The sequence below is a fragment of the Flavobacterium foetidum genome (assembly GCF_004634245.1).
Taxonomy (GTDB): domain Bacteria; phylum Bacteroidota; class Bacteroidia; order Flavobacteriales; family Flavobacteriaceae; genus Flavobacterium; species Flavobacterium foetidum.
Window position 1 is genome coordinate 1 of the sequence record NZ_SJTF01000016.1, and the last position, 57,671, is coordinate 57,671.

The following is a 57,671-nucleotide window of genomic DNA, read 5'->3' on the forward strand; positions in this document are numbered from 1 at the left end:
ATTCGAACTGTCGCCTTCCCGATTTTTCATCGGGACGCTCTAGCCAAATGAGCTAATCCCCCTTTTATTTTGCGAAGGATAGCAAGATTCGAACTGTCACCCTCCCGATTTTTCATCGGGATACTCTAGCCAAATGAGCTAATCCCCCTTTTTAAACTTTGAGCAAATAAAGTCAAATATTTTTCAAAAAACAAATTTCGAACAGCTTAAGCTTAATTATTTTTCAAAAGCGTAACTTTACGTTAAAAACTATTTTTATGAGTTCAGAAAATTCAAATGGAAGTTTAGAGACTTCCTTTCAAGATACGATTGCGGTTGTTGAATTTGGGCATCCGGCGAGTAATTCGTTTCCACGCGCGTTATTGGATCAGCTGACATCTGAGATTAATTTCCTCAGCAGAGATGAGAATGTGTCGGTAATTATTTTAAAAAGCAAAGGAGAAAGAACATTTTGTTCAGGTGCTTCGTTTGACGAACTTTTACAAGTTCAGAACGAAGAGCAGGGAACCGAATTTTTTTCTGGGTTTGCACATCTGATCAACGCCATGCGCAATTGCAATAAATTGATTATCGGAAGAGTGCAAGGCCGAGCTGTTGGGGGAGGTGTCGGAATTATTTCTGCCTGCGATTATGTTTTGGCAACGCCAGAAAGCGCTGTTAAACTTTCAGAGCTGGCAATCGGAATCGGCCCTTTTGTGATTGAGCCAGCGGTTTCTAGGAAAATCGGAAAACCGGCCATGGCCGAAATGACGCTTTCTGCGCACGAATGGAAATCGGCAGAATGGGCTTTGCAACACAAGTTGTATGCTGAGATTCACACTAGGGATCAATTGGACGAAGCAGTAGAAAATTTTGCAAAACGTCTAAGCTCTTACAATCCAGAAGCTTTGTTTCATATGAAGAAAATCATCTGGGAAGGGACAGAACAATGGGAATCGATTTTGTTTGAACGCGCCGCAATTACAGGAAAACTAGTCTTGTCAGATTTTAGCCGAAATGCTTTGCTTCAGTTTAAAAAGTAAAAGTTTGAATATTTTCAGTAAAGTAGAATTCAGTTTTAGCTAACAAATATCATATTCTAAGTTTTTAGGTTTATGCATCTTTGTCAAAGTTTTAAGCTTTACGAAAGCTTGTTCTAGTAATCACACTTAATTATTTTTAAAATGCAACTTGTTTCACTATTTCAAAAAATCGATGTGGCGGAGAAAATAAAAGAAGCGCCCGACAGCAGTTATCAAATAGGTGTCGTAATTGGTTCTTTTATTCCTTTTCTGCTTTTAATCGGAATTGCGTATTTGCTTTATAACCGTGCTAAAAAAAGAAACGAAAACGGTTATTAATTTGTAAATTTGCAACCTTAAAAATTAAAATCGATGAGCAAAATCAGAATTACAAAACAATTTAACTTCGAAACGGGTCATGCTTTGTACGGTTACGACGGAAAATGCAAAAACGTTCACGGACACAGTTACAAATTATCAGTAACCGTTATTGGTTCGCCGATTACTGACCGGTCGAATGTAAAATTCGGTATGGTTATCGATTTTTCTGATTTAAAAAAAATCGTAAAAGAGGAAATAGTCGATCAGTTTGATCATGCGACGGTTTTTAATGAAACAACGCCGCATGTTGAATTGGCAAATGAATTGAAAAATCGCGGTCATCATGTTATTTTGGTTGATTACCAGCCAACAAGCGAAAATATGGTGATTGATTTTGCCAACAGAATCGTTGCGCGTCTGCCAGAAGGAATCTCTCTTTTCTCATTGAAACTTCAGGAAACAGAATCTTCATTTGCAGAATGGTACGCAAGTGATAATGATTAAATTCCAATCCTTTAAATTCCAAATTCCAAGTTCAAACGAATAACTTATAATTCTTAACTTCTAACTTTCTAGATGAAAAAAATATATTTTGCTTCAGATCAACATTTTGGTGCGCCGACTCCGGAATTGAGTTTACCGCGCGAAAAGAAATTTGTTGCTTGGTTAGATGAGGTTAAAGAAGATGCAGAAGCCATTTTTTTGTTGGGAGATTTGTTTGATTTCTGGTTCGAGTATAAAACGGTTGTTCCAAAAGGTTTTGTACGTGTTTTGGGCAAGCTGGCCGAAATTCGCGACAGCGGCATTCCGATTTATTTTTTTGTCGGAAATCATGATTTATGGATGAACGACTATTTTGAAAAAGAGTTGAATATTCCTGTTTATCACGATAATAAAGAATTTATTTTCAACGGAAAAACTTTCCTGATTGGGCACGGCGACGGAAAAGGTCCGGGCGATAAAGGCTATAAAAGAATGAAAAAGGTATTTACGAATCCGTTTTCAAAATGGCTTTTCCGCTGGCTTCATCCAGATGTTGGCGTGAGTCTTGCACAGTATTTATCGGTTAAAAACAAACTGATTTCGGGAGCAGAAGACGTTACATTTTTAGGCGAAGATAACGAATGGCTTATCCTTTACGCCAAACGAAAACTAGAAACTAAACATTATAATTATTTTATTTTCGGTCATCGTCATCTTCCGATGATTCATAAGGTCGGAGACAATTCAGAATACGTAAATCTGGGAGATTGGATTGGCTACTTTACCTACGGCGTTTTTGACGGAGAAAAGTTTGAACTCAAAAAATTCGAACAATAATTATTTTTTAGCATTCACATAAATTCCGATTTTGTGTGTTCTCAAGATGTAATTTGATAATTGTTTGCTGTTTGAAAGCTGAAAACTTATTGCATTTGAGCTCTTTTTCGGCATGTGGCATTCTACACAGTTATCAGCTAGTAATTTTCCGGACATCGATTGTAATGTTTTCTGAGCATGTTTCTTTGTCTGGTGGCAGCTCATACAGATTTTAGAGTACGATGCCATATTTTTAGAGGCGTTCTCGTGCGGATTATGACACGTAATACAATCCATTTTTTCGCTTTTTATGAAACATTTGCTCTGTGCCATTAAACGAAATTGATTTCCATGAACATCAAATTGTGCAGTATCGTTTATGCTTCTGGTTTCGCGGTAAAAATCAGATAGATTATCTCCGGGTTTAAAATCGAAACGGGATTTTAATTTCATTCCGTTATTTCCTGCATGACACAAGGCGCAAGCATCTAGTTTTTGCTGGCGGTTTAATGTTCTAAAACTTATAATGTTATTGGCTATTTTTACGTTTGGATTTTTTAAATGAAATTCGGCATGTTGTTTTGCCGGACCATGACAGCGCTCGCAATCAATTCCGTAAACGATGGTTTTTTTATCGATAACATCTTCAACATCCATCGACATAAAATTTTTCTCCGCCGAATTCTGATTTACGATTCTGCTGCTCGCATTTGAGCTGTGGCAGGTATAACAATCTTTTACGACCATTCGGTCAAAATAAGGTTCATGAGCTGGAAATCCAGGACTTGTGGCCCATTTTTTTATAGAATGATAGAAAGAAACAGGTAGTTCGTAGGTGTTGTTATTCTTCCAATAAACAGAAGTCTGTGCGTGTTTAATGCCAAAAACGATGTCAAATTTATATCTCGCCGTTTCTTTGCCGTTTTGATACAAAACCTGATACAAACTGTCGCCGTCTTTTTCCATGACCACTTTGGTGTTTTTGTCGTAGACGAAAGTATGGTCTCCAGAATCAAAATTTCCTGAAACGTTTTCTAAAATTGCAGGCGCAGTTGCTTTAAAATGAGAACTTTTAATGACCATGTCATATTGTGTTTTATGACATTGAATACAGCTTTCTGAACCTGCATAATCGGTGCCGCGCGGATCAATATATTCTTCTGATTTAGAATTGCAGCTCGAGCTAAAAACTGCACACAGAAGAGCAAGTATAAATACAAATTTTTTCATTGTTGTAAATATACTTTTTTTGATTCTAATCAAAATATATTTCAATAATGAAAAAATGTTGTTAAAATATTTAGAATGTTTTTTTGTGTCAACCAAATTATGTTTATTCCGATGCGTTGTCGCATAATGCCGATATAGCACGAAAATAATTCAATTTTATTGGATTATAGAGAATAACATAATCAGTATTAATTCATTCCAGCTCCATAAATATATTCTCCCAATTCGATTTTAAATAATGAACCTTCAACTAAATCTTTAATCGATTTTAATTCGGTCATCGAAACGGCTAGATCTATAGAGGAACAAGGCGTTTTTAGTAAAAACTTATGGCAGGAGTATTTCATTTCACAAGCTTCACAGCAAGTATTTTCAATCATGCTGTCTTCGATCAAATCGCAAAACTGATTTAATTCTGCTACCGTAAAATAAAATCCGGTTTCTTTAAAAACCAGTTGCACTTTATCTGAAATAGTCGTGTTGCGATCCTTCCAGTAAAAAGCTATTCCAAAATTATTATGATATATCTGTTCAATTTCTCTCATCGTAAATCCTTTTAATTCAACAAATATAAATATTATTTAAATTAATTCTAAATAAAAAAATCATAAAAAATGAAAAAAAAATGAACCATATAAGTGATGTAAGTTCATATTAAAGAGATTTTTATTTTGAGTCTTATCAAATAATAAAAAAAGCCTTCATTTTTAACTGAAGGCTAAATGATGAGTTCAAATATTAAATGAACTTATATTACTCATATGGTTAAAAAAAGTTACTTAAGCCAATTCTTTAGTTTAGAAAGAAATTCATTCTGTTGATCCACAAATAAATAATGCGAACAATTGTTCAGAAATGCAAAGTTGTTTTTGCCAGCAATATCTTTGATAGATTGAATTTGTGCCGATGAAAAAATACCGTCATCTTTTCCGTAAATAGCAAAAATAGGAACTCCGGCAGTTTTAATCTTTTTTAGAAAAGGCCTGCTGTCAATGTTATTTTGTTTTTCATTTTGATAAAAAAGCAAAGGCGCATTTTTGTTTCTGATATTCGTTTTATAAAATTCACTGGCTTCATAACTAGCATACAACTTTTTGGATGCTGTTGTAGGATTTGGCATTTTAAAGTAATTTTCATCACTTGCTAATTCAAAACAATGTTTTCGATATTCTGCAGAATTTTTATCAAGTTTTTCTATGTAGGCTATTTTATTAAGTTTTTTAGAATCGCCGTTGTGTATTTTCTTGATAGAATTTAAAATATGATCATAAGTTTCCTGTTGCGAAAATAAAGCTCCGGCCAAAACCAAGGAACTAACTTTCTGCGGATATTTATTAGCATAAAGTGTCGCCACTAAACCGCCAAAACTATGGCTAAGTAAAACTGCTTTTTTCAAATGATATTTTGAATAAATAGAATTTAAATCCTGAATAGCTTCTTCATAAGTAAAAGTTGCATTCGAATCTGCTGATCTTCCTTCGCCGCGACGGTCGTAAGCAATTACATAAAAACCTTGATTGGCCAGATTTTGAGCAGTTGTTCCTTCGAACAAAGTAGCATTGCCACTTGGTCCTCCGTGAATAAAGATTAAAGGTTTATTCTTCTCGTTTCCATAAGTTTTGATGTAGAGATTTTGTCCTTGTGCGAATAAGGATACGATGAAAAATAAATAAAGAAAGAATGTTTTCATCTACTCTAATTTATGATGTTCATCCATATCTCTTTTCAGGTCTAAATTTCTAAAGGTCGGCGATTTTAGTGCTGTTACAATTACGGTCAAAAGTGTCACACTTCCTCCAAAAATAACAGAAGCTACCGCTCCCATTAATTTGGCCGTTGCGCCGCTTTCAAAAGCGCCCAATTCGTTAGAAGAACCCACAAAAATTGAATTTACGGCACCAACGCGCCCGCGCATATGATCGGGCGTTTTAAGCTGTAAAATAGTCTGACGGATTACCACCGAAATTCCGTCAGCCAATCCGCTTAAAAATAAGGCGAAAACTGAAAGCCAGAAGTATTTTGAGAAACCGAATAAGATGATCGATAATCCGAAAACAAAAATGGCAATCAAAAGTTTTTTTCCAGCATTTTGATATAATGGCACGTAAGCCGAAACCAGCATGGTAATAAAAGCTCCTACAGCAGGAGCCGCTCTTAAAATTCCGAAACCTTCTGAACCTACTTTTAAAATGTCTTGTGCAAAAACAGGTAGCAATGCCACTGCTCCTCCAAAAAGAACCGCAATCATATCCAAAGATAAAGCTCCCAAAACAATCTTGTTTTTGAAAACAAAGGTTAAACCTTCCGTTAGGCTATCTTTAATTGATTCTCCGATTTTAGGATTTATAATTGGTTTTGAACTGATTTGCGATAAAGCAATTAAAGAAAGAACAGAGAATCCGAAAACCAAACACATAGACCAGTGAACACCAATCCAGTTAATAGAAAATCCGGCTAAAGCGGGACCCATAACCGCTCCAATCTGCCAAACCGAACTGCTCCAAGTTGCCGCATTTGGATATACTTTTTTAGGAATTATCAATGATAAAAGCGAGAAGATAGTTGGACCAAGAAAAGAACGAACAATTCCTCCAAAAAAAACTAAAGTATAAATCGAATATAAAATAACTGTTGAGGACCAACCGCTAACTACTTTGGGCCAAGTCAATAAAAAAAGGCCAAAGCTTATTACAGAAAATCCTAAAATACATTTTACCAATAAACCTTTCTTTTCTCTTTGGTCGACAATGTGACCTGCAAATAGAGCCATTCCGACGGCAGGAATTACTTCCATTAAACCGATAATCCCCAACGAAAGCGGATTCTTAGTCAAACTGTAAACTTCCCATTCAATTACAATAAACTGCATCGACCAGGCAAAAACCATGGCAAATCGCAATAACAAAAATATATTGAATTCTCGATAACGAAGCGCCTGATACGGATCCGGCTTACTTGATTTAATGTCTTCCATCTGTTCTAATGTCTTTCAGCATAAGCTGAGTTGAAATATTACCGTTCCATTCATTTTCAGAAATGCAATAAGCAATTTGAAAAGAGTTTTGATTTTGTGCAATGCTTAATTTTTTTCCGAGACCAAAACCAATTGAAGAAATTCCGTCCGAATTGTTTTGTTTTACAAAAAGCCTCAAATGTTCATCTTCAGAACCTAATGTTTTGGCATATCCGGTATCTTTTACATTTGAAGTCATAAAAACGGGAGTCATATTCTGAGGGCCAAAAGGCTCAAATTGTTTCAAAATACGAATCAGTTTTGGCGTGATGTGTGCAAAATCAATTTCAGCATCAATTTCGATTTCTGGCGTTCGCATTTCAGGCAAAATAGTGCTTTCAACACATTTTTCGAATGCATCTTTAAAAGCTTTGTAATTTTCGGCCTTTAATGTCATTCCCGCAGCATACATATGGCCGCCAAATTGTTCTAAATGTTCAGAACAGGCATCGAGAGCATTGTAAACATCAAATCCTTTTACTGAGCGGGCAGAAGCCGCGTATTTGTCGCCGCTTTTAGTAAAAACCAAAGTCGGACGATAATAAGTTTCTATTAATCTCGAAGCTACGATTCCGATAACGCCTTTGTGCCAGTCTTCTTGAAAAACCACGGTCGTAAAACGCTCATGTTCGTTATTGTCAAGAATCTGCTGAAAAGCTTCTTTGGTAATTTTTTTGTCCAAATCTTTTCGGTCTGCATTGTATTGTTCGATTTCTGAGGCGAATTGCTGCGCCTGTTCAAAATCAAATTCACTCAGCAATTCAACCGCATGATTACCATGTTTGATTCTTCCTGCTGCATTGATTCTGGGAGAAATAATAAACACAACATCAGTAATGTCTAAAACTTTCTTTTTTACCTGATGTACGAGAGCCTTAATTCCGGGACGTGGTTCGGTATTGATTACCTTTAATCCAAAATAAGCCAGAACACGATTTTCTCCTGTAATCGGAACAATATCTGCCGCGATTGCAGTGGCAACCAAATCCAGATACGGAACTAAATCGTCAATTGTCTCGCTTTTATTTTGGGCCAAGGCCTGAATCAGTTTGAAGCCCACGCCGCAGCCACACAATTCGTCATAAGGATAAGAGCAGTCTTCTCTTTTTGGATCTAAAACCGCCACAGCGTCGGGAAGTTTTTCTCCTGGTCTGTGGTGGTCGCAGATTATAAAATCGATGTTTTTTGCTTTAGCGTAAGCGACGTGATCGATTGATTTGATGCCACAGTCGAGTGCAATAATTAACGAAATTCCGTTATCATCTGCATAATCAATTCCTTTATAGGAGATTCCGTAACCTTCGTCGTAACGATCTGGGATATAAGTGGCAACGTTTGGATAATAGGATTTTAAATAAGATGAAACCAAAGAAACGGCGGTTGTACCGTCAACATCATAATCGCCAAAAACCAGAATGTTTTCCTGATTTTCAATTGCCGATTCGATTCGTGCAACAGCTTTATCCATATCTTTCATTAGATATGGGTCATGAAGATGTTCTAAAGACGGGCGAAAGAAATTCTTAGCATCATCAAAAGTTTCAATACCACGCTGAATCAAAAGTGAGGCTACAAAATCTTCTACATTCAGGGCTTGTGCCAGATGTTTGATTTTATCTTCAGAAGGTTTTGGTTTTAATGTCCAGCGCATTTTTTAATTGTAGATTTTGGATTTTAGATTTCAGATTGTGGAAATCGTTTAATCTTGATAGGTAATTTTTTTTAAAACAAATAGAAACATAGCTTATCGGAAACTTGAAAAGGCGTTTCACTTGCATCAATTCACATAGTTTGCGATGTGTTAGAAACGAGTTTCTTTCTGTTTTCTTTTATTGACAGACAAAAACTATGTTTCTATGTGTTTAATTTTCTCACGCAGATTTCGCAGATAAGGCAGATTTTAATCCGTTTATCTGTGGAATCTGAGGCAGAATATTCGTTTTAAACTTTGGCAAAGTTTTTAAGCGTCAGATTGCAGGCTTAGTAAATCTAAAATCTACAATCTGAATTCTAAAATATATTACTTCGCTTCTAAAGCATTTCCTTCAAACTGAATTCCGTCCCAGCCTAGGTTGATGAAATTTCTAATGTTTTGGTGATTGGTCCCGTTTGGATCGCCTAAAACTTCTTCAAAATAAAAAGCTCCAAAACAAGCCAAAGTTTCGTCTTTACTTAAATTCTGCAGTTTCGCAAAAGAAAATAATTTGCAAGAACCTGAGTTTTCTCCTGCAGCGTTATGTTGTGTCCCGTTTTGAAAAGCGGTTGGTGTAAAGTTGTAATTTTCTTCGATTACGGCAATAGTTTCAGGAAATGTGATTTGAGTTGGAGTTTGTTTTACTTTTTCTAAAAAGGCTTGAATGCTCATGATTTTTTTTGTCTGTTTGATTTTCTTGCCACAGATTAAAGGGATTTAAAAGATTATTTTTTGCCACGAATTGCACAAATTAGCACGAATTAAATTAGTGGAAATTTGTGTAATTAGTGGCAACCTTAATTTTTAATCTGTGTTAATCCTTTAATCTGTGGCTGAAATAATTAATTTATTCTACTTCGTCTTTTGAATACTTACTTTTTTTGGCTTCTTTCTCTATTGTTTTTCCGGCAACAACCACGACGATTTCTCCTCGTGGAGCTGTTTTTTCGAAATGCGCCAGAACTTCTTTTGCTGTTCCGCGTACATTTTCTTCGTGCATTTTTGATAATTCTCTCGAAACGCAGACTTGTCGGTCTTCTCCAAAATATTGTACAAACTCAGCTAAAGTTTTAACGAGTTTGTGTGGCGAAACGTATAAAATCATCGTTCGGGTTTCTTCTGCCAAAGCCAAAAATCGAGTCTGGCGTCCTTTTTTATCAGGCAGAAAACCTTCAAAAACAAATTTGTCATTCGGTAGTCCGCTGTTTACTAAAGCTGGAACAAAAGCGGTTGCTCCAGGAAGACATTCCACTTCGATTTTATTTTCTACGCAAGCGCGAGTCAATAAAAATCCAGGATCTGAAATGGCTGGTGTTCCTGCGTCTGAAATCAAAGCGATTGTTTCGCCAGCTTTCAAACGAGCAATTAAATTCTCAGTGGTTTTGTGTTCGTTGTGCATATGATGGCTGTGCATGTGCGTGCCGATTTCAAAATGCTTCAACAGTTTTCCGCTGGTGCGGGTGTCCTCAGCCAAAATCAAATCGACTTCTTTTAAAACCCGAATGGCTCTAAAAGTCATGTCTTCAAGATTGCCGATAGGCGTTGGAACGATATATAATTTTGACATATTTTTTGTGAAATGTAAAGGGTAAGTTGAACCGAATTAAAGGAATTTCTTCTCGATAATTCCCATAAAGCGTTCTGCGTAATCGTCTTTTCCTTCCCAATTGTTGTAATCTGGTTTGACCATGTTTTCGATAAAATCTTTTACCTCTGCATAAGAATCAAATGTCATTAACTGATTCAGAACACGGCTATAATCTTCGGCACTGTTTCCGAAAAGATTTTTGGTGAAAGCGATTCTGTCGTTTAGGTCAATATGAAAACCTCGAGATAATTTTTCATTCAAAGTAACCGGCTTTGAGTCGGATTGCGCTTTTGCAGCAGCGGTTTCGGCGGCTTTTTGTTCTTTCCACTCCGCAATTGTCGGAATAGGCGGAACGTCTTTAACGCTTTCTACTTTTACAAATTGAGCATCGGCATAGTTTACTCCTAAATCCTCAAACAAAATCGGAATTGGAGTCGCTTTAGATTCTGGTTCTTTTTTTTCTTCCTCAACTTGTTTTGGCTCTTCCGTTAGTTCAAAAGCAGGTTTGAATTCTGGAATCGGTTTTAGGTCGCTAAAAGTTCTGAACGAATTTTCATCTTCTTTAGTTTCGTCTTGTTTTAGAGCGATTTCGCTTTCTTCCGGTTCTTCCGGTTCTTCTGTTTCTTCGTCTAACGATTCGTCTTCTAAAACATGAATAATGGTTTCTTCTGTGCTTTCCGCTTCAATTTCCGAAACTTCTTCTTCAGGTGTGTTTGCTTCTATGACTTTTTCTTCTGTGCTTTCTTCAGTTTTTGGTGCAACAACTTCTGGTTCCGAAACAATTTCAGGAGCAGTTTCTGGAGATGGAGCAGGAGTTTCGGCCTCAACTTCGGTCGGAATTATTTCTTCTTTTTCGAAAATAGTTTCGAGCTTCGATTCGATTTCGCTTTGTCCGATGGTAGGTTTTGCTTCTTCAAAATTTTCATCTACAAATTTTAATACTGCTAATTTTTCATATAATTTCTGTGTTTCCAGATACAATTGATTGATATCGGATTTGTTCTTAAGTTTTAAAATTCGATGTGCAATGCTGATTAAATCGGCTTCCAATTTTTTTTTCATAACTATTGAAATTATAGTGAATGGGTATTTTTAGTATATTCTCTAAATGATTTTCTTTATTCGACGCTGAATTCTAAATCTTATTTTTTATTTCTGTTAATAAGACCTCGGCGAATCTTCGATTTGATAAAAATTTTCTACTTTTGAAAAAGTGTAAAAACAGTAAAATTTTACAACAATTTATTACAAGTACAAAGTAATAAAAACTATTCATTTTTAAAGGCAGAAAAATACAAAATGTTTCTCGAAAATACAGTAAATCACAAAGAACAATTTGGTTGGATTGAAGTTATTTGTGGATCAATGTTTTCGGGTAAAACCGAAGAACTGATTCGCAGATTAAAACGTGCGCAGTTTGCCAAACAAAGAGTCGAAATTTTTAAACCCGCTATCGATACCCGTTATCATGACGAAATGGTGGTGTCTCATGATGCCAACGAAATTCGTTCGACGCCTGTTCCGGCAGCAGCCAATATTGCGATTTTAGCCCAAGGCTGTGATGTTATCGGAATTGATGAAGCACAGTTTTTTGATGATGAAATCGTAACAGTTTGCAACGACCTTGCCAATCAGGGAATTCGTGTTGTAGTCGCAGGACTTGACATGGATTTTAAGGGAAATCCGTTTGGACCAATGCCGGGACTTATGGCAACGGCAGAATATGTAACCAAAGTACATGCGGTTTGTACCAGAACAGGAAATTTGGCCAATTACAGTTTTAGAAAAACCGATAACGATAAACTGGTAATGCTTGGAGAAACAGAAGAATACGAACCGCTCAGCCGTGCTGCCTATTTTAAGGCAATGAAGAAAATTCAGGAAAAATAAACCCAAAGTTTTAATAAAAATGGCAGAAAAGCAAAGCAGAAAAAAGCAAAATATAATATTGTTTATCGTAATAGGAGTTGCAATGGCGCTGGCCGTTTTTTTTCAATTGTACCTTTCTGAAAATGCCGATGAGGTCAATACAGAAATCACACAGCTTGTTGCAAAATATAATAAAAACTGTCCGTTAACTATTCAGGATGGTATTCGCTTAGACAGCGTGACTTTGGTCGAAGAAAAGACTGTAAAATACAATCTAACATTATTAAATGTAGAGAAACAGAAAGCAGAAGTAGATGTTATCCGAGAAGAAATTAGAAAGAGCCTTTTGAGTACTGTAAAAACAAACACAGGTTTGAAGGTTTTTAGGGATAATGATTATACTTTGATTTACAGCTACAGTGATCAAAGGAAGGTGTTTTTATTTGATGTAAAAATACTGCCGGATCAGTATAAGTAATTTAACGTTTTAAAGATGTTGTGAAATCCGATAGGTCTGAAACCTGTCGGGTTTGTTTTATGTAATGAATTTAAAATCTTTTCTTTATAAAAATACCAGGTAATTTGTACGGATAAAAAAATTATATTTGTACGTACAAAATAAAAAGCTATGGACGCAAAATTGACATTGAAATTAGACAAAGATGTAATTGAAAAAGCTAAAATTTATGCCTCAGAGCATAAGCATAGTTTATCGCTTTTGGTGGAGAATTATTTAAAAGTGATTACTTCTACAGGAGAAAATAAGGAGGAAAATGAAATTAAAATTTCGAATCTTGCTAAATCTTTTACTATTAAAGAGGCCGATGCTAAAATTGGAAATGATTATAAAAAAGAGTTACAGGATATTTTAATTGAAAAACACGGCTTATGAAATTGTATCTGGATACAAATGTAATTTTAGATTTAATTCTTAATAGAGCACCTTTTTTTGATGATATTGCTAGAATTGTAACGTTATATGAAATGGGAAAATGTGAGTTGTTTACCTCCTCAGTTTCGATTGTAAATTGCAATTATATTTTAGGAAAAAATATTGATAGTAAACAGGTAATAGATAACTTAAAAATATTAAGATCATTTTGTTCTGTTTTAACAGTTTCAGAATTAGAAATCGATCAGAGTTTAAATTCAGATTTTAAGGATTTTGAGGATGCAGTGCAATATTATGCTTGTTTGAAAAATGATTGTAATTTCATAATCACTAGAGATATAAAAGATTTTAAAAGTTCGCCAATTCCGGCCATATCTCCAGCAGAATTTCTTGCTTCGATAAAAAAATAAAACCCGATAGTTTTTTAACTATCGGGTTTTATTTTTAAATGAACTTACATTTCTTATATGGTTTGAAAAAAACTAAATCTTCTTTCTCATTCGCGCTACCGGAATATCCAATTGCTCACGATATTTAGCAATAGTTCTTCTAGCAATCGGATAACCTTTTTCTTTCAAGATTTCGGCTAACTGATCATCCGGAAGCGGTTTTCTCTTGTCTTCTTCCTCAATTGTGTTTTGCAGAATTTTTTTGATTTCAAGAGTTGAAACATCTTCTCCCTGGTCATTTTTCATGGCTTCAGAAAAGAATTCTTTAATCAGTTTGGTTCCGTATGGCGTTTCAACATATTTACTGTTGGCTACACGAGAGATTGTCGAAATATCCAAACCAACCATGTCTGCAATGTCTTTTAGAATCATTGGTTTTAGCTTGGTTTCGTCACCGTCTAAGAAGTATTCTTCTTGATAATGCATAATCGCATTCATGGTTACAAAAAGTGTTTCCTGACGTTGTCTGATTGCGTCGATAAACCATTTAGCCGAATCCAGTTTTTGCTTGATAAACTGAACCGCATCTTTCTGTGCTGTCGATTTATCTTTAGATTCTTTATACGTCTGCATCATTTCCTGATAATCTTTAGAAACGTGCAGAGAAGGAGCATTTCTTCCGTTTAAAGTCAGTTCCAATTCACCGTCCACAATTCTGATAGCGAAATCCGGAACTACATTTTCGGTAACTTTATTATTTCCTGCAAAAGAACCGCCCGGTTTTGGGTTAAGCCTTTCAATTTCGTGAATTGCTTTTTTAAGCTGTTCGTTCGAAACGCTGTATTTCTGTAAAAGCTTGTCGTAATGTTTCTTCGTGAAAGCATCAAACTGATTTTCGATAATGTCAATCGCTAAATCAACATATTCGGTTGGAGTTTTATGTTTTAACTGAAGTAATAAGCATTCCTGCAAATCACGTGCACCAACTCCTGAAGGTTCCAACTCATGAATCACCGTCAACATTTTTTCGACCATCGCCTCATCAGTATAAATTCCCTGCGTAAAAGCCATGTCGTCTACAATGTCCGGAATGCTTCTGCGGATGTAACCCACATCATCAATACTTCCAACAAGGAATTCAGCGATTTCGCGTTCTTCATCATTCAAAATAAAAGTATTCAGCTGATTGATTAAGTCCTGATGAAAACTGATCGGAGCCGCAAAAGGAGTTTCGCGCTCTTCGTCGTCACTGTAATTGTTTACCTGAGTTTTGTAATCGGGCGTATCGTCGTCGCTTAGATATTCGTCAATGTTAATGTCGTCTGCTTCGATTCTATCTGATTCGTTATCATCATAATCGTCGTAGTCGTCGTTAGCATATTCATCCGCTTCGTATTCGTCTTCTTTACCCGCTTCTAATGCCGGATTTTCGTTCATTTCTTCTAATAAACGCTGTTCAAAAGCTTGCGTAGGCAATTGAATTAACTTCATCAGCTGAATTTGCTGTGGAGATAATTTTTGGGATAATTTTAAATTTAAAAATTGCTTTAGCATAGTTAAGGCGCTATTTTTCTGCCACTAAGGCACAAAGGCTCAAAGTTTTTTATTTGTTTTTGTTTCTTGCCACTAAGGCGGTAAGACACAAAGTTTTTCGTTTACTTTATTTGACTGAAAAATTTAAAATACTCTTTTTGTATTTATAAATCTTCTGATACCGCTCTTTATTAACGGAACATTGAAATTGATTAAAAAGCCTAAATCTTTATCCAGTAATTTTAACTGACTTATAATTTGTGCTTCCCAAACCGGATTTATTTGTTCAACTGCTTTTATTTCTATAATTATAGAATCTTCAATCAGTAAATCTAGTCTTAATCCTTCGCTAAATTCAATTCCGTCATAAAAGATAGGAATGTCAACTTGGCGCTTTACATCAAGACCAGCTTTTGAGACTTCATGAGCCAGACAAACTTCATAAACTCTTTCTAATAATCCAGGTCCAAGTTGTTTGTGAACTTTAAATGCCGCATTTACAATTATTTTTCCAATTTCTTCAGTTCTTTCTGAGAGCATTTTCTGTTGTTTTTGCCACGAAGACGCTAAGGCACAAAGTTTTTTTAAGTTTTTAAATCTTCACTAAAAAGTAAAATAATACTTTGAGATTTTGTGTCTACGTGGTATTATTTTAATTTTTTTTGAGTCTTAACTCAGTTAGTTTAAAAATAAACTTAGCGTCTTTGTGCCTTCGTGGCAAAAACCTTGGTTCTTAGAACTCGGCGCTACCTGGAGTTCTCGGGAAAGGAATTACGTCTCTAATGTTTGTCATTCCTGTTACAAACAATACCAAACGCTCAAAACCTAAACCAAAACCGGCGTGAGTGGCTGAACCAAATCTTCTCGTATCTAAATACCAGTATAATTCTTCTTTGTCAATTCCAAGAGCTTCCATTTTCTGAACTAGAACATCGTAACGCTCTTCTCTTTCAGAACCACCAACGATTTCTCCAATTCCAGGGAAAAGGATATCCATAGCACGAACTGTTTCTCTTCCTGGTTCTGTGTTGTCGTTCAAACGCATGTAAAACGCTTTGATGTTTGCTGGGTAATCGTATAAAATTACTGGACATTTAAAGTGTTTTTCTACCAAGTAACGCTCGTGTTCTGATTGTAAATCAGCTCCCCATTCGTTGATTAAATATTGGAATTTCTTCTTTTTATTTGGAGTTGAATCTCTTAAAATGTCAATTGCTTCAGTATACGAAACGCGTTTGAAATTGTTGTCTAAAACGAAGTTCAATTTCTCTAACAAAGCCATTTCGCTTCTTTCTGCCTGAGGTTTTGATTTTTCTTCTTCTAAAAGTCTTCCTTCTAAGAATTTCAAATCATCGCCACAATGGTCTAAAGCATATTTAATTACATACTGAATAAAATCTTCAGCCAAGTCCATGTTGTCATCAAGGTTGTTGAAAGCAACTTCTGGCTCAATCATCCAAAATTCTGCCAAGTGGCGAGAAGTGTTTGAATTTTCTGCTCTAAAAGTTGGTCCAAAAGTATAGATTTGACCCAAAGCCATCGCAAAAGTTTCTCCTTCTAACTGTCCAGAAACCGTTAAGTTCGTATGTTTTCCGAAGAAATCTTTTTTGAAATCAATGTTTCCTTCTTCATTTTTTGGAAGATTATCCAACGGTAAAGAAGTTACTTGGAACATTTCTCCCGCACCTTCAGCATCAGCTCCAGTGATAATTGGCGTATTTACATATACGAAACCTTTATCCTGAAAATATTTATGAACGGCATAAGACAATACCGAACGCACACGCATAATCGCACCAAAAGCATTTGTACGTACGCGTAAGTGAGCGTTTTCACGTAAAAATTCTAAAGAGTGTTTTTTAGGTTGCATTGGGAATTTCTCAGCATCAGAATCTCCAAGGATTTCCAATTTAGAAACCTGAATTTCATATTTCTGACCCGCACCTTTACTTTCAACCAAAGTTCCAATTACAGAAACCGCAGCTCCAGTCGTGATTCTTTTTAAAGTTTCTTCTGGTGTATTTTCAAAATCAACAACACATTGAATATTATTAATGGTAGAACCGTCATTAAGCGCGATGAACTGATTATTTCTAAAAGTTCTCACCCATCCTTTTGCATTCACTTCCTGTAACGTCGTCGTACTGTTTAATAAGTCTCTAACCTTTGTGTGTTTCATTTTTATATATAATTGATATTAAGTAATATTCATTTTGAACAACTGCAAATATAATCGATAATAATTAATTTTTGAAGCTGTTTCCTGCTATCCGCTATATCTTTTTCTTGCTAAAGGAGCAAGAAAAAGGATATCGCTTCTATCAGGGCTAGGGCAATCGGTTTCAAAAGAAGCAATTTCTCTTGTTTTTGTCATTCCGAGGAACGAGGAATCACACTAGTAATTCCGTTAAGAAAGTCGCCAATCTTTGTCGATTTCCGAGTGTGATTCCTCGTTCCTCGGAATGACAAACTGTGCGTTTAACTTTGTCAAAGATTGATGTTTTTTAAATTCGTGCCAATTCGTGAAATTGCTTCGCCTGTTCGCTGTCGCTCGGGTCGTGGCGAACAAAACCTTATTTATCCAAATTCTCCCGTCCATCTTTTCTTGTTTTATTCTTCTCAAAAGTTATCATTCAATTGTGAGAATTAACAAAATGCAAAAAAATAATTATCTTTTATAGAACAATTTCTCTCAACATCGTTGAGAGAAATTGTTCTTTTTTAGTCTTGATCATTCGAAAAAGAATTATCTCACCAGTGGTGAGAGTTTACTTCTATTTCTCCAAATTCTCCAATTCCTCTTTCTTAGTTTTTTTCTTCTCGAAAGTTAAAACCAATGATGGCAATACAACCAAGTTAGCAAACATCGCAAAAACCAAAGTACAAGAAATTAATCCTCCTAAAGCGATTGTACCGCTGAAACTTGATAATGTAAAAGTCGCAAAACCTAAAATCAGAACCACAGAAGTATAGAAAGTACTTACTCCCGTTTCTCTTAAAGCGCTGAAAACAGATTTCTTCACTTTTCCTTTATTTTGAATCAAATCGTGTTTGTATTTCGCCATAAACTGAATTGCATTATCAACCGAGATTCCGAAAGCTATACTGAATACCAGAATCGTTGATGGTTTTAAAGGAATTCCAAAATAACCCATTAATCCCGAAGTAATGCAAAGCGGTAAAATATTCGTAATCAAAGAAGCGGCCACCATTTTGAACGAACGGAATAAATACAGCATCAAAATTGCAATAGTGGCAATTGCAAAAAGTAGCGATTCGATTAAGTTGTGTGCCAGATACGTTGTTCCTTTTTGGAAAACCAATGCTTTTCCGGTAATCGTAACTTCGTAACGTTCTTTTGGGAAAATCTCATCAATTTTCTTGCGCAGTTTTTGTTCTACAACAGCCATTTCATCGGTTCCGATATCTTTCATGAAAGTCGTGATTCTCGCATATTGCCCAGTCGAATCAACATAGGCTTTCATTAAATTTTCTTTGCTGTTTTTGGTGGCATTTTTAGCATAGCCCAAAATAAAAGTTTGCTCCTGAGAAGTTGGCAATTGGTAATATTCAGGATTCCCATTGTAGAAAGCCTGTTTAGCATATTTAACCAGGTTTACAACCGAAACCGGTTTTGCCAATTCCGGTATTTCAGAAATGGTGTTTTGTAATTCATCCATTTTACGAATTGTCGCTGGCTTCATAACACCTTTTTTCTTTTTGGTGTCAATCATGATTTCCAATGGCATTACACCGTTGAATTCTTTTTCGTAAAATAAAATATCTTTAAAGAAAGAAGCACTTTTTGGCATTTCGCCAATCAAACTTCCCGATACTTTCATTTGTCTTACTCCATTTAAACTCACTACAAAAAGTACTGCGTAAATAATGTAAACGATTGTCTTTTTGCCTTTTACTACAGTTGCAACAGTATTTAAAAGTGTCGAAATGTACGTTTTGTCTAAATGGTATAAGTGTTTTGCTTTTGGCAATGGCATAAAACTGTAGATAATCGGCACAATGAAAAGTGTCAAAGTATAAACAGAAAGCACGTTGATTGACGTAACCAAACCAAATTCAAAAAGCAATTCGTTTCCAGTAATCATCAAGGTTGCAAAACCAATTGCAGCCGTTAAGTTGGTCATCAAAGTCGAAGAACCAATTTTTGAAATCACACGCTGTAATGCTTTTGCCTGATTGTTGTGCAGTTTTATTTCCTGCTGGTATTTGTTAATAAGGAAAATACAGTTCGTAATTCCGATTACGATAATCAGCGGCGGAATTATGGCTGTTAGAATCGTGATTTTATAACCAAACAATCCAAGAGTTCCAAACGACCAAGTTACACCGACAATTAAAATACAAATCGAAATAAAAGTAGCTCTGAACGAACGGAAGAAGAAAAAGAAAATCAAAGAAACCGTCAATAATGATGCTCCAATGAAAAGTCCGATTTCGCCTTTCATATTGTCGGCATTAATCGTACGGATGTATGGCATTCCCGAAACTTTAAGGTCGATTCCCGTTGTTTTTTCGAATTTATCGATTTTCGGAACCAAATCTTTTAAAATAAAAGTCTTTCTTTCAGCTGTATTTACCAGCGCTTTGTTCATATAAATAGCCGAACGAACACTGCCGCTTTCTTTGTTAAACAATAAACCTTCGTAAAAAGGGAGATTGTGAAACAAATCGTACTGAACGCTTTTTAAATAATTAGCATCCAATACTTTGCTTTCGTCAATAAATGGCGCTAAGACAAATTTTTGGTTTACGGTATCTTTTTCCAGTTTCTTTAAGTCATTCAAAGAAATTACCAAATCAACTTCTTTGGCTTTTTTTAGACCGTTCATCATTTCGGTCCAGGCAGCATAATTTTTCGGAGTAAAAAGTTTTGGGTCTTTGAAACCAATTACAATAAGGTTTCCTTCTTCTCCAAACTTGTCCAGAAATTTTTGATAATCTTTATTCGCAATATGATTTTTTGGAAGCAGGTTCGCTTCGGTATAAGTCATAGAAAGGTTTTTCCACTGATAACCAAAGAAAATGGTTAAGGCAGAAAGTAGTACCAGAATCGTAATTCTGTTTTTAAGTATGATTCGGGCTAACTTTTCCCAAAATCCAACTTGAATAGCGTTTTTCATAAAATCTTTAAAAATGGATGCAAATGTAGTGAAAAGTGCTCGAAATCATAAATTATCAATTCTATTTTACTTAATGTTAACACATATTTGAAAGTTTTTTAGATTTGATATTTTACCGCTATTTATCGTTTAACTCAGGCGGTTTTTCTCATATTTGCAATTAATTTTGGTTTCACAACATTCAAGTTAATCTGGCTGATTGAAAAAAGGTTTCACGCAGATTTAACAGATTGAAGCAGATTCAGTACATTTATTCATCCAAATTCGGACACTTCATAAAAAAAAATAATAATGCAGCAAGACAATACAACTACATTTATTTTTCTGGCAATTCTTCTACTCTTAATTGTCATAATCTGCATTATGATGTATCAATTAATGCAGTCCAAAAAGGCAAAAGAGAATGCAGAGCAAAGTTTTTATGCTTTAGAAGCAAAAGTAAATGACTTGCAGTTAGAAAATTTAGAGTCGAAACTCAATCCGCATTTGTTTAAGAATATTTTAAATTCGATTCAGTCGCACGCTTATCAGACTTATTTTGCTTTAGACAAATTGGCGAATGTTCTGGATTATATTTTATACGAAAGCAAAAAGAAATTCGTAACGGCAAAAGAAGAAATCAATTTTGCGCTGAACCTTATCGAAATCAATAAAATTAAGATCAGTCCGCTTTTCGAATTGAAGATTAAAACCAACATTAACGAAGACGATAAGTTGTACGACCAGCCATTATTAGCGCCTTTGATTTCTATTGATTTAATCGAAAATGCCTTTAAACATGCCGATCTTCAAAGTTCGGATGCTTTTATTTCGGTGGTTTTTGAGTTTAAGGATAATGCTTTTTTTATGACGGTTTCCAATAAGATATCCGATAAAAAAGTACTGAAAAAGGAGCGAAGCGGTTTTGGACACGCGACTTTAGAACATCGTCTGCGAATTATTTACAAGAATAATTTCAAACTCGATAAGTTTATAGAAAACGACATTTATATTGCCCATTTAAAAATAGATTTACTTGAATACAAAACTGAAATGCTTGCTTCTGGACGATGAGCTTCCAGGATTGACTTATTTGAAAATGCTTTGCGAACAAATTCCGGAACTGGAAATCGTCAAAACATTTAATAATCCTGAGAAACTTTTGTCTGATATTCCAAATCTGGATTTTGACCTCTTGATTTCTGATATTGAGATGCCAGGAATGGACGGTTTGCATCTGGCTGAAATTCTCGAAAATAAATTGGTCGTTTTCTGCACAGCCTATAAGGATTACGCGGCCGATGCTTTTAATATTGATGCAGTTGATTATATCACAAAACCGGTAAAATTGGAACGTCTTCAAAAAGCCATAACAAAAGCTTTTGAGCGTTTTGAGAAATCAGACAATTCCAAAAAGTTTATGCAACTGAATACTGATAAAGGAAAGACACTTTTGTATTTTAATAAAATCCAGTATATCACCACAGCATCAAGCGACAGCCGCGATAAAACAGTTTTATTAGCAGATGGAAGTTTTCTGAACTTAAAAAACGTGAAATTTGATACACTTTTAAAAGAATTGCCCGATGCCGATTTCTGTAGAATTAATAAAAAAGAAATTGTGGCTGTAAAAGCGATAAAATTCTTTAATCATAACGAAATTGTATTGCATCATATAGAGGAAAACAGTAAAAATACCGCCTTAATTTTAAGCGAAACCTATCGTTCTGATTTTCTGAAAAAGGTAAAATTATAACTTATTACAAAGTTTTTCCGACTTGTTACATACATTGAAAATTTGCTGGAAATTTGCTTTTTCACTTAAAACTCAGTTCTGATATTTGCGGCAATAAATCAAAAGAACGAGTTATGAATAACATTAAAAACTCTGTATTTTACATTACAATTATCGGCGGTTTTACGGCGCTGATATATTGGGTAATTTCAAAAGGTGCATCGCTAGAAGTGGGGCGCAACATCGTAAAAAAACAAATCGAAAGCAACCATTGGAATGACTTCCTGGATTCTATGGTTCATAATTTGCAGCATCCGTTAGCCATTTTATTGGCTCAGATTGTGACTATTATTTTAGTCGCTCGTTTATTTGGATGGTTTTTCAGAAAAATTGGTCAGCCTTCTGTAATCGGAGAAATGATTGCGGGTATTGTTCTTGGGCCGTCTTTAGTCGGAATGTATTTTCCTGAATTTTCGGCTGCTTTATTTCCGGCAGCATCTTTAGGGAATTTACAGTTTCTAAGCCAGATTGGTTTAATCCTTTTCATGTTTGTTATTGGAATGGAATTGGATTTGAAAGTCCTTAAAAACAAAGCTCATGATGCTGTGGTTATCAGCCACGCCAGTATTGTAATTCCGTTTGCCTTAGGATTAACGCTGGCCTATTTTATCTACCATACTTTTGCCCCAATTGGTGTTGAGTTTTCTTCGTTCGGATTATTTATGGGAATCGCCATGAGTATTACTGCGTTTCCGGTTTTGGCGAGGATAGTTCAGGAACGTGGCATGCAGAAAACAAAATTAGGAACAATTGCGATCACTTGCGCCGCAGCCGATGATATCACTGCTTGGTGTATTTTGGCAGTTGTAATTGCGATTGTAAAAGCAGGTTCGTTTACAAGTTCGTTATATGTTATCGGTTTAGCGATTTTATATGTAATTATAATGCTGAAAATTGTTCGTCCGTTCTTGAAACGTGTAGGCGACTTAAATGCAACTCGCGAAAGTCTGAATAAACCAGTTGTTGCGATTTTTTTCATTACGCTTCTAATTTCGGCTTATGCCGCTGAGTTAATTGGAATTCACGCTTTATTCGGAGCTTTCCTTGCAGGGGCGATTATGCCAGAAAACAATAAATTCAGAAACATATTTATTGAAAAAGTAGAAGATGTTGCCATAATCGTTTTATTGCCATTGTTCTTTGTGTTCACTGGTTTACGTACGCAAATCGGATTGTTGAACGATCCGGAATTATGGAAAATCACAGGATTAATTATCGCTGTTGCCGTTGCAGGTAAATTCTTTGGAAGTGCTTTGGCAGCAAAATTTGTGGGACAAAACTGGAAAGACAGTTTGTCTATTGGAGCTTTAATGAATACTCGCGGTTTGATGGAACTTGTTGTTCTAAATATCGGTTACGACCTTGGAGTTTTGTCTACAGAAATTTTTACCATGATGGTTATTATGGCTTTGGTAACCACTTTTATGACAGGTCCTGCCTTAGATTTTATCGGATTTATTTTTAAAGATAAAGAAACCGCTGTGCCAGAAGAAATCGGAAACAAAAGCAAATACAAAATATTGCTTTCGTTTGCAACGCCGGAACGAGGAAAAAAATTGCTTCAGATTGCCAACAGCTTGGTTAAAAAACAGCCGGATAATTCTATTGTGACCGCAATGCATTTGTCGTTAAGCACAGAAATTCACTCTTTTGATGTAAAGGATCATGAGAAAAAAATGCTGGTTCCGGTTATAGAAGAATCTCGTCGTTTGAATCAGAATATTGTAAGTCTTTTTAAGGTTTCGAATGATATCGATACCGATATAATCGACACGGCAAATCAAGGAGAGTATGATTTGTTATTGATTGGTTTGGGGCAGTCAATTTTTGACGGGACATTGCTAGGTAAAATTTTAGGTTTTACAACCAGAATCGTAAATCCGGATCGTTTGATAGATAAATTTACAGGAAAAGAAGGATTGTTTGAAAACTCTCCTTTTGATGAAAGAACACGTCATATTATTGCAAAAAGCAAAATGCCAGTCGGAATTTTTATCGATAAAGAACTCGAAGATGTGAGCCAGATTTTTATGCCTATTTTTGATAAAGACGATGCTTTTTTAATTGATTATGCTAAAAAGCTAATTAATAATAATGGTTCCCAGATTACAGTCTTAAATGCTGGGGCAGAAGTAAACAATACAAGAGAAATTCAGGAAAATATTCGTTCTATTGAGCAGATTGCACCAAATCATATTATGATTATGAATGATAGAACCATAAAAAAAGAATTTTTAGAAAGCCAAAGTTTGATGATTATAAGCCTGGACAGCTGGAAAAAACTTATCGAATCTCAAAGTATCTGGTTGAATAATACACCTTCGGTTTTGATTTTAAAACCCTAAATAGTTTAAATCTCAATTTTTTAAATTCCAAATTCCAATTTTGAACTGATTGGAATTTGGTTTTTTTTGTTTTTTCTATTCATGAAAATGATTTACACTTTGACAATGTCCGGATTCGCGGGGACAAAACCGTCTGGAGAAGCTTCTTTTGAAAATTGGAAGAACGGTATTGAATACTCAGTTAGACCTATAAAAAAAAGAAGCTTCGTAATAATCTACGAAGCTCTCTTTTACCAAAAACAAAAATTAAATTCTAATTTTATACTATCTAGGAAATACGTAAGTTTTTGTGTGAACTACAATAATTCCGTCATTGTTGGCAGCGCCGGTTAATTCTGAAACCACTTTTCCGCCAACATAAATTTTAGCAGTAAGAGTTTGTCCTGCGACACCTCCGTAACCGCTCGTGTGTAATAATGCTCCATCACTTCCAGCATCAGCTGTAAATTCTTTCGTCCAAGGCAACGCATTGATATCTTCAATAAGCGGTGCACCACTTTTTTCCATGTACGAAACGTCCATTTTTCCTGTAAAGTTTCCTGTTACTTCGTATTTAACATCTCTAGATGATGAGTTGTTATTGTCGTCATTATCGCTACTGCAAGAAGCAAATGTAAATGCAAGTGTCAAAACCAGCATAATTTGTTTAAAATACGTTCTCATGTGCATTGTTTTTTAGCTGTTATATATTTAAAAAATTATCTTAAACAAAGTTAGCCCCTTAATAAAGGGACCACAATACCTGATAAAGTGTATTTTCTTTTACCTGTTTTCAGGTAAAAAAGCGCTGATTTATTTCCTAAAGAATTTAGTTTTAATAACTTTGAACAAATACCATTTATGAAGCAACTATACGCCTTTTTTTTATTTTTCTTTTTTTCGACCCATTCTTATTCGCAAGTTATTCTTTCGCTTGACGATGATTCGGTTTACATAGACAGTATTGTCAAGATTACAAAAAACACAAAGTCAGATAGTGTACGAAGCCTTTACAGTTTTAGGCTGTCCAAATTGTTTTTGATGGTTCAGGATATTCAGAGCTCCAAAAAGTATCTTGCTCAGGCCAATAAATTAAAAAGCAATTATCCTTTTCTTAAAGATGCTTCCATTTTTTATAATTCGTATGATTTTATTGAAAAAGGTGATTTTGACGGTTTTGAGAAAGCATTATTAGAAGCCAACACGAAACTTAAGAAATATTACAATAAAGAAGCCTATCGTTTGCGCGCCATTATACTTCAGAATTATGGAATAATGCTGCAGCGTAAAAACAACGAAAACGCTTATATGAGATTGCTGGTGAATGAAGCGATTCCGATTGCCAAAAAAAGCGGGGATTTTGAACTGATTAGCGCATTGAGCAAAGCCGTCGCCATTATTTTTATGAATAATAACGAACGCGAAAAAGCAGCAGAATATCTCGACCAAGCACAGAAATATATCGAAAATGCCAATACAAAATCTCCAACGCTGGCAGAATCAAAGATGGAGACCTATATTATGAATGCCGAAAATTTGGTGGAACTTAAGCATTTTTATGATGCCGAAAAAGTACTCGAAAAGGCATATTCGACGTTAAAAAATTATCCCGATTCAAACCTGAACGATTCTTATTTTTATTCGGAAGGGCTCTATTTTGCTAAACAGAATAAACATAAAGAGGCATTGATAAGTTATAATAAAGGAATCACTTCTTCAGAAAAACATAAAAATTCGATTGCTTTAAACCGATTGAAATTTGCGGAATATGAGGTGCTTTTTAAACTTAAGGATTACGCCAAATGCAAAAGTAATCTCGAATATTTGATTGAAAATTCTCCGTTTATAATCGACAAAAAGAATTATTACAAAGAATTGTCTAAGCTTTACAATGCAACCAAAGACTATTCGAAAGCCTATTTTTATGCAAATAAATACAATGTTATCAATGATAGTATTAATGATGCGTCTTTAAAAAATGAAATTGTAGAGTTAGAGGCGAAATATCGAAAAGCCGAAAATGAAAAGAAAATCTCATTGCTACAGTCAGAAAACGAAAAAACGGTTTTGCAAGCCAACAATAATAGACTGAATTCTATGCTTTTTGCAGTGCTTTCGTTTCTGCTTTTCTTAACAGTTCTGTTTTTATGGATTTGGAATAACAACCAAAAAAAACTGGGTTATCAAAAAGAGCTGAATCATAAACAGGAGCTTGAGGCATTAGAAAACGAACAAAAATTATCAGTTTCAAATGCATTGATTGAGGGAGAAGAAATCGAAAGAAAAAGAATTGCAAGAGATTTGCACGATGGACTCGGAAGTATGCTCTCGGGTTTAAAAATTCATCTGAATCTTGCAGATAAAGAAGGTGCGGTCTCGACTTCAAACATAAATTCGATGCTTAACGATTCGATAAAGGAGTTACGGAATATTTCTCAGAATTTAATGCCAGAAAGTTTGTCAAAACTTGGGCTTGAACATGCTTTGAAAGATTTGTGCGCGGCCAATTCCAGTTCAGAAACGCAAATAGAATTTCAGTATCTCGTCAAGAAGAAATCAAATTTGGACCAGCATTTTGAAGTTGTGATTTACAGAATCATCCAAGAGCTTTTGAACAATGCTTTAAAATACGCTCAGGCCTCAGAGATTCTGGTTTCCTGTTCGCAAAACAAAGACGTGTTTTTTATTACTGTAGAAGACAACGGAAAAGGTTTTGATGTGACGCAAACTGAATCTAAAGAGGGAATGGGACTCAAAAACATTAGAAATCGTGTGGCTTTTTTAAACGGAAAAATCGAAATCGATTCTGAAATCAATAAAGGAACCTCGACTTATATCGAGTTAAAAGTACAAAACTAATTTAAAATGAGATATAAAACCGTAATTGTAGACGACCATCCAATCGTAATTTCAGGAATAGCAGGTTTGTTGTCTGATTTGGATAACATCGAAATTGTCGAAAAATTTGAGTCGGGCGTTGCGCTTCTAGATTATATTGAAGAACATACTGTAGACTTAATTCTGATGGATATTTTCCTTCCGGTTATTAATGGTGTAGATTTATGTAAAACCATTAAGCAGAAATATCCAAAACTGATAATCATTGGTATGAGCAGCCAGTCTGAAAGGAGTTTGGTGATGCAGTTTATTCAGAACGGAGGAAACGGCTATGTTCTTAAAAATGCTTCTTTTGGTGAATTTAAAGAATGCATCAATAGGGCAATTGCTGGTGAAATAGTTTTTAGCGAAGAAGTAAAAATGATAATCAGCCAGCCTTTGTCTGAAGATTTGGAAAGAATTCCGAGTCTAAGCCGAAGAGAACGAGATATTGCTTTGCTGCTTTCGCAAGGAAAATCGACTCAGGAAATTGCAGACGATTTGTTCCTTAGTTTTTTGACTGTGCAAACACATCGACGCAATATTCTTCAGAAATACAAAATGAAAAACGTAGCCGAACTGATTGCTTTTCTTCTAAAAAATAACCTGTTGAATTAAGTTAAAATGACTTGAAAAATGTCAAAATGGCATTTTGTTAAAATGGTTCGCAATTTGATGTTTGTTTTGTAACTTTAAATTCAACTAATAAATAAAAACATGGGAAGTTCATATATTATTCTCGCCGGAGCCATTATGCTTGTAAGCTGGCTGGTGAGTTCTAAATTAAAAAGCAAATTCGAATTATACTCTAAATTACAGCTTCAAAACGGAATGAGCGGCCGTGAAATCGCCGAAAAAATGCTTGCAGATCACGGTATTAGAGATGTTCGTGTAATTTCGACTCCAGGTCGTTTAACAGATCATTACAATCCGTCTGATAAAACGGTAAATTTGAGTGAAGCAGTCTACAATCATCGTAATGCAGCGGCGGCTGCTGTTGCGGCACACGAATGCGGTCACGCGGTGCAACACGCAATTGGTTACGAATGGCTGGTAATGCGTTCAAAACTAGTGCCTATCGTAAGTGTTGCCTCAAATTTTGTGCAATGGATTTTGATTGCCGGAATCTTGATGATCAGAGTTTTTCCACAGTTGTTGTTGATCGGAATCATCATTTTTGCTGCAACAACTTTGTTTTCAATCATCACGTTGCCTGTTGAGTATGATGCCAGCAACCGCGCACTCGCATGGCTTGAAAACAAACGTATGCTCACACAGCAGGAACAAGCCGGAGCAAAAGATGCCTTGAAATGGGCGGCAAGAACTTATCTTGTAGCAGCAATCGGTTCTATTGCGACGTTGTTATATTATATTTCTATTTATTCCGGAAGTAGGAGGAATTAAGAAAAGTAAATTCCAAATTTTAAACAATCCAAATTTCAATCAGGAGTTTGGATTTTTTTATGCTTTCTGTTAATTCAATATAAAAATGTGCAAGGTTTTTGTAACTTTCGGGTTTTGCTTTTGGAGTTTGGAATCTAAAATTTTGGAATTTGTTTTTCTAAAGCTGTATCTGCCTGTCAATCTGCTGGTCGAGCGAAATAAAGGTTTCGGTTCTTGAAACGCCTTCGATTGCTTGGATTTTGGTGTTTAAAAGCTGCATCAGATGTTCATTGTCTCTACAGATGATTTTGATTAATACAGACCAGTTTCCAGTAGTATAATGACATTCTAAAACTTCGGGGATTTTTCGTAATTCTTTTACAGCTTCGGAGTTTCTAGAAGCTTTATCAAGATAAACTCCAATAAAAGCCATGGTGTTATAACCCAAAACTTTTGGATTTACAGTAAACTTAGAACCCGAAATGACTCCTGATTGTTCCAGTTTTTTTAATCGCTGATGAATGGCGGCGCCAGAAATCCCAATTTTGTTGGCAATTTGTAAAATCGGTTTTCTGGCATCGTCCATGAGATATCGAAGAATTTCTTTGTCGATGCCGTCAATTTCAATTAAAAGGGAATTAATTTTCATAACTTAAAATTTGAAACTATTTCTTGTGATTTGGGTTTAGAATAGAAATCAAATATAGTTAAATTGAAAGGGAAAATAAAATTGGGTGATTTAAATTCCAAAATTCCAATTTCAAATTCCAATTTCAAATTCCAAATTTCAAATTCCAAAATTCAATTTTCAATTTTAATAGTAACACCGCTTAAGGATTCAAACATGGAAACTTTGAGAAAGGGTTTAGTAAAAAGAAAAATTCCAAATTCCAAGTGATTAGTTTGGAATTTGGAATTTAAATATTTTCGGTTTGAACGGTTTATTTAGCTTTGTTTGCTTCGGCAATATATTTTTCTAAAGCCATTGTCATAGAAGGCGTCTCAGGAGTCGGAGCAAGAATGTCTATTCTTAGACCGTGGTCGAGGGCTTCTTTCTGAGTTGTGCTTCCAAATACAGCGATTCTGGTATCGTTTTGTTTAAAATCAGGAAAGTTTTTAAACAAAGATTTAATTCCGGTCGGGCTGAAAAAAGCAAGAACATCATAATAAACATCTGCAAGGTCAGATAGGTCGCTCATTACAGTTCTGTAAAAAATCGCTTGAGCCCAATCTACTTTAAGGCTGTTTAATGTAACAGGCGCATCGGCATTTAATTGATCAGATGCAGGCAGTAAGAATTTCTCGTCTTTGTACTTTTTGATAAGAGGAGATAAATCTGCGAAATCTTTTGCTCCAACGTAGATCTTACGTTTTCTGTAAACAACATACTTTTGAAGATAAAAAGCTACTGCTTCGGATTGACAAAAATATTTCAATCCTTCAGGAACTTTGTAACGCATTTCATCGGCCACTCTAAAAAAATGATCTACAGCATTTCGACTTGTTAAAATGATCGCAGTGTAATGATTAAGATCGATTTTTTGTAATCGAATCTCTTTTGCGCTAACCCCTTCCACATGAATAAATGGTCTGAAATCAATTTTTATTTTGTGTTTTTGTTGGAGCTCAAAGTAAGGAGAATTCTCCACTTTAGGTTCAGGCTGTGACACCAAAATTGTTTTCACTTTCATATTATAAACATTTTCTAAGCACTCCCTTTTAGTATCCAATAATACATAAAATAATAAGGGGCTATTTCAAGAGCGCAAAGATATAAAATAAAATAAAATAACTTGCCGATTATTGCATTTTGATATGTTTTAATTGAAATAAAGTACGAGTATAGGCTGATACAGAGCGAAATAGCGATAACTGCAAGCGGAATTGCTGCTGGAATATTGTTGTAATAAAACAAAACTGCGTTGATTGGAAGGATAAAAACACCTATATAAGTTCTGTAAGTTACCTTCTGAAGGTTAAAAAGCTCTACAAATTCGTCGATGTTAAACGCCGCTCCGACAATTTTTTCTATTAAATATTTACCTAGAATAAAATACAAAAGAAAGGTTGCAATCCGGATAAACAGAACCCAATCGGTTTTTAGGATTTTGTCATCATAAATATTCATCGTTAGTAGAATAAAAAAAGCAAACGAAACGATCTGAACAAAAAACAAGCCTACCGTAAAACTGCTTTTAAGGTGGTTGTTGTCGCGGTAGATTTTTGCGTATTTGTCAGAAAAAATAAGTCGGCTGAATTCGCTGAATCGCGTTTCGTAAGCCGATTTTGTCATCGCAACAACAGCAAATGCTACTACAAACAAAAGAGTTGCCCAGTCTTTGTTTTCTATAATTCGAGGATGAAGTTGTTCAATCATAATAATACAAAATTAGTAATTTTTTAATGCAATGCTTTTATTATATATTTATTATGAATCAAATGCTATAAAAAGTTTACTTTTGCGGTGAAATTACCCAGAAAAAATGAATGATAGTATTGTCATAATTCCCACTTATAACGAGATTGAGAACATAGAAAGTATAGTGAGGGCTGTCCTTTCGCAACATAAAACTTTTGATCTTCTGATTATCGATGATAATTCTCCAGACCATACGGCAAATAAAGTAATTGCATTGCAAGAAGAATTTCCTGAAAGACTTTTTTTAGAACAAAGAACCAAAAAATCAGGTTTAGGAACGGCTTATGTTCATGGTTTTAAATGGGCTTTGGAGCGTAAGTACGATTTTATTTTCGAAATGGATGCCGATTTTTCGCATAATCCAAACGATCTTGAAAAGTTATATGATGCTTGTCATTTTGGAGGAGCCGATTTAGCAATTGGTTCGCGTTATGTAAAGGGTGTAAATGTAGTAAACTGGCCTCTAAGCCGCGTTTTAATGTCTTACTTTGCTTCTGTGTATGTGAAGTTTATCACCGGAATGAAAATTCATGATGCTACAGCTGGTTTTGTTTGCTACAAGAGGGAGGTTCTAGAGAAAATCAATCTTAACAAAATAAAATTTGTGGGTTATGCGTTTCAAATCGAAATGAAATACAGAACGTATTGTGCTAAATTTCAAATTACTGAAGTGCCAATTATTTTTACTGATCGTACAAAAGGGGTTTCTAAAATGAGCAATGCCATTATTAAGGAGGCTATACTAGGAGTAATTTCACTGCGATTACGAAAATTAGTCAATTCATTATAAAAACGGAAAAACAATGAATAGGATTTTAATAAAAAACGCCAAAATTGTAAACGAAGGGGCAATTTTTGAAGGAGATGTGTTAATTGAAAACGATATTATTGCCGAGGTTGCAGACAGTATTAGTTTAAAAACTTCAGATTGTATTGTAATAGATGCTGAAGGGAATTACCTGATGCCTGGCGCGATAGACGATCAAGTGCACTTCAGAGAGCCAGGTTTAACGCATAAAGGCGATATCGAATCGGAGTCGAGAGCGGCAGTAGCAGGCGGAATTACGTCTTTTATCGAACAACCCAATACGGTTCCGAATGCAGTTACTCAGGAAATTCTGGAAGAAAAATACCAGATTGCTTCTCAAAAATCATTTGCGAATTATTCGTTTATGATGGGAGCCACCAATGATAACTTAGAAGAAGTCTTAAAGACAAACCCGAAGAATGTTGCTGGAATTAAAATATTCTTAGGTTCCTCAACAGGAAATATGCTGGTGGATAATGAGGCGGTTTTAGAAAAGATTTTTTCTAGCACTCCAATGTTGATTGCAGTGCATTGTGAGGATGAGACGACTATCAAAAATAATCTTGCCGAGTTTAAAGAAAAATACGGCGATGATGTTCCGGTAACGGCGCATAATTTAATCAGAAGTGCCGAGGCTTGTTATATTTCGTCTTCAAAAGCGGTGGCGCTCGCCAAAAGGACTGGTGCAAGACTTCATATATTCCATCTTTCAACAGCCAAAGAAATGGAGTTGTTTACGAATAAAATTCCGTTAGAAGATAAAAAAATTACTGCCGAAGTATGTGTACACCACCTTTGGTTTACCGATGAAGATTACAAAACAAAAGGGAATTTCATTAAATGGAATCCTGCGGTAAAAACGGCCGCAGACCGAAAAGCGCTTTGGGAAGCTTTAAACGACGGGAGAATTGATGTAATTGCGACAGACCACGCACCGCATACCAAAGAAGAGAAAATGCAATCTTACCTGAATGCTCCTTCTGGAGGGCCACTTGTGCAACACGCAGTTGTGGCAATGTTTGAGGCGCATCACCAAGGAAAAATCAGTGTAGAAAAAATCGTGGAGAAAATGTGCCACAATCCGGCAAAACTTTTCAAAATCGAAAAAAGAGGTTTTATCAGAGAAGGTTATCATGCCGATTTAGTAATCGTTAACCCAGGTCTGCCATGGAGTGTAAAACCAGAAAACATTTTATACAAGTGTGGCTGGTCTCCGTTTGAAGGTTATACTTTTAAATCGAGAATTACGCATACTTTTGTAAATGGCGAATTGGTGTACAATAATTTTAAAGTAAAAGACAGCCGCGCCGGAAAACGATTATTGTTTGATAGATAAATTGTTGTAATGAAAAATTATTTGGTACTACTGCTGGTTTTGTTTCTTTCTGTAAGTTGTAAAAAAGAGCTCATAAAAGAGCCTGCCAAACTTATCGAAAGAGAGAAAATGATTGATATTATGTACGATTTGTCTCTTTTGGATGCTATCAGATACCAGAGACCACTATCTTTGGATTCGATAGAAAGCAATCCGACAAAATTTATTCTGAAAAAATACAAAATTGACAGTCTTCAGTTTGCACAGAATAACATCTATTATGCGGCAGACTACGAAAATTACAAAGATATGTTTGACGAAGTCAATAAAAGATTGGCTGAAAACCAAAAAATAACAGATTCTCTTGTGAAAATTGAAGAAAAAAAAGCATTGAAAACAAAAGGTAAGTTAAAAGAAGCTCCTAAAGATTCTTTGAAAAAGCCTCAAATTAGCAATCAAGAGCCGCTGATGGACCAGTAATCATTTACACTTTTGAATTGTCTTTTATATATTGATGAATATCTAAGAAAACCGTTCCAAGAGCGGTTTTTATTTTTTCATTAGAATAAAGATTTTTAGAATAAGATGCCTTTGCAGAAGGTTTTGTAATCGTTCTTTTTCTGAAAAATAAAGTACATAAAAGACTGTCTGCCATCCAGAGCATATTCATAAAAAAGGGAGTGGCATGCATTGAAGGCCTTTTTACTTGTAAAACATCTGCAACCGTGTTGATTACATCTCGAAAAACAATATTTTCTGCAATTAATGTAAAACGCTCGTTTTTAATGTCGCTTTTCATCAACTCAATTGCAATTCTTGTAACATCGTCAACAGCTACAAAACCAGTGCTCCCAAGGGTATAAAAAGGAAGTCCGTTTGCGATTTTTTGGTAAATTTCTCCGCTTCCTTGTTTAAAAATTTCTTTGCTGGTAATAGGTCCCATAATTACTCCCGGATTTACGATAATTACATCGAGATCTTCCTGCTGTGCGCGCCAAACCTCCATTTCGGCTCCGTATTTAGAAATGGCGTAATCGCTATGCGGTTTTTCAGGATTCCATTCAGTTTCTTCTGTGATATAAGTTTCGTGAGAAGCTAAATCGCCTAAAGCGGCAATCGAACTTACAAAACAGAATTTTTTGATGTCTTTTGCAATGCAGAAATTAACGATATTGGCAGTGCCTTCAATGTTGGTTTTTCGGAGTTTTTCCTCATCTTTTGGGTCAAAAGAAATGAGTGCGGCGCAATGATAAACATACTCTATGCCTATAAAAGCTTCCTCAAGTGACGGAATGTCCAAAATATCAGCTTCAACCCATTCTATCTTTTCGAATAAAGGAGCTTTGTTATAAAGCAGAAAAAGCTGTTTTGTTTTCCAGATATTATTTTGGTTGCGGTAAATTGCCCTTACATTTTCTCCACTTTCAATCAAATGAAGCAATAAATGCGCGCCAACTAAACCTGTTCCTCCAGTTACTAATACCATTTGGTAAAGATAAGATTTTTGAGTTTTGCCGCAAAGGCCCAGAGACTCAAAGTTTCTTTTTTTAAGTGCCAAAGTTTCAGAATGGCAATGACTCAAAGTTTTTATAATCTTGGTGTCTTTGAGCCTTGGCGGCAAGAAGTTTTTGAAATTGACCCTGACATTGATTACATTTGCGCAAAATATTTAAAAAAAATGAAGAATCTAGTTGAAGAATTAAAGTGGCGCGGTTTATACCATGATAGCATGCCAGGAACGGAAGAACAATTGCTAAAAGAGGTAACATCGGCCTATATTGGTTTTGATCCAACGGCAGATTCACTGCATATAGGCAGCATGGTTCAGATTATTTTACTGGTTCATTTAAAAAATTTCGGGCACCAGCCGATTGCGCTTGTTGGAGGAGCAACTGGAATGATTGGGGATCCTTCTGGAAAATCGGATGAAAGAAACCTGCTGAATGAAGAAACCCTAGCTAAAAACGTTGCCGGAATTAAAAGTGTTTTATCGCGCTTTTTAGATTTTAATTCGAACGAACCAAATGCGCCAATTATGGTAAATAACTATGATTGGATGAAAGAATTCTCTTTTATCGATTTTGCACGTGAAGTTGGAAAACGTATCACCGTAAATTATATGATGGCTAAAGATTCTGTGAAAAAGAGATTTAGCGGAGAAGGCGAGGGAATGTCTTTTACAGAGTTTACGTATCAGTTAATTCAAGGTTACGATTTTTATCATTTATATAAAAACAACAATTGCGTTCTGCAAATGGGAGGTTCTGATCAATGGGGTAATATTACCACAGGAACAGAATTGGTGCGCAGAATGGGAGGTGAAAATGCTAAAGCGTATGCTTTGACAACGCCATTAATTACAAAAGCAGACGGTTCTAAATTCGGAAAATCTGAAGGGGGGAATGTTTGGTTGGATGCCGATAAAACTTCTGTTTACAAATTCTACCAATTTTGGGTAAACGCTACAGATGCCGATGCCGAGAAATATATAAAAATCTTTACTTTCTTAGATAAAGATACTATTGATGCATTAATTGCTGAACACCAAACTGCACCGCATTTGAGAGTTTTACAAAAGAAACTGGCTGAAGAAATTACAGTGTTTGTACACAGTCGCGAAGAATTAGAAAAAGCGATTCAGGCTTCGAATATTTTGTTCGGAAATTCGACTGCCGAAGATTTAAAGAAACTGGATGAAGCCACTTTTTTAGAAGTTTTTGACGGAGTGCCGCAAGCTGAAATCGCAAAAGCAGATTTAGAAAACGGACTGGATATTATTACGGTTTTAAACGAAAAAACAGGTTTCTTTAAATCAAACGGAGAAGCTAGAAGAGCATTGACTGCAAATTCTATTTCGGTAAACAGAGAAAAAATCAAAGAAGATTTTACTTTGACAGCAAATGATTTAATTAATAACCAGTTTGTGTTATTGCAGAGTGGAAAGAAAAATTATTTTGTGATTCGTACTATTTAACTGTTTAATTGATTTCAAAAAACAATTAAACTTTTTAAAGTACCATCAAATTGCACCCACGAATATCAGAATTATCAAAACGTCCCAATACCTCGAAAGAGTTGTTGGGATTTTTTTTGCCTAAATCCTGAGTTGCAATAAAAGAACATGAATTGATATTAGCCAAATCAATAACATTTATGCCGCCAGTTTTTCCATCTTTCACGTAAGTGAGCGCATCTTCAGGATCGCGGACTAAAATATGCATCCATGAAGGGCATTCAAAAACACCTTCTCCTAACGAATACGCTTGTGCTAAAAGTTCGGTCATGCCGTATTCTGAATGGATGGAAGAAACGCCAAAACCTTTGCATAGAATTTCGTGCAATTCTTCGCGAATCATTTCTTTGCGTTTTCCTTTCATTCCTCCAGTTTCCATTATAATGGTATTTTGAAGATTGAATTCATGCTTCTCAATCAAATCCAACAACGCATAGGTAACCCCGATCAAGATTACATTTTGACCAGACTCGTCTAATTCCGTAAGCTTTTTTATCAAGTCGTCGTGATTATGAAGATAAAACCCGCTTTCGGGCTGATTGGAGAGTTTTATTAAATCTTCTACCATATAAATTAACGAAGAGCCTTCGCGTTCTAAATACGACGGCAAAAGGGCTAAAACAACGTAATCTTCGATATTTCCGTAAAATTGAGAAAATCCTTTGCGGTAGCTTTCCTCATAAAGCGTAACATCAGTAACTAAATGTCGGCTCGTAATCATTCCTGTAGTGCCGCTGCTGGTAAAAGTAACCTGTGCAGGATTGTTATTCGAAACAACATCATGGCTTTTGAAGAACTGAATGGGCAGAAACGGTATCTGCTGGATGGTTTTTACTTCTTGTGGATTGATGTTTAAAAAATCACAAAAATCACGATACACCTTATTATTCTCATGCTGAAAACGAAACACTTTTAGTGCTATTTTTTCAAATTGTTTCTGACTTGAAATCGTGAATATATCGCTGGCTGTAATCAAAACTTTTTTCTGCAAAGATAATTGATTTTAGTGTTCAGTGTTCGGTTTTTAAGTGTGCAGTTTTTCAGATTCGTCTAAAAATAAAAAAAGCTCCAAGGAGCTTTTTAATATTATCTGATGATCAGTTTTCTTGTCGCCGAGGCATTTTGTTCACTTATCTTGATGATGTAAACTCCAGGAGGCAGTTCTGATACGTTTAATTCTTTTGTGGTTAAATGTGCCTGAAGTACTTTTTTTCCAAGGATATCAAAAACAATGATTTCTTTTTCCAAATCATTTTTTGAAGAAATATAAACTTTTCCGTTGGTCACAGGGTTAGGATACAAGCTCAGGCCCTCAATGACAGAAGTGTCTTGAGTTTTTGGTAATTGTTTACTGTCCTGCGCCGAAACGTTTACAGTAAATAAAAATGCCAATAAGAATGTAATATAAAAGTAGTTTTTTGCCATCGCATTTGTTTGGATACGTAAATATACAAAAAAAATGACAAAAAGTGCGCCAAAAAAAAACATCCTAATAATTTAGGATGTTTTTAACATTTTGTTTTCGAAGTTATTAGGAGCAGTGGCGCAAAACGTATACAGCAAAAAAAACACCCTAATGCAATTAGAGTGTTTTTGAATATTATTTTGTCTTACGAGATTATAGACCTTTTGTCCATCCAGCAGTCCAAGTTGGAACTCCTGATCCGTTTCCTGCTCCAGTTGCAGTTGCAGATTCTGTGTAAACTTTAAGGAAATCATTGTTAACTACAGATGCAGTAGTTGTTGATTTAGATTTAAGAGTTACATCTTCGAATTTAACGTTAGTAGCCAATAAATCAGTTCCAGCGTATCCGATGCTTTCGTCGTGTTGAACATCAAATCCAGTTTTCCAACCTTTTAATACAACGTTGTCAAATTTACCTTTTGTACCAACTCTTAATTTGAAAGCTTGAGATTCTGCACTTGTGTCAGTAGATCCGAAACCAACTAAAGTAAGGTTTTTGATTGTTGGGAAAGAAATTGGTGTAGCTAAGTGGTTGTTAGCGTTGTTATCAGCCTCGATACCTCTGTTACCAGCGTTAGTTCTGATTCCATACCAGTTTTCACCATTTCCAATCCATCCTTCAGTCCAGTCAAATAAATCATCACCTACAGCTGTATTGTCTTTGTTAGAAACTACTAAGTGAGATGCATTTACAGTTCCACCAAACCACTCGAATCCGTCATCAGAGCTTTCGTAAACTTGTACATAATCAATAACAGTTCCGCTTCCAACTCCAAATAGAGAAAGTCCATTAAATTCTTTGTCACTGCTGTAAGAGAAACCTGGGTACTCAATTCTTAAATATTTAATTGATCCAGAGTTGTCATTAGCTACAGTTCCACCGTAAGTTAACTCAGAAACTTCAGCACTAGCAGTAGTTCCTTTGTTGATTGGTGCTTTTCCGCAGATTACTAAACCACCCCAAGCAGCTGGTTTTTTTGTTTCTGAAGTCATAACAACTGGACTAGACGCAGTTCCTTGAACGTCGATTTGTCCTCCTTGCGCTACAGCAATATATCTTACAGCTGCTAATTGGTCAGATGGTACTGCAGTTGCTTCAATGATAACTCCAGGTCTGATTGTAAGTTTAGCAGTGTTTTTAACTACTAATTTCCCTGTTAGTTTATAAGTTCCAGATTCTAATACTACCTCTCCACTGTTGATTTCTCCTTGTAGATTATCTCTAACTACTACGAAATCAGATTTTGGTCCTTCGTTTTTGTTGTCATCGCTTGAGCAAGATGTTGTAAGTGTTACAAGTGATAAAGCTGCTAAGCCCAAAATTGTTGAAATTGTTTTTTTCATTACTTTTTTAATTAGTTTGTGTTTATGCAAAGATTAGAACTTAAGTCTTAACCAACGTTAAGCCGTTGTCATCTATTTGTTATGTGTTTTTTATTCTAACGTTAAGGAAATAACAATCTAATATTTCCTGTATGTTATTAGAATTGGTAATTAATTCCTAATCCAAATGTTAATCCTTTTTTGTAATCGAATACTAGAATATCGCCACCTGCATTTTCCTGAACTCTTTTGAATTCTGGGTTCAGTAAGTTTCTTGCGCCAAAATCAATTCCAAGGTTTTTGTTCAGTTTAGTTTTGAAAATAAGGTCTAAAGATCCCATCGCTTTATCAACTAAATTTCCTTTTCCTTCGTTTCCGATTGCATAAAGTTTGTCAGAATAATGATTGTATGCTAGTGTTGCCATAATGCCTGAATCGTTTCTAAAGTTTTTAGTGTACGATAAATCAGCATTTAGGATTAAATCAGAAGCTCCTGTAAAACCAGAATTGTCATCTGTAGTATTGATGTTTAATCTTCCGTCTGTTTCTTCTCTCACTTTATCGGCATCAATATCTTGGTAAGTTTTCATTAACGAAGCATTAAAGCCAAAAGACAATTTGTTTGTGTATTCCCCTTCAATTTCGAAAATGTTTTTTCTTGTTTCCAACTCAATTCCATAAGCATATCCAGTGTCTCCAATATTTACAAAAGAGATGTCATTTGTAGAGGAAGCAATAATGATTTGGTTGATTGGGTCCATAATGTATTTTCCAAAAGCAGTTACAGAGAATAACTCATCGCTTTTTGGGAACATTTCCCATTTCAAATCCAAATTATAGTTTTGCGAAGGATATAAGCTTGGGTTACCAATTACAGATTCCATTACATCTTCATAGATGAATAAAGCACGTTCTTTAAATTGTGGTAATGTGTAAGTTTTACTAACAGCCAAACGAAGATTTTGTTTTTCGTTCAATTCATACTTTAAGACCGCGCTTGGTAAAAATTCGTTTCTTTCAAACGTATTTGTTCCTCCGCCTGCATCAAGTTGTGTTCTCCAGTTAACGGTTTGAGAAATTCTTTCGTATCTAACACCCGCAACTATACTTAGTTTATTTGCAAATTTATATTCGATATTACCAAATCCAGCATGTATATCTTGTTGACCGTCATATGTTTGAGGAGTCATTCCTGCAAAAGCAGCAGTTGAGAATAAACCGCTGTTGTAGTTTGATTGGTTAAAAAATGCATCTAAATTGTTTGGGTCTACACTTGTGTTTTGACCCGTTTGGCTGATGTTGAAGTTAAACTGAATAGCTTCAAAATCACGTTTTTTGAATCTTCCATTGTAACCTGCAGTAATTTTTCCTTTAGACTCACCGTCTTGATTTTGTAGCTTATAAGAGAAGGCAAGATTAGCGGCAGCTTCATCTTCTTTAAGATTTTGGAAATATCTTTGGTTGTCAGTTGTGGTTCTCTGAGCAAGTGTGTAAATGTTAGTCGTTGGGTTGTAGAACATTTTGTTTTGAGTTCTGTCTGGCATATCACCTTTTACAGTGTTATATGAAACACCCCAATCTAAATCGATTTTATCGGTTATTTTGCTATTTCCTAAAAGCTGATTTATCATTACAGTGTTTTGTGTAAACGTACCTCTTTGAACTAGTAGACTAGCATCAGAGTTGTCAAAATCACGATCGCTTCCAAAATAAGTGTCTCTAGTTTGTTCTGATGAGTTTACGAACAAAAAGTTGTATCCGATTTTATGGTTTTTGTTCAAACGATAATTAGCATTGAACATTCCGGTCGTGTTTGTGTTGTAAGTGTATTTTTCTTGTTGAAAAGATTTTAAAGAGGCTCCCTGAGCATTTACGCTTTGAGTTAATCCTTCTCTAAATTCGTAACCGTTTCCAAAACCTGCAGTAGCAAAAAGGCTTAATTTTCCTTCTTCGCCAATGTTGAAAGTTTTACCTGCCTTTAGGTTAAAGTTTCCTCCAAACGGAGCTTCTTTTTTAGGATTTAAACTATTTTCGAAACTAAAACTCGATAATGGATTGTTAGGAACTCCATAAGAAACAAAACCTGTTTTGTTTGGGCCTTGCTGCAGTAAAAAGCTACTAGAGTTTGATACTGCGTTAGTATTTACTTTTGAGCCTAATGAGATTTCAAACATGCCTTTTCCACGGTAATCTTTAGATACGATATCAACATTTCCTCCAGCAAAATCACCATACATTTTTGCTCCGTATGATTTATCAATTGAAATATATTCTACAATGTCAGTCGAAAAAAGATCAAGAGCAATGTTTTTTTTCTGGGGGTCGTTGGATGGAATTGGTAATCCGTTCATCGAAGTAGAATTGTAGCGATCACCTAAACCTCTTACATAAACGCTGTTACTTCCCTCTTGTTTAGAAACACCAGATGTTTTGACTACAGCCGCCGCAACATCGCTAACTCCTTTTCTAGAAAGTTCCTGCGCTCCGATAGTTTGTTTGATGTCAACCGCATTTTTTTGTTCTAAAAGAAGAGCGGTTTCTTTTTGCTTGTTTGGTGCAGATGATTTAACCACTACATCCTTAAGTGTATAACTTCCAGAAGAAAGTGCCTGATTTACCACCACAGTTTCGTTTGCTTTTACGGCAACTGGGGTTTCTATAGATTCATATCCTAAGAAGCTGAATACTAAAGTATAATTTCCAGGATTTACGGTCAAAGAATATTTTCCGTCTACGTCGGTATTTACGCTAATATTTGTACCTTTAATTAAAACATTAGCAAAAGGCAAAACCTCGTTGTTCATTTCCTTGTCGGTCAGAACTCCGGAAATTGTACCTTTGTTTTGTGCGATTGAAATCGTACAGATAAATAATGCAATTAATAGAAATTTTAAATTGAATTTCATGTTCAGTGTTGTGTTAATTTATTTTGGTGCAAAGAAAGAATCGCACCGTGAAGTCGATGTTACCAACTTGTTATGTTTTTGTGTGTTTAAGATTATCAAATTGTTACCAGATTAAATTACCGTTAACACCAATTTTTTAAGGTTCTTTTGTTATTATATTTACCCCGTGAAATGAAAAACATCGGATAAATAATTAAAAGATTTGATGTAAAAAATCTCAATTTTTGCTATTTATGAAAAAAACACAAACTAAGATTTTATTAGTTGACGACGAACCAGATATCTTAGAAATCGTTGGCTATAACCTTGCTCAAGAAGGCTATCAAATTGTTACAGCTTCTAATGGAAAAGATGCTATAGCGAAAGCGCAGAAAGAATTGCCAGAATTAATTATTATGGACGTGATGATGGCAGAAATGGACGGAATGGAAGCATGTGAGCACATCAGAAAAATTCCTGAACTAAATAATGTTATCATAACATTCCTTACAGCAAGAAGTGAAGATTATTCTCAAGTAGCTGGTTTTGACGCCGGTGCTGATGACTACATTACAAAGCCGATTAAACCAAAATTATTGGTTTCTAAAGTAAAGGCTCTGTTAAGAAGGTTAAAAGAACAAGAAGTTACTACCGATACTTTAAATGTTGGCGGAATCGAGATTAACCGTGAAGAATACAAAATCATAAAAGGCAATGTAGAAATTGCGTTACCAAGAAAAGAATTCGAACTGTTTTATTTATTGGCTTCTAAACCAGGAAAAGTTTTCAAGAGAGACGAAATCTTAGATAAAGTTTGGGGTAATGAAGTCGTAGTTGGCGGAAGAACAATCGATGTTCACATCAGAAAACTGCGCGAAAAAATAGGAGAAGACCTTTTCAAAACCATAAAAGGTGTTGGTTACAAATTTGAGGTTTAAGCATACTGTAAATAGATGAACCATATAAGTGATATAAGTTCATTTAAATTATAGAGTACATACTTTTGTATTTGAAATTTATCTTTGTCAAAGTTTTAAACTTTGACAAAGATTTCTTTTTTAGATTGCTATGTAATCTCAGAAATAAGTTTACTTTTAAATGAACTTATATCACTTATATGGTGACAAATAATTTTTTAATGGTTTTATTATTTTAAACATTTCAATGAAAATTAATTTTAAAAAAACATACAAATTTGCTATCAAATCGGCATTGTATATCAGCCTTTTCGCAACAGGATTTGTGCTGATGCTTATGTCCTTGTTTTATAAAGAGCAAGGATTGAAACATCAGGTTGCTTTTGGAATCGTTTTTATAATCATCATTTATATATTCTCGTTTCTGGTTTTGCAATACCGTGTCGAGAGATTTATTTACAGAAGAGTCAAGAAAATTTACGACGAGGTTTCGCTTTTAGAATCGACTACACTTATCAATCAGCCCATAAATACGGATATGGAAACGCTTTCGCGAGAAGTGAAAAAGTTTGCGACCGATAAAAAACTCGAAATCGAAATGCTCGAAATTCGTGAACAATACAGAAGAGAGTTTCTTGGAAATGTTTCGCACGAATTGAAAACGCCTTTATTTACCGTTCAAGGTTACGTTTCGACCTTGCTTGACGGAGCCATGGATGATAAACACATTCGAAAAAAATATTTAAAACGTGCCGAGAAAGGGGTAGAGCGCCTAATTTATATCGTAGAAGACCTCGACATGATTACCAAATTAGAATCGGGAGATTTAGATTTGAATATGACCGATTTTGATATAGTAGAATTGATTCAGAATGTTTTTGAGCTTTTGGAAATGAAAGCCGACAAAAAGAAAATCAAATTGGCTTTTGAAAGCAAAAATGTACAGTCGGTTATTATTCGCGGTGATAAGGACCGAATTCAGCAGGTTTTGGAAAATTTGATTGTCAACTCTATTAAATACGGAAAAGAAGGCGGTTTGACGGAAGTCGGAGTTGTGAATTTGACTAAGAAGAAAGTCTTAATTCGTATAAGCGATAACGGAGAAGGAGTTGAAAAACAGAATATTCCAAGACTGTTTGAACGTTTTTATCGAGTTGATAAAAGCGGAACCCGTTCTGAAGGAGGCTCTGGTTTAGGTTTGGCGATCGTAAAGCATATTATTGAAGCACATAAAGAGAAAGTTTACGTAGAAAGTGAGTTCGGAATTGGTTCAGAATTCTCCTTTACGCTCGAAAAAGCATTTAAAAACCAAAAAGCTGATGTTAAAAAATCGTAACGAGGTTTTAGCTGAAAGCCCTAAAACAAAGGTGTTTAACGATAAATAAACATTTGGTTTTAGTGTGTAACATTAAATTTTTATTATAGTAACATCTGGTTAATGATTTCTTAACATAGGTGATCCATCTTTGCATCCTGAAATTAAGGGATTTAGAGAACTAATGATAAAAAGAAAAATAGTAGCCGTTTTATTACTGCTAACTTTCATTGCCAATGCGCAGGAAACAGACAAACAACAATTAAACAAACAGGATGTAAAAAACGAAGTAATGCGTATTTTAGATTCTATTAATAAAGCGAAACTTCCTGAAACAAAATCGGGAGGTGGAGTTGAAGAACACTGGTACGATAGAATCTCTTTAAGAGGATATGCCCAAATTAGATACAACGGACTTCTTTCTACAAATGATAAAGTTTCTTGCGATCAATGTGATAAATCTTGGGGAACAACTTCTACAGCTCCCGATGCCAAAGCCAACAACGGACTTTTTATTCGACGTGCGCGTTTGGTGTTTTCTGGCCAAGTGCACCCAAATGTGCTTTTCTACTTCCAGCCCGATTTTGCTAGCTCGCCAAGCACCGGAATTCAGAACTTTGTTCAGATTCGTGATTTGTATTTTGATCTCTCTTTTGATAAGAAAAGAGAATATAGGATTCGTATCGGCCAAAGTAAAATTCCGTATGGTTTCGAAAATATGCAGTCGAGTTCGCAACGTTTAAGTTTAGACCGTGCCGATGGTATCAATAGTTCTATAGCAAATGAGCGTGATTTAGGAATGTTCTTTTATTGGGCTCCTGCCGAAATTAGAGAACGTTTTGCTATGCTGGTACGCGATGGCTACAAAGGTTCGGGCGATTTTGGAGTATTTGCTCTTGGTGTTTACAACGGACAGATTGCCAATAAAATGGATGGAAACAGAGACTTGAATGTAGTAACCAGAGTTACGTATCCGTTTGTAATTGGAAGTCAGATTATCGAACCTGGAATTCAGGCGTATACAGGAAAATGGGCTTTTACTGGAGAAATTTCGTCAGGAGTTACTGTAAATGATCCGCAGTATGTAAAGGATCAGAGAGTCGGAGCGACATTCGTTTTATATCCAAGACCTTTCGGAATCCAAACAGAATACAATATCGGAAAAGGACCAAGATATAATACCGCTACCAATTCAGTTGATGAAACTGATTTGAATGGAGGTTATGTTTTATTAAATTATAAATGGGATATTAAAAAACAGCGCATTTATCCGTTTGCTAAATTTCAGTATTATGACGGAGGTAAAAAATACGAGAAAGATGCTAGAAGCTATATCGTAAGAGATTTTGAATTTGGTGTAGAATGGCAGCCGGTTAAAGCTTTTGAGTTAACAGCACAATATGTAATCGCTGATAGAACTTTTGAAGACAGCGCCCTACCAATAAACAGACAGCAAGGAAATGTTTTGAGGCTACAAGCGCAATTTAACTTCTAAGGGAAAAACCTTATAAATCCGCGTTTTTGCGAATGCAAATCCGTTTGATCTGTGTTTTGATTATAGGCACAGATCAAACGGATTTTTTTATTGTTGATTATTATTTTCAAAAACAGCAAATAAAGAATCCCAATCTATAGTATTTTCAAATTGAGATAATCCTTTAAAAGTTTTTACTTTAGAAAGATCATCTATCACAAAGTCGTCCTGGAATGCATAAGGCACTAGATTTTCTTCCTGAAGTTTTATCGCCAGATATTCCTGTTCGTATTGTCCAGGAGTCGGAATAAAAAAGGCTTTTTTACCCAGTTTAGCCAAATCCATAACCGTTGTATAACCCGAACGGCAGAGCACAAATTCACTTTCGTTAAAAGTCTGTTCCAGCTGTTTCGAATTCATGAAATTATAGTACGTAACATTTCCTGCCTGCCATTTTGATTGTGTTTTTTCTACAATTCCTTGTACAAAAACTACTTTTCCAGGAAATTTTGCTGTTTCTTTCTGCAGTTTTTCGTCCAGAAAAGTACGTTGAGGCTCAGGTCCAGAAAGTATAACCATAAGGTCGTATAATTTTGGAGTTTCTTTTTTTCGCATACGACTAAGAGGACCAATGTATTTAAGGTTCAGCTCGTCTGTTTTCAAATGACCCAAATCTCCCGTAAGATTTACTTCGCCATTAGTATCTGGAACCCAGCATTCTTTGTATTTTTTTATAAAGTACTGATGGCATTTACTGGTAAACCAAGTTGTATTTCCAGTCATTACATTTAATTGATGCGTCATAAAAACAGATGGAACTCTTCTACTGAAAACGCCCAGCCGGTTATCAGAAATAATTCCGTCAATACCATGCTTTTTGATCCAACTGTTGACCATTTTTTTTTCATCTAAAATGGCGGTTATCATTTTCGGAAGATTTTTAATCAGTTTCCATTTGAAATTTTTCCCATTTTTAGCATATTCAATATGATAAGACGGAAGTTCCAGTGTCTGTATATAAGGAAATTCTTTTCTAAGTAAGGCAAGCGCAACACCATCTGAAGCTATGATCGGAATATAATTGTTTTCCTGCAGCGCTTTTATTATCGGGATACATCTTGTGGCGTGGCCAAGCCCCCAGTTTAACGGAGCTACCAATATAGTTTTATTCGCAGAATAATCAATGCTCATAGTGTAACGCTTTTTAAAAACGAAGATAAAGAAATATGTTTTGGAGCCTATTTCGGACGTATTACTAAATTATTAAGTTAAACTTAAGCTTCTGAGCTTCTAAGTTACTAAGTTGCTGAGTTGCTAAGGTACTGAGTTGCTGAGTTACTAAGGAGCTAAGTTTTGAAAATAAAAAACCGAACATAAGTTCGGTTTAAAGAATAAATTAAATCCTAGTGTTTCACTATCTAAAAAACTTAGAAGCTTGCACCTCAGCACCTCAGCACCTAAAAAAAAACTTAGAAGCTTAGCACCTCAGTACCTTAGCACCTTAAAAAAAATCAATCCTGAATATAAGTTTTATTGCCATTTTTGTTAATGTAATATTTTCCTCCTTTAGGACCGGTATAAACTTTTTTTCCGTTGTATTCTCCCGTTACTTTATCGGCAACTTTTGGAGCTTTTTCATTGGTTTCCTTCAAAGTTTTTGTTGATGATTTTTTAGCGGCCGCGGCATCTTTTTTAGCCGTCTTGGCAGCTGCGTCAGCTTTGTCTGCTGCTTTTTTTGCGTCATCTTTGGCTGCTGTGGCTTTTTTTGCTTCGATTCTTGCTTTTGCCGCATCTTTTTCAGCTGTTTTTTTTGCTGTTTCGGTGCTTTCTTTTTTAGCTTTTGCTGCTGCATCGGTGGCTTTGTCGGCAGCTTTTTTAGATTTCTCAGCTTCTTTTTTTGCCTCTGCTGAAGCTTTGTCAGCATTCGATTTTGCTTTTTTTGCAGAAGCTTCTGTCTTGCTTTTTGCTGCTTTTGTGGTGGTTTCCTGAGCGTAGAAATTAGTAGACAAACCTACTAATAAACAGATTAATACAAATTTTTTCATAAGGTTAGGTGTTTAAATTTCAATTAAAAGTAAACAATTTATTGTCATCTTTTTCGGAGCCTATTAAAAATATGCACGCAGTTGAATATTTCCTGTATGAATTGCTGGTCCGCTTTCGCTTTTGCGTCCTTGATAGTTTACATTAACGTCTAGAAACGAGGTAATGTTTTTTTGCAAAAGCAGTTTCCAAACCAGATTTAATCCAGCCTGAAGACCTTCTAGCATCTGAAATCCTACTGATGAAAATTCATTTCCATTAAATTTATTTTCATAAAATGAAAACTCTCCGTTCATGGTCACTTTTTTTTCTCCAGCATAAGAAAAAGAAGTTCCGAGTCTGTTTTGCGCTAAAGTTTCAAAATTTCCAATCTGATTTTTTTTGTGCTGTAATTCGTAAAAGAAATCCAATTTGGTGTTTTTAGAAAACAGATAACTGATTTTTGGAGCCAGCTGCCAGCCGTTTATGTCATAATTTTTTTCGATAAAATCTTCAGAAACCAAATCGTTTTTAATGGTTTTACTGAAGAAATTAAACAGCCAGCTTTTTTGATACAAATGCGTATACTGCAATTGATGCGAATTGGTGCGTACATTTTGCGAACCTACAGAAAGCAGACTTTTTCCTTTATTGACTAAATAAGAATAGGTAACCGAATGGTTTTGTCGGCCACGGTTGTAAAATAAGCTGTTCCTAAAACTTGAATTAAGCCCCAGAATATTTTCTTCAGAAGAATCAAACGGATTGAGTTCGAGTTTTTCTCCTTCGCTTTTTACTTTTCTATCCATTAAAAATGAAGTCTGATTATAAAAGTAAGAAAGCAGTTTTTTAAAACCTTTTTCGTTCTGCCATTGCAACGGATTCAAAATCAAGGACTGCGAAAACTTGTTTTGATTGGTTTTGATGTAAACTTGGTTGGGCAGAAAGATTCTCACATATCGCGCCTGATCCGGAAAAGCGGCAATTTCAAATTCTTCCAATTCCTGAATTCCGTTGCCATTATAATCGTTCCAGGCATAAACTCCTTGTCCTGCAGGAACTTCGGCATAAGTAAATTCCTGTTGCGCGATTGTTCCCGAACTGGTTTCGTAGGTCGATCCGATTTGCATTAACTGATTGAAAAAACGATCATTGTAAATAATTCTCGAATTTAGCGATGGCTCGTTTTTTCGAGTATTATCTGTAAAATCCAAATTTCGGTAACTAGCGTAAACGGCCAAATCTGTAGTTTTGTTCTGGATAAGTTTCGATTTCAAATAGTATGTCTGCGAATTGTTGACATGCTGTAATAGACCATTTTGCAAACTATCGTTTCGTCTTCGTAAAAAACCGATTTCGACAAAGACTTTGGTGCTGTCGCCGCGACCTGTAAAAATTCCGTATTCTGAGAATCTTTGGCTTAAAGCCGAAAACTGATTTGTGATTTTGTCCTTTTCCTGATTGTCCTCAAGTTGTAAACTGCCTCCAACCCAGTTTTTTCCAAAATGATATTTGGTTCGGGTTTGGTTTCTGATGAATTTTGAAGTTGAAGCTGTAGCATCAGAATTCAAAAAACTTCCATTATTCTCAATTGTCCAGTTTTTTATTTTAAATAAAGCCGAAGTAGTATGTCTGGAACCTGTATAACTTTCGATGAAATCGAGTTTCTCAAATTGATAGGTCAATAAACCTACGTTTGCCGTTTTCTTTTCTTTGAATAAATCAAAATTCAAACCTGTTACCAAAAGGCTTTGGTTTCCTAAAAGCGCCCCTGTAAGATTCCAGTCTCGATTAAACTCGATGTTGTACAAACGCTCAACCGATTTAAAATCCTGCTGCACATATTGATAATTGGCAAAAGCATCTAAAGTCCAGCTTTTTGAAAAAAGGCGTTTTTTAAGATTGGTTTTAAAAGCGATTCCTTTATTGTCGGAATCATCAATTCCAGAAAATAAGTTTTGATCATTATTGCTGACAGCCAATTCAAAATCGACCAAAGTCTTCTCATTCGGATTGTATTTTCCCAAAAATGTGGCAACTTGCAGTTTCATCGGCGCGACAAGCTGTACAATTGGTTCGTAATTTCCTTGAAGAATTCCGTTTATCGGTGGCGCATATTGGTAAATTCGTTCAACCGAATTATTGTTCTGAATAATGTAATTCCCAGAGTTTGCACCAACCTGGCTGAATCGAACATTGTACAAAACATCATCAGGATTATTCGAATATTCATAAACTTCGACAGCATTTACGATTGTTTTTTTGTATAGAATTTTTGTCTCAGAATAGGTGTCCTGATAGGCAGAAGGCGCTTTCATTAAATTGGTGTCATCTCCCGCCGCACTAAGAATCTGAACTTGTTCTGTTGAAAGATTCTGCTGTAAGGGCTGATTTTTTAAATCATTTTCAGAATATAGATAACCACCAAAACTCCATTTTTTGTTCTCATGCGTTGCTCCTGCGTAAGTCACCAATCGATTGTAATTTCGTTCAGAATACTGATATTCAACATTGATTCGCATTTCAGAAGTTATAGGAAAAAGTGATGTAAAGACAATTTCTCCGGCATTATAATCAATAACATAATCATTGTTTTCGCCTCTTTTAAGCAAAACACCATTTACATAAACACGTTCTGAGCCCGAAATAACCAAAACATACAATTCGCCATTTTGGCCTTTTAATTTGTAAGGTCCCTGATTTCCCTCCTGACCTGTAAAAGTGCTTCGTGCATATTGCCCTCTCACAAACGAGACCGATGCAAAAACATTGGTCTTGCTTTCTTCATCGCCAAAATCAAAACTGGCAGCAAGTCCTTGCACTTTTTTATTGAAACTCAGAAATTGTGTTTTCCGGTTTTCAAGAAAAACGTCTCCCGCGCGAATGTTCCAGTCATCGCTGAAAAGCTCCATAAAAATATTATCAAACTGATCTAGTTTTTGCGAATAGCCACCATCCTGAAGCGGAATATTACTGTCCTGAAGCGAAGCCCGCAAACTGACTTTGTCGGAGAGCTTTCCGGTAATCTGCAGATCCAGATTGGAGTTTAAAACCGTATTTTGATTGTTTCCGACGGTTACGCCACGAGTGATGCTTCCAGAAGTATTCAGACCGTCAAAAGGAGTGACTTTTTTGGTATTCGAATTTTCGATACGGTACAGTTTTTCAGCACCTAAATCGTTGCTTACCACTTGGTCCGGCTTGTAAAGGCTGTATTCTTTGGTTAAGAAATCTGGATATTTTAAATAATTTATGACGAGGGTGTCTGTTGCAATTTTTTCATTTAAAATCAGAAAACCTTTTTGAAAATTGATTTTGTAAAAAGAAGAATCGATGGGTTGGTTTTGGGTATTTAAAATTTGAAAAAATCCCGGATTGATGCTTACTTCTTCCAGTCTTATCGTGTCTTTTGATGCTGTTATTTTTTTGGTTTTGTACAGCGACTGAGTTTCCTGAGCGGTAAGCCCGGAACACCAAATCAGCAGCGCCAAAAACAGCAATTTTTTCAACATAAAGACTTTAACTCTGAAAAGTCAAAAGTAGTATTTATAATTGGGAAAAGTATTGTACGATACGTTTGGTTTTTTTAAGCGAGTTAACACTTAATGAGGGCTATCTATTGTTTTTGATAACGGCCAAAACTATCAAAGCAAAAAATGCAATTACTACAATGAAAATTGGATTCGCATAGTTTGCATGCCAGCCAAATTCTCTATTTCTTTTTGGGAAGTAAGATCTTTTGTCTTTCGGATTGTAATAAAACATACCCCAAACCCAGTTGTCGGGATCATTTTCCCATTCATTTTTGATTTTTTCGGATGGTTCATTATAATTCATACATTATAAATTGAATAATATTGGTCGATTTAAAAAACTTATAAAAATAAAGAAAATTCTCAAGTTAATAAAGGTGGTATGCAATTTATTTTAATGTGAATGAATGGTTTGTAAGATAAATTGAAGTATAATTCTCATAATGATTCAATCTTTTTTTTAGCTTTGTTCAAGATATCACGAACTTAAATTATGGATGCAGGCAAAGAACTTTTATTCTTCTTTAGTGCTTTGGGAGCTTTTAACGGACTTATACTTGGGGTGTATTTTTTCTTTTTCACCAAAAAAAAGTACCTCACAAATTATTTTCTGGGAGCGCTTTTATTTGCGTTAAGTATCCGAATTGGTAAATCTGTTTTCGTTTATTTCCACCCCGAACTGCCAAAATTGTATCTCCAATTAGGACTTACAGCCTGTTTTTTTATTGGTCCCTTTTTGTATTATTTTCTAAAGTCGGCTGTTGAAGAAATCAATGTAATGCCTAAGTCGTGGAAATTGATGCTCACATTTTGGGCAACTATAATCGTAATTGCAGGAATTCTGTATCCGTACCAAGAATATCCAAAACTCTGGGGGTGTTATTTGGTAAGGATAATATATTTTCAATGGTTTGTGTATATCTTTTTTTCTGGAATCGCAATTCGCAGGGTTTTGAAAAAAATATTCACTAAAAAAGAAAAAGCAACTCCAGCCGAAATGTGGTTCGGAATGCTTTATATCGGTATTTTTTTACTTTTTTTGTGTTACTTCTTAGCCATTATGGGAGCGTCGGGAGCAACTTATATAAGCGGTGCAGTGGTTTTCTCATTTATTTTGTATTTAGTGATTTCTATTCTTTTGTACAGAAAAAAAACAGAGGATTTATTTTTATTGAATCAAAAGAATTTTGGAAAAAAAATCGATGTTGCAGAAGCGGGCATTATTTCTGAAAAACTCGAAAATGCAATGAATAAAAAAGAGCTGTACAAAAATCCAAATTTGACACTTCAGGATTTAGCACAAGAAATCAACATTTCAAGTCACCAATTATCGCAATTTTTGAACAATAATCTCGGAAAGAATTTTACCAGTTTTGTAAACGAATTTAGAATAAACGAAGCTTGTAGAATCATCGCATTAAATGATAAGCTTACTTTAGAATCGGTTGGTTATGATGTCGGTTTTAATTCGAAATCAACATTTTTTGCAGCCTTTAAAAAACATACAGGAACAACGCCACTAAACTATCAAATTCAGGCTTTACAGTCTTAAACGCAGTATCGATTTATAAATCCGTACTCCTGATTTCTCCTTTTGCAATCTCAATCATTGATTTTCGGATGACTTTTGTTTTAAATAAAAGTCAAACGGTAAATTATAGAGTTTATGAGATTTCTAAGATTGGTTATTCTTTATGTTTTTTTTCTGATTTTTTCATCAATAGAAACAAAGGCACAACCCATAAAAAAAGTTACAGATAAAAGTTTTTATAGTGATGATGTACTCTTCGGAAAATTATCAAAGCCTGCCCAAGATACTATAATTACAAAAGCGAAAGAAGGCAATGAATTGAACGAAGTTGTTGTCAAAAGTCAAGCTTCACTAATAAAATATGGGCCAAACGGAAATAGTATTGTTAACGTCAGCGGAACTGTTTTGGCATCTAGCAGCTCGGTGAGCGAATTGTTAGGAAGAGTTCCGAATGTTGCAATTACCGAAGGAGAAATCAGTGTTTTAGGAAAAGGCGAAGCGATCATTTATTTAAATGGTGTATTGATCAATTATGAACGTTTTGCCGCAATTCCGGTTTCGCAAATCGAAAAAATCGAGGTAATCGCAAATCCATCTTCCCGATATGATGCTGAAGGAAAAGCTGTAATCAATATCGTAACTAAGCAAAATATCGAAAGTGGCATAATGGGAACTGCCCATCAGCATATAACCGTTTCGAATTTTGGTGGAACAAGTTATAATTCGCTTTTAGATTTTAGTTATTCTAAAGGTAAATTTTCCTTCATAACCAATTACGGACTGCAGCTCGGTAGCAATCGCGAATTGTTATACACCACCAGAACACGTCCAGATCCGTATGAATATTTAAAATCGGAATTGACAACCGATTGGAAAAGAAGATTTAATAATTATTCGAATTTTGGTTTTGGGCTTCAGTATAATTTTTCTTCAAAAGATTATATTTCATTGGCATATAGTGGCAATGTGAATGATTTAGGCGGTATAACGGAAAGCAGAAACGCTATTGCCAATAATTCTGGAAACAGTTTTTATGCTACAGATGTAGACAGAAGCGATGTTTTGCTAAATCAGTTTATCAATCTGAATTACAATTGGACAACCGTAAAAGGCTCTACATTGTTTATTGGGGCGCAGTTTTCTAATTACAATCAGCAAATAGGAGATTTTATCGAAGAAAAAGGAGAGGTCAATGAAACGCCTTCTGAAAGATATCTCAAAAATGATTTAGGTAGCCGAATCAATATAATGACACTTCAGACCGATTATTCGAATAAAATAAGCGAAAAAACAAAACTGGAAATCGGAGCAAAGTACAGTTTTGCCACTATAAAATCGGGTACAGATTTCTTGATTTCTAATGAAGAAAACGGCAATTATGATTTAAACGAAGATCTCTCAAGTGATTTTGAATACAATGAAAGAATTATTGCCGCTTATTTTAATTACGGAAATTCATTAAGCGAAAAAGTCAATTTTTCCATTGGAGCAAGAGCAGAAAAAACAAAGTACAATTTATACACGAATGCAAACGAAATTCAGAAATTTGATAAAAGTTACAGCAATTTTTTTCCGAACTTGCTTTTGAATTTTAATTTTTCAGAGAATTGGAAAGGGCATTTTTCATATGTTTCCAGAATTACTAGGCCGAGATATCAAGCTTTGAATCCGTATGTGATTTATCAAGATCCTTTTACAACGATTGAAGGAAATCCGAATTTAGTTCCCGAAAAAGCACATGCTTTCGAAATAGGAACGATGTATAAAAAGTTTGACTTCAAAATAGGCTATACCTATAGAATAAATCCGATTTCAGGGGCGGCACTACGCGGTGATACGCCAAACAGCTATGTCTTAAAAGCAATAAATCTGGAAAGCGGACATGTGTTTTTTAGTTCGCTTTCGAGGTCATTTAATATAAAATGGTGGAATTCGACCAATACCATTAGTATGAATATAACAAAACAAGTAGATAATAATTATTCGTATGTGTTTAGTCCGGTAAAACCACAGTTTTATTTTTACTCCAATAATACATTTACGGTTCAGGAGCTTTTCAAACTGCAATTGTTGGCTTGGTATCTTGGTGACAGAAGTTATGGTCTAGGAACCGACAACAGCCGTTCGACTGTAACGGTTGGGATAGAGAAGAGTTTTTTAAAAGAGGCGCTGAAAATCAATTTTTCTGCAAACGACATCTTTCATAAATTTATGGTTTCTGGAGATTATAATGTTGGGCAGACCCAGATTTATTACCATAGAACATATACTTCAAATTATTTCAAATTGATTGCAACGTATAATTTTGGAAATTCAAAAAAGACGACTTATAAAAAATCGGAGGTGGAGCAATCGGAGAATAGTCGGGCGAGGTAAATTAACGATTTTCGTTATTTTGTAATGCTTTATCTTTTTTAATTTGTGCTCTATAGCCTAAAAAAAATCCTACCCAAGATAATGCAGGTCCAATTGAATATCTGAAATCTGAATATGAAATATCTTTAACGCTTTCTTTTTTGACTAAAGGACTTAAATCAAAACAGATATATAACAAAATAAGAATTAGAAAAAGCATCATTAAGTTTTTTCGAGTCATCATAAGAATGTATTAATTGTTACTTGGCACTTTCTGATAAAATCATTAAAATCAAAATCAGAATAACGCAAAGAAAAACCGAATTGGGATTCGCAAAGTTAATTGTCCAGCCTAATTCTTTTATTTTCTTTGGAGGAAACATTCTTTCATCTTTTGGGTTGTAATAGAAAAGTCCCCAATCCAATTGTCGGGATCTTGGCTCCAGTTGTTTTTTTCTTGTTCGGTTGGTTCTGGATTGTATTTCATTTTTTAGATTTCTTTTTTTGATTATAGCGATAACCGAAAGCTATTATAATTATAAGCATTGTCATCAGTAAAGAGATGTTATTCATGATAAGCATACCTACATTTTATGACCTCACTTTTTCAGCTAATCTTTTTTAAAAGCTAGACCGACTATGTTGACAATCACGGCTACTAATAATAAAAGCATCATATAAGTAAACATATTGTCTGAGAGAAAATGTTTGCTAGCATTAAGCATCATAATTGCGACAACAATCCATGTCATCATTTTTACACTTTTATACATGATATATATTTGATTTTAAAATTAATTGTATAAAAATTTCAGAACTTCATTTTTACTCATTTTTGGTGTCTGATTGATTTATTATTTGTCACCACAATTCCTATGATATTAATTACAAGAGATGCAAGAATTAGCATCGAAAGATACTCAAACATTTTATCTGTAAGAGTATTTGTGGTAATGCATACAGCCATTATAAACATAATTGACCATATGAGAAATTTTATACTTTTATACATTCTATAGTGAGTTTTTAAATTCTGAAGTAAGAATATTGCAGATTGTTATTGCATAAAATAATTGATTTCTTCTCGTTTTCTTTTTGTAAAAATAACAAATTTGCAATGTAAATGTAGGAAATAATTTAAAAAAAAACTTAAACAAAACATATTATAAGAACTGTCGGCAAATTATTGGGTATTACAACTAAAAACAAAAAAAGGCTTCACCTAAGTGAAACCTTTTAAATATTATTTGAATTGAATAATTACCTTTTATAAAGCAATGTTATTTTAATTCTTTAGTGACAATCTGCATGGTTTCGCGGCTCACTTGCTTCAATAAAACCACTTTGTTTGTCTCGACAATTTCGGCAGCTTCTTCCGTGAAGTGACGAATGGTGTATAAAGTAACATTTTCGCTGTATTCTACTTTGAATTTTTTCGAAAGTATGGCGTTCAATTCAGGGAAATTTCCAAATTTATCTTCTACGCAAACAGAGAAACTAATGGCAGAGTTCTGAATCAAGTTTACTTTGATTTTGAATTCGTGGAATAATCCAAAGATCTCACTGATGTTTTCCTCCATAATGAAAGAGAAATCAATTGAAGAAAGCGAAATTAGAAGCTGTTCTCTTTTTACGATAAAACATGGATATTGCGGTTCCAAATCTACGCCTTTAGAAACGCAAGTTCCTTTTAATAAAGGATTCACAAATGATTTTACGTACAACGGAATTTCTTTTTTCTGTAACGGCTGTAATGTTTTTGGGTGAATGACTGTTGCACCGTAAAACGCCAATTCGATAGCCTCACGATACGAAATCTGATTTAACAAACTCGCATTTTCAAAATAACGCGGGTCGGCATTCATTACTCCGGGAACGTCTTTCCAGATGGTTACACTTTCGGCATTTAGGCAGTAAGCAAAAATTCCGGCAGTATAATCAGAGCCTTCACGTCCTAAGGTGGTAGTGAAATTATTTTCGTCGGCACCTAAGAATCCTTGGGTAATATTCAACACTTTTCTAGGTACATTTTTGCTGATGTTTTCTTGAGTTGTTTCCCAGTCAACACCTGCATCTCTATAATTTGCATCTGTTTTAATGAAATTACGAACATCAAGCCATTGCGTCTGAATCCCTCTAAAATTCATATAATGACTTAATATATTGGTAGAAATCAATTCGCCAAAACTTACAATCTGATCGTAAACGAAGTTGTAATTCGGAGATTTATTATGAGCTAAGAAATATTCTAATTCATCAAACTGTGCATTCACAGCTGCAAAAACAGCATGATTTTCATCTTCAAATAAATCCAATAATATTTGATTATGATATTTTTTGATTTCTTGTACAGAAGCACTTAGTTCTGTCGATTTTTCAAAGTAATTCTTGATAACAACTTCAAGAGCATTTGTTGTTTTTCCCATAGCCGAAACTACAAGAATTACATCTTCGTAACCTACTTTTTGCAAAACGTCGTACACGTTTTTAATTCCATCAGCATCTTTTACCGACGCACCACCAAATTTAAATACTCTCATTTTTAATTTTAGATTTTTTAGATTTTAGATTTTTAGATTTGAGGAAATCTAGTATTTTGTTTGTTGCCACAGATTATAAGGATTAAAATGATTTTTATAATCTGTGTCTATCTGCCACGAATTTCACGAATTAGCACGAATAGTAATTAGTGGAAATTTGTGCAATTCGTGGCATAATAAATTTTATAATTTTTCTAAGAACGCATTAACTCCCGCTTCATCCATTTGAACGACCTGCCAATCGTCAAGGATTTTTGCTCCAGAATTCTTGTAGAAATTGACTGCCGGAGTATTCCATGCCAAAACATTCCATTCGACTCTTCTTACACCATCTCTTTTTCCTTGTTTCATGATTTCAGCATAAAGCGCAGATCCAAGGCCTGTACCACGCATTTTTTCTTTCACAATCAAATCTTCAAGATGTATGGT

The 57,671-nt window shown here is 35.1% G+C and carries 52 protein-coding genes and 1 tRNA gene (1 of these 53 running past the window's edge); 23 read left to right on the top strand and 30 right to left on the bottom strand.

The features are described 5' to 3' along the window. Positions 1-72 precede the first annotated feature (72 nt). Positions 73-148 (bottom strand) — tRNA-Phe (locus E0W73_RS18115). A 109-nt stretch (positions 149-257) separates the two neighbouring features. Here E0W73_RS18115 and E0W73_RS18120 point away from each other — a divergent pair. The 4 genes from E0W73_RS18120 to E0W73_RS18130 all read left to right on the top strand — a co-directional run bounded on the left by E0W73_RS18120 (position 258) and on the right by E0W73_RS18130 (position 2,642). Continuing rightward, positions 258-1,022 carry an enoyl-CoA hydratase/isomerase family protein gene (locus E0W73_RS18120; protein ID WP_135223453.1) on the top strand — a complete coding sequence of 255 codons (765 nt, stop codon included), beginning with the start codon at positions 258-260 and terminating at the stop codon, positions 1,020-1,022. Between the two features lie 141 nt (positions 1,023-1,163). Then, positions 1,164-1,340: a hypothetical protein gene (locus E0W73_RS21485; RefSeq protein ID WP_162847728.1), complete on the top strand. Its 177-nt coding sequence runs from the start codon at positions 1,164-1,166 to the stop codon at positions 1,338-1,340. Positions 1,341-1,373: 33 nt separating this feature from the next. Continuing rightward, on the top strand, positions 1,374-1,826 hold the full coding sequence (locus E0W73_RS18125) for a 6-pyruvoyl trahydropterin synthase family protein (protein ID WP_135223454.1): 453 nt from the start codon (positions 1,374-1,376) through the stop codon (positions 1,824-1,826). Between the two features lie 72 nt (positions 1,827-1,898). Then, positions 1,899-2,642, top strand: a complete 744-nt coding sequence (locus tag E0W73_RS18130; RefSeq protein ID WP_135223455.1) for a UDP-2,3-diacylglucosamine diphosphatase — start codon at positions 1,899-1,901, stop codon at positions 2,640-2,642. On the opposite strand, the gene E0W73_RS18135 is transcribed toward E0W73_RS18130, so the two are convergent. The 8 genes from E0W73_RS18135 to E0W73_RS18170 form a co-directional block, all read right to left on the bottom strand. Then, complete coding sequence (locus tag E0W73_RS18135) at positions 2,643-3,851, bottom strand: cytochrome c3 family protein (RefSeq protein WP_135223456.1); 1,209 nt, start codon at positions 3,849-3,851, stop codon at positions 2,643-2,645. A gap of 188 nt (positions 3,852-4,039) precedes the next feature. Beyond that, a complete protein-coding gene (locus tag E0W73_RS18140) occupies positions 4,040-4,396 on the bottom strand; it encodes a hypothetical protein (RefSeq protein ID WP_135223457.1) in 357 nt (118 codons plus the stop codon). A gap of 230 nt (positions 4,397-4,626) precedes the next feature. Beyond that, the gene (locus E0W73_RS18145) at positions 4,627-5,541 is read right to left on the bottom strand and encodes an alpha/beta fold hydrolase (RefSeq protein WP_135223458.1); all 915 of its coding nucleotides are present in this window, start codon (positions 5,539-5,541) and stop codon (positions 4,627-4,629) included. Beyond that, positions 5,542-6,825, bottom strand: a complete 1,284-nt coding sequence (locus E0W73_RS18150) for an MFS transporter (protein WP_135223459.1) — start codon at positions 6,823-6,825, stop codon at positions 5,542-5,544. Further along, entirely contained in the window at positions 6,812-8,515 is a 1,704-nt protein-coding gene (recJ, locus tag E0W73_RS18155) for a single-stranded-DNA-specific exonuclease RecJ (RefSeq protein ID WP_135223460.1), read from the bottom strand. The genes E0W73_RS18150 and recJ overlap by 14 nt, the downstream gene beginning before the upstream one ends. Positions 8,516-8,884: 369 nt before the next feature. Further along, positions 8,885-9,229: a HopJ type III effector protein gene (locus E0W73_RS18160; protein ID WP_135223461.1), complete on the bottom strand. Its 345-nt coding sequence runs from the start codon at positions 9,227-9,229 to the stop codon at positions 8,885-8,887. A 175-nt stretch (positions 9,230-9,404) separates the two neighbouring features. Continuing rightward, positions 9,405-10,124: a 16S rRNA (cytidine(1402)-2'-O)-methyltransferase gene (gene rsmI / locus E0W73_RS18165; RefSeq protein WP_135223462.1), complete on the bottom strand. Its 720-nt coding sequence runs from the start codon at positions 10,122-10,124 to the stop codon at positions 9,405-9,407. A gap of 36 nt (positions 10,125-10,160) precedes the next feature. Next, on the bottom strand, positions 10,161-11,207 hold the full coding sequence (locus E0W73_RS18170) for a hypothetical protein (protein WP_135223463.1): 1,047 nt from the start codon (positions 11,205-11,207) through the stop codon (positions 10,161-10,163). A 237-nt stretch (positions 11,208-11,444) separates the two neighbouring features. On the opposite strand from E0W73_RS18170, the gene E0W73_RS18175 reads away from it, so the two are divergent. The 4 genes from E0W73_RS18175 to E0W73_RS18190 all read left to right on the top strand — a co-directional run bounded on the left by E0W73_RS18175 (position 11,445) and on the right by E0W73_RS18190 (position 13,316). Beyond that, on the top strand, positions 11,445-12,035 hold the full coding sequence (locus E0W73_RS18175) for a thymidine kinase (protein WP_135223464.1): 591 nt from the start codon (positions 11,445-11,447) through the stop codon (positions 12,033-12,035). 19 nt (positions 12,036-12,054) lie between these two features. Next, entirely contained in the window at positions 12,055-12,492 is a 438-nt protein-coding gene (locus tag E0W73_RS18180) for a hypothetical protein (protein WP_135223465.1), read from the top strand. A gap of 150 nt (positions 12,493-12,642) precedes the next feature. Next, on the top strand, positions 12,643-12,906 hold the full coding sequence (locus E0W73_RS18185) for a DUF6364 family protein (RefSeq protein WP_135223466.1): 264 nt from the start codon (positions 12,643-12,645) through the stop codon (positions 12,904-12,906). After that, positions 12,903-13,316, top strand: a complete 414-nt coding sequence (locus E0W73_RS18190; protein ID WP_135223467.1) for a type II toxin-antitoxin system VapC family toxin — start codon at positions 12,903-12,905, stop codon at positions 13,314-13,316. Before E0W73_RS18185 ends, E0W73_RS18190 begins: the two co-directional genes overlap by 4 nt. 72 nt (positions 13,317-13,388) lie before the next feature. On the opposite strand, the gene rpoN is transcribed toward E0W73_RS18190, so the two are convergent. The 4 genes from rpoN to E0W73_RS18210 all read right to left on the bottom strand — a co-directional run bounded on the left by rpoN (position 13,389) and on the right by E0W73_RS18210 (position 19,969). Further along, the gene (gene rpoN / locus E0W73_RS18195) at positions 13,389-14,849 is read right to left on the bottom strand and encodes an RNA polymerase factor sigma-54 (RefSeq protein ID WP_135223468.1); all 1,461 of its coding nucleotides are present in this window, start codon (positions 14,847-14,849) and stop codon (positions 13,389-13,391) included. Positions 14,850-14,972: 123 nt separating this feature from the next. Further along, positions 14,973-15,368: a GxxExxY protein gene (locus E0W73_RS18200; protein WP_135223469.1), complete on the bottom strand. Its 396-nt coding sequence runs from the start codon at positions 15,366-15,368 to the stop codon at positions 14,973-14,975. A gap of 193 nt (positions 15,369-15,561) precedes the next feature. Then, positions 15,562-17,007 carry an asparagine--tRNA ligase gene (asnS, locus tag E0W73_RS18205; RefSeq protein ID WP_135223470.1) on the bottom strand — a complete coding sequence of 482 codons (1,446 nt, stop codon included), beginning with the start codon at positions 17,005-17,007 and terminating at the stop codon, positions 15,562-15,564. A 595-nt stretch (positions 17,008-17,602) separates the two neighbouring features. After that, positions 17,603-19,969, bottom strand: a complete 2,367-nt coding sequence (locus E0W73_RS18210; RefSeq protein WP_135223471.1) for an efflux RND transporter permease subunit — start codon at positions 19,967-19,969, stop codon at positions 17,603-17,605. Positions 19,970-20,260: 291 nt separating this feature from the next. Here E0W73_RS18210 and E0W73_RS18215 point away from each other — a divergent pair, with 291 nt between their 5' ends. The 3 genes from E0W73_RS18215 (at position 20,261) to E0W73_RS18225 (ending at position 24,088) form a co-directional block, all read left to right on the top strand. Further along, positions 20,261-21,022 carry a sensor histidine kinase gene (locus E0W73_RS18215; RefSeq protein WP_135223472.1) on the top strand — a complete coding sequence of 254 codons (762 nt, stop codon included), beginning with the start codon at positions 20,261-20,263 and terminating at the stop codon, positions 21,020-21,022. Beyond that, a complete protein-coding gene (locus E0W73_RS18220; RefSeq protein ID WP_135223473.1) occupies positions 20,985-21,704 on the top strand; it encodes a LytR/AlgR family response regulator transcription factor in 720 nt (239 codons plus the stop codon). The genes E0W73_RS18215 and E0W73_RS18220 overlap by 38 nt, the downstream gene beginning before the upstream one ends. A gap of 113 nt (positions 21,705-21,817) precedes the next feature. Then, positions 21,818-24,088: a cation:proton antiporter gene (locus E0W73_RS18225; RefSeq protein WP_135223474.1), complete on the top strand. Its 2,271-nt coding sequence runs from the start codon at positions 21,818-21,820 to the stop codon at positions 24,086-24,088. Between the two features lie 264 nt (positions 24,089-24,352). Here the strand turns inward: E0W73_RS18225 and E0W73_RS18235 are convergent, their stop codons facing one another. Continuing rightward, positions 24,353-24,751: an MmpS family transport accessory protein gene (locus E0W73_RS18235; protein WP_135223476.1), complete on the bottom strand. Its 399-nt coding sequence runs from the start codon at positions 24,749-24,751 to the stop codon at positions 24,353-24,355. A 177-nt stretch (positions 24,752-24,928) separates the two neighbouring features. Here E0W73_RS18235 and E0W73_RS18240 point away from each other — a divergent pair, with 177 nt between their 5' ends. The 3 genes from E0W73_RS18240 to E0W73_RS18250 all read left to right on the top strand — a co-directional run bounded on the left by E0W73_RS18240 (position 24,929) and on the right by E0W73_RS18250 (position 28,348). Further along, positions 24,929-26,926, top strand: coding sequence for an ATP-binding protein (locus E0W73_RS18240; RefSeq protein WP_135223477.1), 1,998 nt, complete (start codon positions 24,929-24,931; stop codon positions 26,924-26,926). A 6-nt stretch (positions 26,927-26,932) separates the two neighbouring features. Beyond that, positions 26,933-27,562 (top strand): response regulator, encoded by a 630-nt coding sequence (locus E0W73_RS18245; protein ID WP_135223478.1) that lies wholly within the window; start codon positions 26,933-26,935, stop codon positions 27,560-27,562. Between the two features lie 99 nt (positions 27,563-27,661). Then, the gene (locus E0W73_RS18250; protein WP_135223479.1) at positions 27,662-28,348 is read left to right on the top strand and encodes a zinc metallopeptidase; all 687 of its coding nucleotides are present in this window, start codon (positions 27,662-27,664) and stop codon (positions 28,346-28,348) included. A 157-nt stretch (positions 28,349-28,505) separates the two neighbouring features. Here E0W73_RS18250 and E0W73_RS18255 read toward each other — a convergent pair whose 3' ends face one another. The 3 genes from E0W73_RS18255 to E0W73_RS18265 all read right to left on the bottom strand — a co-directional run bounded on the left by E0W73_RS18255 (position 28,506) and on the right by E0W73_RS18265 (position 30,704). Next, positions 28,506-28,976 carry an Lrp/AsnC family transcriptional regulator gene (locus E0W73_RS18255; protein WP_012022648.1) on the bottom strand — a complete coding sequence of 157 codons (471 nt, stop codon included), beginning with the start codon at positions 28,974-28,976 and terminating at the stop codon, positions 28,506-28,508. A 292-nt stretch (positions 28,977-29,268) separates the two neighbouring features. Further along, the gene (locus E0W73_RS18260) at positions 29,269-30,018 is read right to left on the bottom strand and encodes a uroporphyrinogen-III synthase (protein ID WP_135223480.1); all 750 of its coding nucleotides are present in this window, start codon (positions 30,016-30,018) and stop codon (positions 29,269-29,271) included. Between the two features lie 14 nt (positions 30,019-30,032). Further along, the gene (locus E0W73_RS18265) at positions 30,033-30,704 is read right to left on the bottom strand and encodes a DUF4271 domain-containing protein (protein ID WP_135223481.1); all 672 of its coding nucleotides are present in this window, start codon (positions 30,702-30,704) and stop codon (positions 30,033-30,035) included. A gap of 106 nt (positions 30,705-30,810) precedes the next feature. Here E0W73_RS18265 and E0W73_RS18270 point away from each other — a divergent pair, with 106 nt between their 5' ends. The 3 genes from E0W73_RS18270 to E0W73_RS18280 are packed head-to-tail and all read left to right on the top strand — an operon-like array spanning position 30,811 to position 33,349. After that, a complete protein-coding gene (locus E0W73_RS18270; RefSeq protein ID WP_135223482.1) occupies positions 30,811-31,536 on the top strand; it encodes a polyprenol monophosphomannose synthase in 726 nt (241 codons plus the stop codon). A gap of 13 nt (positions 31,537-31,549) precedes the next feature. Then, complete coding sequence (locus tag E0W73_RS18275) at positions 31,550-32,890, top strand: dihydroorotase (RefSeq protein WP_135223483.1); 1,341 nt, start codon at positions 31,550-31,552, stop codon at positions 32,888-32,890. Between the two features lie 9 nt (positions 32,891-32,899). Continuing rightward, the gene (locus tag E0W73_RS18280) at positions 32,900-33,349 is read left to right on the top strand and encodes a DUF4296 domain-containing protein (RefSeq protein ID WP_135223484.1); all 450 of its coding nucleotides are present in this window, start codon (positions 32,900-32,902) and stop codon (positions 33,347-33,349) included. Between the two features lie 4 nt (positions 33,350-33,353). Here E0W73_RS18280 and E0W73_RS18285 read toward each other — a convergent pair whose 3' ends face one another. After that, positions 33,354-34,355, bottom strand: coding sequence for an NAD-dependent epimerase/dehydratase family protein (locus tag E0W73_RS18285; RefSeq protein WP_135223485.1), 1,002 nt, complete (start codon positions 34,353-34,355; stop codon positions 33,354-33,356). A gap of 192 nt (positions 34,356-34,547) precedes the next feature. Here E0W73_RS18285 and tyrS point away from each other — a divergent pair, with 192 nt between their 5' ends. Continuing rightward, positions 34,548-35,843 (top strand): tyrosine--tRNA ligase, encoded by a 1,296-nt coding sequence (gene tyrS / locus E0W73_RS18290; RefSeq protein ID WP_135223486.1) that lies wholly within the window; start codon positions 34,548-34,550, stop codon positions 35,841-35,843. Between the two features lie 34 nt (positions 35,844-35,877). On the opposite strand, the gene E0W73_RS18295 is transcribed toward tyrS, so the two are convergent. From E0W73_RS18295 to E0W73_RS18310, 4 genes are all read right to left on the bottom strand, one after another. After that, complete coding sequence (locus E0W73_RS18295) at positions 35,878-36,858, bottom strand: LuxE/PaaK family acyltransferase (RefSeq protein WP_135223552.1); 981 nt, start codon at positions 36,856-36,858, stop codon at positions 35,878-35,880. A 110-nt stretch (positions 36,859-36,968) separates the two neighbouring features. Further along, positions 36,969-37,307, bottom strand: a complete 339-nt coding sequence (locus E0W73_RS18300; RefSeq protein WP_135223487.1) for a T9SS type A sorting domain-containing protein — start codon at positions 37,305-37,307, stop codon at positions 36,969-36,971. Between the two features lie 193 nt (positions 37,308-37,500). Further along, the gene (locus E0W73_RS18305; RefSeq protein WP_135223488.1) at positions 37,501-38,691 is read right to left on the bottom strand and encodes a hypothetical protein; all 1,191 of its coding nucleotides are present in this window, start codon (positions 38,689-38,691) and stop codon (positions 37,501-37,503) included. Positions 38,692-38,828: 137 nt separating this feature from the next. Then, entirely contained in the window at positions 38,829-41,576 is a 2,748-nt protein-coding gene (locus E0W73_RS18310; RefSeq protein WP_135223489.1) for a TonB-dependent receptor, read from the bottom strand. A gap of 233 nt (positions 41,577-41,809) precedes the next feature. Between E0W73_RS18310 and E0W73_RS18315 the strand changes: the two genes are divergently transcribed. From E0W73_RS18315 to E0W73_RS18325, 3 genes are all read left to right on the top strand, one after another. Continuing rightward, entirely contained in the window at positions 41,810-42,493 is a 684-nt protein-coding gene (locus E0W73_RS18315) for a response regulator transcription factor (protein ID WP_091494752.1), read from the top strand. Positions 42,494-42,719: 226 nt separating this feature from the next. Further along, positions 42,720-43,808: a sensor histidine kinase gene (locus E0W73_RS18320; RefSeq protein ID WP_135223490.1), complete on the top strand. Its 1,089-nt coding sequence runs from the start codon at positions 42,720-42,722 to the stop codon at positions 43,806-43,808. A 163-nt stretch (positions 43,809-43,971) separates the two neighbouring features. Then, positions 43,972-45,282, top strand: coding sequence for a porin (locus E0W73_RS18325; RefSeq protein ID WP_135223491.1), 1,311 nt, complete (start codon positions 43,972-43,974; stop codon positions 45,280-45,282). 87 nt (positions 45,283-45,369) lie between these two features. Here E0W73_RS18325 and E0W73_RS18330 read toward each other — a convergent pair whose 3' ends face one another. From E0W73_RS18330 to E0W73_RS18345, 4 genes are all read right to left on the bottom strand, one after another. Continuing rightward, positions 45,370-46,452 (bottom strand): glycosyltransferase, encoded by a 1,083-nt coding sequence (locus tag E0W73_RS18330; protein ID WP_135223492.1) that lies wholly within the window; start codon positions 46,450-46,452, stop codon positions 45,370-45,372. A 320-nt stretch (positions 46,453-46,772) separates the two neighbouring features. Next, positions 46,773-47,306, bottom strand: coding sequence for a hypothetical protein (locus E0W73_RS18335; RefSeq protein ID WP_135223493.1), 534 nt, complete (start codon positions 47,304-47,306; stop codon positions 46,773-46,775). A gap of 63 nt (positions 47,307-47,369) precedes the next feature. Beyond that, the gene (locus E0W73_RS18340; protein WP_135223494.1) at positions 47,370-50,795 is read right to left on the bottom strand and encodes a hypothetical protein; all 3,426 of its coding nucleotides are present in this window, start codon (positions 50,793-50,795) and stop codon (positions 47,370-47,372) included. A 100-nt stretch (positions 50,796-50,895) separates the two neighbouring features. Then, the gene (locus E0W73_RS18345) at positions 50,896-51,120 is read right to left on the bottom strand and encodes a hypothetical protein (protein WP_135223495.1); all 225 of its coding nucleotides are present in this window, start codon (positions 51,118-51,120) and stop codon (positions 50,896-50,898) included. A gap of 189 nt (positions 51,121-51,309) precedes the next feature. Between E0W73_RS18345 and E0W73_RS18350 the strand changes: the two genes are divergently transcribed. Together E0W73_RS18350 and E0W73_RS18355 are read left to right on the top strand one after the other, a co-directional pair. Further along, the gene (locus E0W73_RS18350; protein WP_135223496.1) at positions 51,310-52,368 is read left to right on the top strand and encodes a helix-turn-helix domain-containing protein; all 1,059 of its coding nucleotides are present in this window, start codon (positions 51,310-51,312) and stop codon (positions 52,366-52,368) included. Between the two features lie 114 nt (positions 52,369-52,482). Then, entirely contained in the window at positions 52,483-54,723 is a 2,241-nt protein-coding gene (locus E0W73_RS18355; protein ID WP_135223497.1) for an outer membrane beta-barrel family protein, read from the top strand. 340 nt (positions 54,724-55,063) lie between these two features. On the opposite strand, the gene E0W73_RS21695 is transcribed toward E0W73_RS18355, so the two are convergent. From E0W73_RS21695 to E0W73_RS18370, 4 genes are all read right to left on the bottom strand, one after another. Further along, positions 55,064-55,189: a hypothetical protein gene (locus tag E0W73_RS21695; RefSeq protein ID WP_262710921.1), complete on the bottom strand. Its 126-nt coding sequence runs from the start codon at positions 55,187-55,189 to the stop codon at positions 55,064-55,066. Positions 55,190-55,313: 124 nt separating this feature from the next. Continuing rightward, positions 55,314-55,475 (bottom strand): hypothetical protein, encoded by a 162-nt coding sequence (locus E0W73_RS21490; protein WP_162847729.1) that lies wholly within the window; start codon positions 55,473-55,475, stop codon positions 55,314-55,316. Positions 55,476-55,982: 507 nt separating this feature from the next. Then, positions 55,983-57,242, bottom strand: a complete 1,260-nt coding sequence (locus tag E0W73_RS18365; protein WP_135223498.1) for an aspartate kinase — start codon at positions 57,240-57,242, stop codon at positions 55,983-55,985. A gap of 183 nt (positions 57,243-57,425) precedes the next feature. After that, positions 57,426-57,671 carry the 3' portion of a GNAT family N-acetyltransferase gene (locus tag E0W73_RS18370; protein WP_135223499.1) on the bottom strand. The gene runs 228 nt beyond the window's last position, so 246 of the gene's 474 nt are visible here — the last part of the coding sequence; the start codon falls outside the window, past its right edge; it ends in the stop codon at positions 57,426-57,428.

What these genes read in the sequence shown, in the direction of transcription:
- E0W73_RS18150 (WP_135223459.1), bottom strand. Translation starts at nt 6,825, where the DNA reads ATGGAAGACATTAAATCAAGTAAGCCGGATCCGTATCAGGCGCTTCGT.
- E0W73_RS18215 (WP_135223472.1), top strand. Translation starts at nt 20,261, where the DNA reads ATGCAGCAAGACAATACAACTACATTTATTTTTCTGGCAATTCTTCTA.
- E0W73_RS18365 (WP_135223498.1), bottom strand. Translation starts at nt 57,242, where the DNA reads ATGAGAGTATTTAAATTTGGTGGTGCGTCGGTAAAAGATGCTGATGGA.
- E0W73_RS18210 (WP_135223471.1), bottom strand. Translation starts at nt 19,969, where the DNA reads ATGAAAAACGCTATTCAAGTTGGATTTTGGGAAAAGTTAGCCCGAATC.
- E0W73_RS18305 (WP_135223488.1), bottom strand. Translation starts at nt 38,691, where the DNA reads ATGAAAAAAACAATTTCAACAATTTTGGGCTTAGCAGCTTTATCACTT.
- E0W73_RS18270 (WP_135223482.1), top strand. Translation starts at nt 30,811, where the DNA reads ATGAATGATAGTATTGTCATAATTCCCACTTATAACGAGATTGAGAAC.
- E0W73_RS18310 (WP_135223489.1), bottom strand. Translation starts at nt 41,576, where the DNA reads ATGAAATTCAATTTAAAATTTCTATTAATTGCATTATTTATCTGTACG.
- E0W73_RS18140 (WP_135223457.1), bottom strand. Translation starts at nt 4,396, where the DNA reads ATGAGAGAAATTGAACAGATATATCATAATAATTTTGGAATAGCTTTT.
- E0W73_RS18125 (WP_135223454.1), top strand. Translation starts at nt 1,374, where the DNA reads ATGAGCAAAATCAGAATTACAAAACAATTTAACTTCGAAACGGGTCAT.
- E0W73_RS18120 (WP_135223453.1), top strand. Translation starts at nt 258, where the DNA reads ATGAGTTCAGAAAATTCAAATGGAAGTTTAGAGACTTCCTTTCAAGAT.
- E0W73_RS18240 (WP_135223477.1), top strand. Translation starts at nt 24,929, where the DNA reads ATGAAGCAACTATACGCCTTTTTTTTATTTTTCTTTTTTTCGACCCAT.
- E0W73_RS18250 (WP_135223479.1), top strand. Translation starts at nt 27,662, where the DNA reads ATGGGAAGTTCATATATTATTCTCGCCGGAGCCATTATGCTTGTAAGC.
- E0W73_RS18265 (WP_135223481.1), bottom strand. Translation starts at nt 30,704, where the DNA reads ATGATTGAACAACTTCATCCTCGAATTATAGAAAACAAAGACTGGGCA.
- E0W73_RS18300 (WP_135223487.1), bottom strand. Translation starts at nt 37,307, where the DNA reads ATGGCAAAAAACTACTTTTATATTACATTCTTATTGGCATTTTTATTT.
- E0W73_RS18280 (WP_135223484.1), top strand. Translation starts at nt 32,900, where the DNA reads ATGAAAAATTATTTGGTACTACTGCTGGTTTTGTTTCTTTCTGTAAGT.
- E0W73_RS18145 (WP_135223458.1), bottom strand. Translation starts at nt 5,541, where the DNA reads ATGAAAACATTCTTTCTTTATTTATTTTTCATCGTATCCTTATTCGCA.
- E0W73_RS18325 (WP_135223491.1), top strand. Translation starts at nt 43,972, where the DNA reads ATGATAAAAAGAAAAATAGTAGCCGTTTTATTACTGCTAACTTTCATT.
- E0W73_RS18335 (WP_135223493.1), bottom strand. Translation starts at nt 47,306, where the DNA reads ATGAAAAAATTTGTATTAATCTGTTTATTAGTAGGTTTGTCTACTAAT.
- E0W73_RS18260 (WP_135223480.1), bottom strand. Translation starts at nt 30,018, where the DNA reads ATGAAAGTGAAAACAATTTTGGTGTCACAGCCTGAACCTAAAGTGGAG.
- E0W73_RS18235 (WP_135223476.1), bottom strand. Translation starts at nt 24,751, where the DNA reads ATGAGAACGTATTTTAAACAAATTATGCTGGTTTTGACACTTGCATTT.
- E0W73_RS21485 (WP_162847728.1), top strand. Translation starts at nt 1,164, where the DNA reads ATGCAACTTGTTTCACTATTTCAAAAAATCGATGTGGCGGAGAAAATA.
- E0W73_RS18130 (WP_135223455.1), top strand. Translation starts at nt 1,899, where the DNA reads ATGAAAAAAATATATTTTGCTTCAGATCAACATTTTGGTGCGCCGACT.
- E0W73_RS21695 (WP_262710921.1), bottom strand. Translation starts at nt 55,189, where the DNA reads ATGAAATACAATCCAGAACCAACCGAACAAGAAAAAAACAACTGGAGC.
- E0W73_RS18180 (WP_135223465.1), top strand. Translation starts at nt 12,055, where the DNA reads ATGGCAGAAAAGCAAAGCAGAAAAAAGCAAAATATAATATTGTTTATC.
- E0W73_RS18320 (WP_135223490.1), top strand. Translation starts at nt 42,720, where the DNA reads ATGAAAATTAATTTTAAAAAAACATACAAATTTGCTATCAAATCGGCA.
- E0W73_RS18170 (WP_135223463.1), bottom strand. Translation starts at nt 11,207, where the DNA reads ATGAAAAAAAAATTGGAAGCCGATTTAATCAGCATTGCACATCGAATT.
- tyrS (WP_135223486.1), top strand. Translation starts at nt 34,548, where the DNA reads ATGAAGAATCTAGTTGAAGAATTAAAGTGGCGCGGTTTATACCATGAT.
- E0W73_RS18275 (WP_135223483.1), top strand. Translation starts at nt 31,550, where the DNA reads ATGAATAGGATTTTAATAAAAAACGCCAAAATTGTAAACGAAGGGGCA.
- E0W73_RS18255 (WP_012022648.1), bottom strand. Translation starts at nt 28,976, where the DNA reads ATGAAAATTAATTCCCTTTTAATTGAAATTGACGGCATCGACAAAGAA.
- E0W73_RS18200 (WP_135223469.1), bottom strand. Translation starts at nt 15,368, where the DNA reads ATGCTCTCAGAAAGAACTGAAGAAATTGGAAAAATAATTGTAAATGCG.
- E0W73_RS21490 (WP_162847729.1), bottom strand. Translation starts at nt 55,475, where the DNA reads ATGTATAAAAGTGTAAAAATGATGACATGGATTGTTGTCGCAATTATG.
- rsmI (WP_135223462.1), bottom strand. Translation starts at nt 10,124, where the DNA reads ATGTCAAAATTATATATCGTTCCAACGCCTATCGGCAATCTTGAAGAC.
- E0W73_RS18245 (WP_135223478.1), top strand. Translation starts at nt 26,933, where the DNA reads ATGAGATATAAAACCGTAATTGTAGACGACCATCCAATCGTAATTTCA.
- E0W73_RS18285 (WP_135223485.1), bottom strand. Translation starts at nt 34,355, where the DNA reads ATGGTATTAGTAACTGGAGGAACAGGTTTAGTTGGCGCGCATTTATTG.
- E0W73_RS18175 (WP_135223464.1), top strand. Translation starts at nt 11,445, where the DNA reads ATGTTTCTCGAAAATACAGTAAATCACAAAGAACAATTTGGTTGGATT.
- E0W73_RS18330 (WP_135223492.1), bottom strand. Translation starts at nt 46,452, where the DNA reads ATGAGCATTGATTATTCTGCGAATAAAACTATATTGGTAGCTCCGTTA.
- asnS (WP_135223470.1), bottom strand. Translation starts at nt 17,007, where the DNA reads ATGAAACACACAAAGGTTAGAGACTTATTAAACAGTACGACGACGTTA.
- E0W73_RS18160 (WP_135223461.1), bottom strand. Translation starts at nt 9,229, where the DNA reads ATGAGCATTCAAGCCTTTTTAGAAAAAGTAAAACAAACTCCAACTCAA.
- E0W73_RS18350 (WP_135223496.1), top strand. Translation starts at nt 51,310, where the DNA reads ATGGATGCAGGCAAAGAACTTTTATTCTTCTTTAGTGCTTTGGGAGCT.
- E0W73_RS18355 (WP_135223497.1), top strand. Translation starts at nt 52,483, where the DNA reads ATGAGATTTCTAAGATTGGTTATTCTTTATGTTTTTTTTCTGATTTTT.
- E0W73_RS18190 (WP_135223467.1), top strand. Translation starts at nt 12,903, where the DNA reads ATGAAATTGTATCTGGATACAAATGTAATTTTAGATTTAATTCTTAAT.
- E0W73_RS18135 (WP_135223456.1), bottom strand. Translation starts at nt 3,851, where the DNA reads ATGAAAAAATTTGTATTTATACTTGCTCTTCTGTGTGCAGTTTTTAGC.
- E0W73_RS18185 (WP_135223466.1), top strand. Translation starts at nt 12,643, where the DNA reads ATGGACGCAAAATTGACATTGAAATTAGACAAAGATGTAATTGAAAAA.
- E0W73_RS18225 (WP_135223474.1), top strand. Translation starts at nt 21,818, where the DNA reads ATGAATAACATTAAAAACTCTGTATTTTACATTACAATTATCGGCGGT.
- E0W73_RS18315 (WP_091494752.1), top strand. Translation starts at nt 41,810, where the DNA reads ATGAAAAAAACACAAACTAAGATTTTATTAGTTGACGACGAACCAGAT.
- recJ (WP_135223460.1), bottom strand. Translation starts at nt 8,515, where the DNA reads ATGCGCTGGACATTAAAACCAAAACCTTCTGAAGATAAAATCAAACAT.
- E0W73_RS18345 (WP_135223495.1), bottom strand. Translation starts at nt 51,120, where the DNA reads ATGAATTATAATGAACCATCCGAAAAAATCAAAAATGAATGGGAAAAT.
- E0W73_RS18340 (WP_135223494.1), bottom strand. Translation starts at nt 50,795, where the DNA reads ATGTTGAAAAAATTGCTGTTTTTGGCGCTGCTGATTTGGTGTTCCGGG.
- rpoN (WP_135223468.1), bottom strand. Translation starts at nt 14,849, where the DNA reads ATGCTAAAGCAATTTTTAAATTTAAAATTATCCCAAAAATTATCTCCA.